44 protein-coding genes, 1 tRNA gene and 1 riboswitch (1 of these 46 running past the window's edge) are annotated in these 51619 nt (G+C 43.8%); of the genes, 28 read left to right on the top strand and 17 right to left on the bottom strand.

The features are described from left to right. From rsxC to AB4180_RS18980, 4 genes are all read right to left on the bottom strand, one after another. Positions 1 to 1943: electron transport complex subunit RsxC (gene rsxC, locus AB4180_RS18995; protein WP_102582675.1), on the bottom strand; the 1943-nt coding region annotated here is incomplete at its 3' end. 7 nt (positions 1944 to 1950) lie between these two features. Beyond that, positions 1951 to 2544 (bottom strand): electron transport complex subunit RsxB, encoded by a 594-nt coding sequence (gene rsxB / locus AB4180_RS18990; protein WP_004734040.1) that lies wholly within the window; start codon positions 2542 to 2544, stop codon positions 1951 to 1953. Positions 2545 to 2546: 2 nt separating this feature from the next. Continuing rightward, positions 2547 to 3125 carry an electron transport complex subunit RsxA gene (rsxA, locus tag AB4180_RS18985; protein ID WP_102248947.1) on the bottom strand — a complete coding sequence of 193 codons (579 nt, stop codon included), beginning with the start codon at positions 3123 to 3125 and terminating at the stop codon, positions 2547 to 2549. A gap of 486 nt (positions 3126 to 3611) precedes the next feature. Further along, positions 3612 to 3687: transfer RNA gene (locus AB4180_RS18980), tRNA-Asn, on the bottom strand. Between the two features lie 509 nt (positions 3688 to 4196). Between AB4180_RS18980 and uvrB the strand changes: the two genes are divergently transcribed. The 3 genes from uvrB to luxU all read left to right on the top strand — a co-directional run bounded on the left by uvrB (position 4197) and on the right by luxU (position 8287). Beyond that, positions 4197 to 6227, top strand: coding sequence for an excinuclease ABC subunit UvrB (gene uvrB, locus AB4180_RS18975; protein ID WP_017063461.1), 2031 nt, complete (start codon positions 4197 to 4199; stop codon positions 6225 to 6227). Positions 6228 to 6529: 302 nt separating this feature from the next. Next, positions 6530 to 7918 carry a quorum-sensing sigma-54 dependent transcriptional regulator LuxO gene (luxO, locus tag AB4180_RS18970; protein WP_004734031.1) on the top strand — a complete coding sequence of 463 codons (1389 nt, stop codon included), beginning with the start codon at positions 6530 to 6532 and terminating at the stop codon, positions 7916 to 7918. 24 nt (positions 7919 to 7942) lie between these two features. Next, complete coding sequence (luxU, locus tag AB4180_RS18965; protein WP_017063462.1) at positions 7943 to 8287, top strand: quorum-sensing phosphorelay protein LuxU; 345 nt, start codon at positions 7943 to 7945, stop codon at positions 8285 to 8287. Positions 8288 to 8377: 90 nt separating this feature from the next. On the opposite strand, the gene AB4180_RS18960 is transcribed toward luxU, so the two are convergent. Then, positions 8378 to 9265: a YvcK family protein gene (locus AB4180_RS18960; protein ID WP_017092489.1), complete on the bottom strand. Its 888-nt coding sequence runs from the start codon at positions 9263 to 9265 to the stop codon at positions 8378 to 8380. A gap of 194 nt (positions 9266 to 9459) precedes the next feature. Then, positions 9460 to 9612: riboswitch (molybdenum cofactor riboswitch) on the top strand. On the opposite strand from AB4180_RS18960, the gene moaA reads away from it, so the two are divergent. The 11 genes from moaA (at position 9601) to AB4180_RS18905 (ending at position 19782) form a co-directional block, all read left to right on the top strand. Continuing rightward, positions 9601 to 10590 carry a GTP 3',8-cyclase MoaA gene (gene moaA, locus AB4180_RS18955; RefSeq protein ID WP_026012219.1) on the top strand — a complete coding sequence of 330 codons (990 nt, stop codon included), beginning with the start codon at positions 9601 to 9603 and terminating at the stop codon, positions 10588 to 10590. It overlaps the preceding riboswitch by 12 nt. 90 nt (positions 10591 to 10680) lie before the next feature. Further along, positions 10681 to 11193, top strand: a complete 513-nt coding sequence (gene moaB / locus AB4180_RS18950) for a molybdenum cofactor biosynthesis protein B (RefSeq protein ID WP_017099055.1) — start codon at positions 10681 to 10683, stop codon at positions 11191 to 11193. A gap of 12 nt (positions 11194 to 11205) precedes the next feature. Then, positions 11206 to 11685 carry a cyclic pyranopterin monophosphate synthase MoaC gene (gene moaC / locus AB4180_RS18945; protein ID WP_004734026.1) on the top strand — a complete coding sequence of 160 codons (480 nt, stop codon included), beginning with the start codon at positions 11206 to 11208 and terminating at the stop codon, positions 11683 to 11685. Further along, positions 11682 to 11927, top strand: coding sequence for a molybdopterin synthase sulfur carrier subunit (moaD, locus tag AB4180_RS18940; RefSeq protein WP_017085813.1), 246 nt, complete (start codon positions 11682 to 11684; stop codon positions 11925 to 11927). Before moaC ends, moaD begins: the two co-directional genes overlap by 4 nt. Positions 11928 to 11929: 2 nt before the next feature. Continuing rightward, complete coding sequence (gene moaE, locus AB4180_RS18935) at positions 11930 to 12403, top strand: molybdopterin synthase catalytic subunit MoaE (RefSeq protein WP_102248946.1); 474 nt, start codon at positions 11930 to 11932, stop codon at positions 12401 to 12403. A 663-nt stretch (positions 12404 to 13066) separates the two neighbouring features. Then, positions 13067 to 14698, top strand: a complete 1632-nt coding sequence (locus tag AB4180_RS18930) for an ABC transporter substrate-binding protein (protein WP_017099054.1) — start codon at positions 13067 to 13069, stop codon at positions 14696 to 14698. A gap of 116 nt (positions 14699 to 14814) precedes the next feature. Continuing rightward, on the top strand, positions 14815 to 15735 hold the full coding sequence (gene oppB / locus AB4180_RS18925; protein WP_004734022.1) for an oligopeptide ABC transporter permease OppB: 921 nt from the start codon (positions 14815 to 14817) through the stop codon (positions 15733 to 15735). A gap of 15 nt (positions 15736 to 15750) precedes the next feature. Continuing rightward, complete coding sequence (oppC, locus tag AB4180_RS18920; protein ID WP_004734021.1) at positions 15751 to 16653, top strand: oligopeptide ABC transporter permease OppC; 903 nt, start codon at positions 15751 to 15753, stop codon at positions 16651 to 16653. A gap of 42 nt (positions 16654 to 16695) precedes the next feature. Then, entirely contained in the window at positions 16696 to 17667 is a 972-nt protein-coding gene (locus AB4180_RS18915; RefSeq protein WP_017078105.1) for an ABC transporter ATP-binding protein, read from the top strand. After that, positions 17664 to 18650 carry a murein tripeptide/oligopeptide ABC transporter ATP binding protein OppF gene (gene oppF, locus AB4180_RS18910; protein ID WP_029224063.1) on the top strand — a complete coding sequence of 329 codons (987 nt, stop codon included), beginning with the start codon at positions 17664 to 17666 and terminating at the stop codon, positions 18648 to 18650. Before AB4180_RS18915 ends, oppF begins: the two co-directional genes overlap by 4 nt. Positions 18651 to 18843: 193 nt before the next feature. Next, positions 18844 to 19782 carry a glutathione S-transferase family protein gene (locus tag AB4180_RS18905; RefSeq protein ID WP_102248949.1) on the top strand — a complete coding sequence of 313 codons (939 nt, stop codon included), beginning with the start codon at positions 18844 to 18846 and terminating at the stop codon, positions 19780 to 19782. A gap of 93 nt (positions 19783 to 19875) precedes the next feature. On the opposite strand, the gene pta is transcribed toward AB4180_RS18905, so the two are convergent. Both pta and AB4180_RS18895 read right to left on the bottom strand, forming a co-directional pair. Further along, positions 19876 to 22041: a phosphate acetyltransferase gene (gene pta / locus AB4180_RS18900; RefSeq protein ID WP_029224061.1), complete on the bottom strand. Its 2166-nt coding sequence runs from the start codon at positions 22039 to 22041 to the stop codon at positions 19876 to 19878. A gap of 146 nt (positions 22042 to 22187) precedes the next feature. Further along, the gene (locus AB4180_RS18895; protein ID WP_017099050.1) at positions 22188 to 23384 is read right to left on the bottom strand and encodes an acetate kinase; all 1197 of its coding nucleotides are present in this window, start codon (positions 23382 to 23384) and stop codon (positions 22188 to 22190) included. A gap of 341 nt (positions 23385 to 23725) precedes the next feature. Between AB4180_RS18895 and yfbV the strand changes: the two genes are divergently transcribed. The 3 genes from yfbV (at position 23726) to AB4180_RS18880 (ending at position 27171) form a co-directional block, all read left to right on the top strand. Next, complete coding sequence (gene yfbV, locus AB4180_RS18890; RefSeq protein ID WP_017099049.1) at positions 23726 to 24178, top strand: terminus macrodomain insulation protein YfbV; 453 nt, start codon at positions 23726 to 23728, stop codon at positions 24176 to 24178. A 309-nt stretch (positions 24179 to 24487) separates the two neighbouring features. Next, entirely contained in the window at positions 24488 to 25453 is a 966-nt protein-coding gene (locus AB4180_RS18885) for an ABC transporter substrate binding protein (RefSeq protein ID WP_017099048.1), read from the top strand. 251 nt (positions 25454 to 25704) lie between these two features. After that, complete coding sequence (locus AB4180_RS18880) at positions 25705 to 27171, top strand: sensor domain-containing diguanylate cyclase (protein ID WP_017102829.1); 1467 nt, start codon at positions 25705 to 25707, stop codon at positions 27169 to 27171. Positions 27172 to 27214: 43 nt separating this feature from the next. Here AB4180_RS18880 and dusC read toward each other — a convergent pair whose 3' ends face one another. Together dusC and AB4180_RS18870 are read right to left on the bottom strand one after the other, a co-directional pair. Continuing rightward, positions 27215 to 28171 (bottom strand): tRNA dihydrouridine(16) synthase DusC, encoded by a 957-nt coding sequence (dusC, locus tag AB4180_RS18875; RefSeq protein ID WP_017099046.1) that lies wholly within the window; start codon positions 28169 to 28171, stop codon positions 27215 to 27217. 70 nt (positions 28172 to 28241) lie between these two features. Further along, complete coding sequence (locus tag AB4180_RS18870; protein ID WP_009848626.1) at positions 28242 to 28784, bottom strand: prepilin-type N-terminal cleavage/methylation domain-containing protein; 543 nt, start codon at positions 28782 to 28784, stop codon at positions 28242 to 28244. Between the two features lie 219 nt (positions 28785 to 29003). On the opposite strand from AB4180_RS18870, the gene AB4180_RS18865 reads away from it, so the two are divergent. Beyond that, positions 29004 to 29624, top strand: a complete 621-nt coding sequence (locus tag AB4180_RS18865; RefSeq protein ID WP_017101192.1) for an SEC-C metal-binding domain-containing protein — start codon at positions 29004 to 29006, stop codon at positions 29622 to 29624. 73 nt (positions 29625 to 29697) lie between these two features. Here AB4180_RS18865 and dsbB read toward each other — a convergent pair whose 3' ends face one another. Beyond that, a complete protein-coding gene (dsbB, locus tag AB4180_RS18860; RefSeq protein WP_017101191.1) occupies positions 29698 to 30222 on the bottom strand; it encodes a disulfide bond formation protein DsbB in 525 nt (174 codons plus the stop codon). A gap of 131 nt (positions 30223 to 30353) precedes the next feature. Further along, positions 30354 to 31946: a Na(+)/H(+) antiporter NhaB gene (gene nhaB / locus AB4180_RS18855; RefSeq protein WP_017101190.1), complete on the bottom strand. Its 1593-nt coding sequence runs from the start codon at positions 31944 to 31946 to the stop codon at positions 30354 to 30356. A 641-nt stretch (positions 31947 to 32587) separates the two neighbouring features. Between nhaB and fadR the strand changes: the two genes are divergently transcribed. Beyond that, positions 32588 to 33427: a fatty acid metabolism transcriptional regulator FadR gene (gene fadR, locus AB4180_RS18850; RefSeq protein WP_009848622.1), complete on the top strand. Its 840-nt coding sequence runs from the start codon at positions 32588 to 32590 to the stop codon at positions 33425 to 33427. A 141-nt stretch (positions 33428 to 33568) separates the two neighbouring features. On the opposite strand, the gene AB4180_RS18845 is transcribed toward fadR, so the two are convergent. Together AB4180_RS18845 and metG are read right to left on the bottom strand one after the other, a co-directional pair. Further along, positions 33569 to 34048 carry a DUF1456 family protein gene (locus tag AB4180_RS18845; protein WP_017099045.1) on the bottom strand — a complete coding sequence of 160 codons (480 nt, stop codon included), beginning with the start codon at positions 34046 to 34048 and terminating at the stop codon, positions 33569 to 33571. Positions 34049 to 34268: 220 nt separating this feature from the next. Further along, positions 34269 to 36329 carry a methionine--tRNA ligase gene (gene metG / locus AB4180_RS18840; protein ID WP_017099464.1) on the bottom strand — a complete coding sequence of 687 codons (2061 nt, stop codon included), beginning with the start codon at positions 36327 to 36329 and terminating at the stop codon, positions 34269 to 34271. A gap of 158 nt (positions 36330 to 36487) precedes the next feature. On the opposite strand from metG, the gene apbC reads away from it, so the two are divergent. The 3 genes from apbC (at position 36488) to AB4180_RS18825 (ending at position 40731) form a co-directional block, all read left to right on the top strand. After that, complete coding sequence (gene apbC, locus AB4180_RS18835; RefSeq protein WP_102248944.1) at positions 36488 to 37564, top strand: iron-sulfur cluster carrier protein ApbC; 1077 nt, start codon at positions 36488 to 36490, stop codon at positions 37562 to 37564. Positions 37565 to 37820: 256 nt separating this feature from the next. Beyond that, positions 37821 to 38462 carry a uridine kinase gene (gene udk / locus AB4180_RS18830; protein WP_004734002.1) on the top strand — a complete coding sequence of 214 codons (642 nt, stop codon included), beginning with the start codon at positions 37821 to 37823 and terminating at the stop codon, positions 38460 to 38462. 106 nt (positions 38463 to 38568) lie between these two features. Beyond that, positions 38569 to 40731, top strand: a complete 2163-nt coding sequence (locus tag AB4180_RS18825) for an AsmA family protein (protein ID WP_102248943.1) — start codon at positions 38569 to 38571, stop codon at positions 40729 to 40731. A gap of 227 nt (positions 40732 to 40958) precedes the next feature. Here the strand turns inward: AB4180_RS18825 and cobO are convergent, their stop codons facing one another. Continuing rightward, a complete protein-coding gene (gene cobO / locus AB4180_RS18820; RefSeq protein ID WP_029224060.1) occupies positions 40959 to 41564 on the bottom strand; it encodes a cob(I)yrinic acid a,c-diamide adenosyltransferase in 606 nt (201 codons plus the stop codon). Between the two features lie 84 nt (positions 41565 to 41648). Here cobO and AB4180_RS18815 point away from each other — a divergent pair, with 84 nt between their 5' ends. Then, a complete protein-coding gene (locus tag AB4180_RS18815; RefSeq protein WP_012603561.1) occupies positions 41649 to 42098 on the top strand; it encodes a low molecular weight protein-tyrosine-phosphatase in 450 nt (149 codons plus the stop codon). Positions 42099 to 42208: 110 nt separating this feature from the next. Here the strand turns inward: AB4180_RS18815 and AB4180_RS18810 are convergent, their stop codons facing one another. Together AB4180_RS18810 and rne are read right to left on the bottom strand one after the other, a co-directional pair. After that, entirely contained in the window at positions 42209 to 43756 is a 1548-nt protein-coding gene (locus tag AB4180_RS18810) for a SulP family inorganic anion transporter (RefSeq protein WP_102248942.1), read from the bottom strand. Positions 43757 to 44017: 261 nt separating this feature from the next. Next, the gene (gene rne, locus AB4180_RS18805) at positions 44018 to 47179 is read right to left on the bottom strand and encodes a ribonuclease E (RefSeq protein ID WP_102248941.1); all 3162 of its coding nucleotides are present in this window, start codon (positions 47177 to 47179) and stop codon (positions 44018 to 44020) included. Positions 47180 to 47797: 618 nt separating this feature from the next. Between rne and rluC the strand changes: the two genes are divergently transcribed. Then, the gene (gene rluC, locus AB4180_RS18800) at positions 47798 to 48742 is read left to right on the top strand and encodes a 23S rRNA pseudouridine(955/2504/2580) synthase RluC (RefSeq protein WP_017099038.1); all 945 of its coding nucleotides are present in this window, start codon (positions 47798 to 47800) and stop codon (positions 48740 to 48742) included. A gap of 253 nt (positions 48743 to 48995) precedes the next feature. On the opposite strand, the gene AB4180_RS18795 is transcribed toward rluC, so the two are convergent. Continuing rightward, on the bottom strand, positions 48996 to 49577 hold the full coding sequence (locus AB4180_RS18795) for a nucleoside triphosphate pyrophosphatase (RefSeq protein WP_102248940.1): 582 nt from the start codon (positions 49575 to 49577) through the stop codon (positions 48996 to 48998). A 149-nt stretch (positions 49578 to 49726) separates the two neighbouring features. Here AB4180_RS18795 and yceD point away from each other — a divergent pair, with 149 nt between their 5' ends. The 4 genes in view from yceD to AB4180_RS18775 are tightly spaced (at most 44 nt apart) and all read left to right on the top strand, a layout consistent with a single transcriptional unit that may run on beyond the window. Further along, positions 49727 to 50254 carry a 23S rRNA accumulation protein YceD gene (gene yceD / locus AB4180_RS18790; RefSeq protein ID WP_004733994.1) on the top strand — a complete coding sequence of 176 codons (528 nt, stop codon included), beginning with the start codon at positions 49727 to 49729 and terminating at the stop codon, positions 50252 to 50254. A 44-nt stretch (positions 50255 to 50298) separates the two neighbouring features. Then, the gene (gene rpmF, locus AB4180_RS18785; RefSeq protein WP_004737376.1) at positions 50299 to 50469 is read left to right on the top strand and encodes a 50S ribosomal protein L32; all 171 of its coding nucleotides are present in this window, start codon (positions 50299 to 50301) and stop codon (positions 50467 to 50469) included. Between the two features lie 9 nt (positions 50470 to 50478). Continuing rightward, positions 50479 to 51504, top strand: coding sequence for a phosphate acyltransferase PlsX (plsX, locus tag AB4180_RS18780; RefSeq protein WP_102248939.1), 1026 nt, complete (start codon positions 50479 to 50481; stop codon positions 51502 to 51504). A 5-nt stretch (positions 51505 to 51509) separates the two neighbouring features. After that, positions 51510 to 51619: the start of a beta-ketoacyl-ACP synthase III gene (locus AB4180_RS18775; protein WP_010437276.1), read on the top strand. Its footprint extends 841 nt past the window's final position; 110 of the gene's 951 nt are visible here — the first part of the coding sequence; the start codon lies at positions 51510 to 51512; the stop codon falls past the right edge of the window.

Raw genomic sequence — 51619 nt, 5'->3', positions numbered from 1 at the left:
TCAACCGGAGCTTCAGAAGCAGATTCTGCCTGCTGAGCCTTCTTGGCTTTAGCACGAGCAATGGCCGCAGCGACGGCATCTTTCTTGGCATCGCCAGTACTTTCAGCCGGAGCGTCAGAAGCCGATTCTGCTTGTTGAGCTTTCTTCGCTTTAGCACGAGCGATAGCTGCAGCAACCGCGTCTTTCTTAGCGTCACCTGATTTTTCAGCAGGAGCATCAGTTGCTGCTTGTTGTGCCTTGCGCTCTCGAGCTTGTCGTTTACGTTCTTCACGCAGTTTCGACATTTCAGAATTGTCTGGTTCAGCGCTGTCCGCTTTCTGAGCCGCAGCTTGTTTTGCTTTTGCCTTGGCAATCGCAGCCGCAACCGCAGGTTTCACCGCTGGTTCCGCATTAGGAGCTTGGTCTGCCGCGGCTTTTTGCGCTTTAACGCGAGCAATAGCAGCTGCAATCGCATCATCACCGTCGGCTGATTTCATGTCTTTACGACGGTTATCAGCGGCTTTTTTGAAGCGGTTTTCACGTTCTGCTTTGTCACGCTCCATACGAGCGTTTTTCTCTTCGAAACGAATCTTGGCGCGCTCTGCTGCAGCGGCTTCATCTTTTCGAGTTTTGATCTCAGCTTTTGCTTGGCGGTAGTACTGAACAAGAGGAATTTCACTTGGGCAGACAAATGCACAAGCACCGCATTCAATACAGTCTTTAATATTCAGTTCTTCACACTTATCCAACTCGTTGGCTTTCGCATGCCATTGCAGTTGTTGAGGAAGAAGTGATGCGGGGCAAGCCTCGGCACACGCGCTACAACGAATACATTCCATCTCGTAAGTGCTTGGAGAGATCTCACGACGCGTTGGCGCTAAAATACAGTTCGACGTTTTAGTGATTGGCACATTGGCATGTGGCAAGGTGAAGCCCATCATAGGGCCACCCAAAATCAAACGCGGCAGTTTTTTATCGGCTTTGTAGCCAAACTCTTCAAGTAACTCGTGTACTGGTGTACCTAATAGCGCCCAAACATTACGAGGTTGCTTAAAGGTTTTACCGGTTAATGTCACAATGCGGTTAACCACAGGTTCGCCGTCAATTACCGCTCGCTTAATCGAGTAAAGAGAGCCGACGTTCTGAACCAAAACACCAATGTCTGCAGGGATGCCGCCAGCCGGAACCTCTTTATTAGTAAGGATCTTTATCAGCTGTTTCTCACCACCTGAAGGGTATTTAGTTGGGATAACACGAATGACGATATCTTTGTCTTTCGCTGCAATCTCAAGTGCTTTTATTGCGTCTGGCTTGTTGTCTTCAATACCGATCACGGTCAGTTTTGGTTGAAGGATGTGTTCAACCACTTCGATGCCTTTTAATACTTCGTCGGCATGCTCTTGCAGCAACTTGTCATCAGAGGTGATGTAAGGTTCACATTCCGCAGCATTGACGATCAAAATGTCGGTACGACCTAAGCCTGATTGAAGTTTCTTAGCCGTAGGGAAGCCTGCGCCGCCCATGCCTGAAATACCAGCTTGGCGAATCACATCAAGCAGTTCGTCAGAAGTCTTTGTCGAGAAATCTTCAACTGGATTTTTTTCAATCCAAGCGTCTAAGCCATCAGGTTTAATAACCACGCACACGTCGCTCAAGCCAGAAGGGTGAGCGGTGGTTCGTGGTTCGATAGCGGTAATCACACCCGATGTTGGTGCATGTACTGGCAAAGTAAAACCAGTCTCTAAGGCCGTCAGTTGTTGACCTTTGAGTACGGCATCACCGACAGCAACCAATAAGTTACCAGGCTTACCGATGTGCTGTTTCACTGGAAGAACGATTTCTTCTGGGAGCCTTGCATGCACGATATCAGTAGTATTCGACTGTTTCTTGTTTTCAGCAGGGTGCACACCGCCCGGGAAGTTCCAAATAGAGCCCGTGCGAATTTGTTCAATTAAAGAGATCATACTAACCCTATGCCTTAGGCTCTGACGCGGTCGCATCAGTTGCTTGGTTAGTGATATCAGTAACAGGAATGATGTTCATCTGCCATTTCCAATTTTCAGTCGTTGTTGCCACTGGAATCATTTCGATACAGTCAGTAGGGCACGGTGCGACACATAGATCACAACCTGTACATTCATCTTTGATTACTGTGTGAAGTGCCTTGGTGCCACCAACAATGGCATCAACAGGGCAGGCTTGAATACATTTAGTACAGCCGATACACATATCTTCGTGAATGAAGGCAACGGTTTTTACTTTGTTATCTAAGTCATGAGCGGAGTCTTCAACTTCTACGCCCATTAAATCTGCAAGCTTCTCAATGGTTGCTTGGCCGCCGGGAGGACATTTGTTGATCTTATCTCCGTTAGCGATCGCCTCTGCGTATGGGCGACAACCTGGGTAGCCACACTGACCACATTGGGTTTGCGGTAAAATGGTATCGATTTGATCGACGATCGGATCGGCTTCTACTTTAAAGCGGATAGAAGCAAAGCCTAAGATAGCGCCAAAAACGGCGGCTAAAACGGCGAGTGCAATGATTGCAATTAAGATGGTGCTCATGCTTATTTCACCAACCCAGTAAAGCCCATAAATGCCAGAGACATTAGGCCTGCTGTGATCATCGCAATCGATGCACCTTTGAATGGCATAGGAACATCAGCAACCGCAATACGCTCACGCATCGCAGCAAATAGGATCAGAACAAGAGAGAAACCAACAGCCGCGCCGAAACCATAGATGATCGACTGAATGAAGTTGTGGTTTTCATTGATGTTCAAAAGTGCCACACCTAACACCGCGCAGTTGGTGGTGATAAGAGGCAGGAAGATACCCAACAGGCGATATAGAGTCGGGCTGGTTTTGTGAACGACCATTTCCGTAAATTGAACAACCACCGCGATAACCAAGATGAAACCCATGGTACGCAGGTATTCAATACCCAGAGGGGTAAGGATGTAGGTTTCTACTAGGTATGCAGATACCGACGCTAACGTTAGAACGAAAGTCGTCGCGAGGCCCATGCCAATCGCAGTCTCCAGTTTCTTGGAGACTCCCATGAAAGGACATAGCCCTAAAAACTTCACTAGCACAAAGTTATTGACCAGCACTGTGCCAACCAACAACAAAAGGTATTCGGTCATAATGGATTAATTCTTGAGATTCCGATCCCGATATTATCCTGCTTTGCTTACCTAATAACAACCAAGGATCACTAGGGATTTAGACACTTGGTGAAAAAAACATCAGGTAATCGATTGATTATTAAAGTTACCGTAAGTATAGACGGCCAATTTTTACTTCGTGAGACAAGTTTGTAGGAGTAGTTGAATTGGATCTTTCATAAGATCATTCTTGAATTGAGCTCGATTTGCTTCCTAAGAATAGGGTCATATTTGTGGATTTTGGTGCTCAGAACTATCAAAAAGAGAAGGAAAGCTGCGAGTCGAATACGTTCCCAAACCGCTAAAACGCAAAAAGCCGCATCGAGTGATGCGGCTCCTTTAAATTTGGCCCCCTTGTCGAGACTTGAACGCGGGCGGCTAGGTTTGTGACATTAACTTGGAACAAGTTAGTCGCAGTTATATACGAAAAAAGCCCAATCTTTCGATTGAGCTTTTTTCTGAATTTGGCTCCCCTTGCAAGACTTGAACTTGCGACATACGGATTAACAGTCCGCCGTTCTACCAACTGAACTAAAGGGGAATTGCTTGTTAGCGACGCGAATTCTAATAATAGTCCGAATTTCTGTCAATAAAAAATAGCAGAAAAAAATAATATAAAAAACTTTACTTTCTTGGACGCCTTACCGGATTTAGCCTTTCTTTAGTTATCCACCAAAATTGTGGATAAGTGTGTGTGTGAAACTTTAACAACAATAATTGGGATAAATCTGGGAATATAAAAATTTGAGGTAAGGTAATGTATTTAAAAGATTTGTATCAAAATATCACTATTGTATAACTTTTGACGATTATAAAATATACAGTAAAACAAGTGCTATTTTTAGATTTTTTGGGGAAAAGTAGTGGATTAAAAATTGAGTGACTTAGCTGAAGAGATCTTGCAAGGCCACGGATAATACCAAGTTCTAAAAGTAAAAGCTATCACTGATATCTAATCTTAAGAAGCATTTCTCTAGATAATAGTTGCAACTACACTCCTCCTAGAGTGACAATGACCTGATTATAAAAACAGTATGGAAATGGCGACCTATGAGTAAACTCTTTGACTTGGTATCGGACTATAGCCCGTCCGGTGACCAGCCGACAGCGATAACCAGATTACTAGATGGATTAGATTCTGGTTTGGCACATCAAACTCTATTAGGGGTAACGGGCTCTGGTAAAACCTTTACTCTTGCCAACGTCATTTCTCAATCTCAAAGACCAGCAATCTTGTTAGCGCCTAACAAAACGTTGGCAGCTCAACTTTATGGCGAGATGAAATCTTTCTTTCCGAATAACTCCGTTGAGTACTTTGTTTCTTACTACGATTATTACCAACCGGAAGCCTACGTTCCAACCACGGATACCTTTATCGAGAAAGATGCGTCGATAAATGCTCATATTGAGCAAATGAGACTTTCAGCTACCAAAGCTTTGTTAGAAAGAAAAGATGCCATTATTGTTGCGTCTGTATCGGCTATCTACGGTCTTGGTGATCCTAAGTCTTATTTGAAGATGATGCTTCATTTGAGTCGTGGTGAGGTGATGGATCAGCGAGACATCCTACGCCGCTTGGCTGAGCTGCAATATTCGAGAAACGATGTCGCATTTGAACGTGGTCAGTTCCGTGTTCGTGGTGAGGTGATTGATATCTTCCCAGCAGAATCTGACCAAGATGCGGTTCGAATTGAAATGTTCGATGACGAAGTGGACTGTATTAGTATTTTTGATCCTCTGACTGGTGCGGTGAAACAAAGAGACTTACCGCGTTTTACCGTTTATCCAAAAACTCACTATGTCACCCCAAGAGAGAAGATCCTTGAGGCGATTGAGAAGATTAAGGATGAGTTGCGCGATAGGGCTCAATATTTAAAAGACAACAACAAGCTTCTCGAAGAACAGCGTATTTCTCAAAGAACTCAGTTTGATATCGAGATGATGACGGAGTTGGGTTTCTGTTCCGGTATCGAAAACTATTCACGATACTTGAGCGGCCGTGCGGAAGGGGAAGCGCCTCCAACGTTATTTGATTACCTGCCTGATGATGGTTTGCTGATCATCGATGAGTCACATGTAACTGTGCCGCAAATTGGCGCCATGTATAAAGGTGACCGCTCTCGTAAAGAAACTTTGGTTGAGTTTGGCTTTAGGTTGCCTTCTGCGTTGGATAACCGTCCGATGAAATTTGAAGAGTTCGAATCGATCGCGCCACAAACCATTTTTGTGTCGGCCACGCCGGGTAATTATGAGATTGAGAAATCAGATGGTGAGATTGCTGATCAAGTGGTGCGTCCTACTGGTCTGTTAGACCCAATCATCGAAGTAAGACCTGTCGCGACTCAGGTGGATGACTTGCTGTCTGAAATCAGAATCCGTTCAGTGAAAGAAGAGCGCGTATTGGTCACTACGTTGACTAAACGAATGGCAGAAGACTTAACCGAATACCTTAGTGAGCATGGTGTTAAGGTTCGTTACTTGCACTCAGATATCGATACCGTGGAGCGTGTAGAGATCATTCGAGACCTACGTTTGGGGGAGTTCGACGTGTTAGTGGGCATTAACTTACTTCGAGAAGGTCTGGATATGCCGGAAGTATCGCTGGTGGCGATTCTTGATGCTGATAAAGAGGGTTTCTTACGTTCTGAGCGTTCTCTGATTCAAACCATTGGTCGTGCTGCGCGTAACTTGGAAGGTCGAGCGATCCTTTATGGTGATTCGATTACTAAGTCGATGAGAAAAGCGATTGATGAAACCGATCGTCGTCGCGAGAAGCAGCAAGCCTACAATGAAGAGCAAGGCATCACGCCGCAAGCGTTGAAACGTAATATCAAAGACATTATGGAGCTAGGTGATCTAACCAAGTCGAAGCAGCAGCGCCAATCGAAGCAAGTTCCTCTATCTAAGGTTGCAGAGCCTTCTGAAAGTTATGCAGTACTTACACCGCAACAGCTTGATAAAGAGATCAGCAAGCTAGAAACTGCGATGTATCAGCATGCTCAGAACCTAGAATTTGAATTGGCCGCACAGAAGCGTGATGAAATTGAGCAGCTAAGAAAGCAGTTTATTACCAACAGCTAATCTCACTTTTCATTCGAAGAATTGTTCCCCTCAATACAAGAATTGAGAGTGTTTCAGGCAAAAAAACAGCCAGTAGTAAATGTTCTACTGGCTTACGTTTGTGAACACTCGGTCCACTAACAACGTCAGTTGGCTAGGTGACCCGAAGGTCATTTATACAGTTGCATCGTTCGTGCCAGATAGATAAAACATTGATTATTTGAAGTAAGTAAAAAAACACACTACAAATATTGTGGCTAATTTGCATAATGCAAAGCGGAATGCGACTATAATAAGAAATGCAAATTATAAATGGCTAGGATATGCAATCAAAAACGCTAGATAACAAATCGAAGTATTTGTTGATGGTCGAGGATACCGCTTCGGTAGCAGCTTTATATCGCTCGTATCTTACACCGCTCGAAATTGATATCAACATTGTCGGCACTGGCCGCGATGCAATCGAGAGTTTGAATCATCGAATCCCAGACCTTATTTTATTAGATCTACGTCTGCCTGACATGACGGGTATGGACGTGCTATTTGCTGTAAAACAAAAATACCCTGAAGTTCCGGTTATCTTCATGACGGCTCACGGCTCTATCGATACCGCCGTAGAAGCTATGCGTCATGGTTCTCAAGATTTCCTTATCAAACCGTGTGAAGCCGACCGACTCCGTATTACGGTGAACAACGCGATCCGCAAAGCCACCAAACTTAAAAACAGCTCGGAACACCCGGGAAACCAAAATTACCAAGGCTTCATTGGTAGTAGCCAAACCATGCAGCAGGTTTACCGAACTATCGACTCTGCAGCATCGAGTAAAGCCAGTATTTTCATCACGGGTGAAAGTGGTACCGGTAAAGAGGTATGTGCAGAAGCTATTCATGCGGCGAGCAAGCGTGGTGATAAGCCCTTCATCGCGATTAACTGTGCGGCTATCCCTAAAGATCTAATTGAAAGTGAGCTATTTGGCCACGTTAAAGGCGCCTTTACCGGTGCTGCAACTGATCGTCAAGGTGCCGCTGAACTTGCTGATGGCGGAACACTATTCCTTGATGAATTGTGCGAAATGGACTTAGAGCTGCAAACCAAGCTGCTGCGCTTTATCCAAACCGGTACTTTTCAAAAAGTTGGCTCTTCGAAGATGAAGAGTGTCGATGTTCGTTTCGTATGTGCAACCAACCGTGACCCTTGGAAAGAAGTACAAGAAGGTCGCTTTAGAGAAGATTTATACTATCGTTTATACGTGATTCCATTGCACCTGCCGCCATTGCGCGAGCGCGGTGAAGATGTCATCGAGATTGCGTACTCGTTACTAGGTTACATGTCGGTTGAGGAAGGTAAGGCGTTTGTGCGTTTTGCTCAGGAAGTGCTTGATCGCTTTAATCAATATGAGTGGCCGGGTAACGTTCGTCAGCTACAAAACGTATTACGGAACGTGGTGGTATTGAATAACGGCAAAGAGATTACTCTCAACATGCTTCCACCACCATTGAACCAACCGATTGAAAACAGCTTGCGCTTGAAAGAGAAGCAGAACGAAGACATCACGGTAAAAGATATTTTCCCATTGTGGATCACTGAGAAGACGGCTATCGAACAGGCCATAAAAGCGTGTGACGGCAACATTCCCCGCGCGGCCGGTTTCTTAGATGTCAGTCCATCGACGATATACCGTAAGTTGCAAACGTGGAATGCGAAGCAGTAATCACCAAACAATAAGAAAATCATAATGACGAAAGTATTAAATCAGCAAAAAGTTGATGAGCTCGCCGGTGAAATAGGGCAAGAGAATGTACCAGTTTTGCTGGAAATCTTCTTAGGTGAGTTGAAAGGCTACTACGAACATCTAGAGATAAATAAAGCGTCGGATACATCTAAGTACCTGGCTGATATAAGCCACGCACTTAAAAGCAGTGCTGCGAGCTTTGGCGCAGACTCTTTGTGTAGTTTTGCGATTAGCTTAGACGCAAAAGTGAAGCAAGCATTGCCTGTAACCGAGATTGATTTCCAAGATATGCAAGAGCTCCTGTTATCAACGTACACTGAATATCAGCAGTTGATGACGGATCTCTAAAGCGGCTAGTTATTAAAGAGACTAAAAAAGGAGCATGATGCTCCTTTTTTGTTTTTACTGGTCTCTGTCGTCTAGCCTAAGCTATAAGCATTAAGCCAGTTGATCCCTAATCGCTTGTTGGAGTTTTAAACGGTCGTGTCGCCAATCTCGGTTAGGAGAGGCAAGATCAGTGGTCACACAATTCCATTGCCCTTCTAATTCAGGGTGTGGTTCATTGCCCAGTACAATGTCTATCTTTCTTGCCTTACAGGTACGTTCACACCACTCCAATTGTTCTTGAAGCGTCATTTTTCCTGCAGGGCCGTGCTCTGGCGAAAGGTTTTCAACGAAGATAACTTTTGCCTTGGTATTTTCCGCGATTGCTTTGCCAATTTCTGGCAGTAGCAGCGGGGGCATCACACTGGTTAAAAAGCTTCCTGGTCCAAGGACAATGCAGTCTGCTTGCTCAACTGCAGCAACAGCTTCTTTGGTTGCAGGTACTTCTGGAGATAAGTCCATCATGCGCAGCTTTTCTGTCATGTCATCAACGTTAGTTTCGCCAGTTACCCAACGACCGTCCATTGATAAAGCCGTGAGATCGGAAGGGTGCTCAGTCATCGGGACGATATTGACATCGACCTTGAGCATATTTCGAATTAGGTTAATTGCTTCCAATGGGCGAACGGAAAGGTTGTCTAGTGCCGTTAGCATTAGGTTACCTAAGTTGTGACCATCGAGTTCACCTTGACCGCGAAAGCGATATTCAAACATCATCGAACTGATCGAAGGTTCTGTGATTAATTGGTTGATACAGTTACGAGTATCTCCCCAAGCAATACCACCTTGGCAGTCTCGAATTCTTCCGGTGGAACCACCGTTATCTGTTGTTGCAACAATGCCAGTCGCATTGCTACCAAAGTCTTTTAATGCAGCTAGCATACGACCTAAGCCATGGCCTCCACCGATTGCTACGACTTTCTTTGAAGAGTAAATATTCATTTTTTGTTCTTGTTAGATTATTACCAACTATAATTTAGGTTAAATGCTTCTCGTCAGATACTCAACAAGAGTTATTTTGAGGGTTTGATACGTTTTTTTTGCCGATGTGACCCGTTTTTTGTCATCAGAGCTAGATTCACGTACAAATATTAAGTATTTTATTACTCAGCTACTGTGCGTGTGAATATAACGTGCAGTTGCCATAACTCCGAGCTCTCGCATGCTAAGTCGCACAGTGGTATTTGCTGTACCGATACGCATCAAGAGCCAGTGACATGTTGTCACAAGGGCTTAATTGGAAATGATTATGCCTCCCGTGTTTGGAAAGGTGTTCCGTGGCGCAACAATTCGAAGATAGATTCCATCGCAAGTTTTATTACTTGCGCTTGTCGGTTACAGACGTCTGTAACTTTAAATGTACTTACTGCTTGCCAGATGGTTATAAACCGTCAGGGCAAAAAAACTCGTCTTTTTTAAGTGTTCCCGAGATCAAACGTATTGTGAAAGCGTTTGCAGATTGTGGCACCTCTAAGATCCGCATTACTGGCGGAGAGCCGAGCCTGCGTAAAGACTTTCCTGAAATCATACATACTGTTGCTTCTACTCCAGGCATCGAAAAAGTAGCCACGACAACGAATGGCTACCGCATGGAGAAACAAGTAGGGCAATGGCGTGATGCTGGTTTAACCCATATAAACGTGAGCGTGGATAGCTTAGATTCGCGCATGTTCCATCAGATCACTGGTGAGAATAAGTTTACAGAGGTTATGCGAGGCATTGATAAAGCGTTTGAGGTTGGCTTTGAACAAGTCAAAGTCAACGTCGTATTGATGAAAGACCTCAATAGTCAGGAATTACCAGCCTTCCTTAATTGGATCAAAGACAAACCTATTCAATTACGTTTTATCGAGCTGATGAAAACCGGCGAGATGGACGAGTTGTTCGATAAACACCATGTGTCTGGCGTTGCGATCCGCAACCAGCTTATTGCTAATGGTTGGCTGTTAAAAGTCAAAGCCGTTAATGATGGCCCCGCGCAAGTGTTTGTCCACCCAGACTACAAGGGTGAAATCGGTTTGATCATGCCTTACGAGAAAGACTTTTGTGAGAGTTGTAACCGACTGCGTGTTTCTGCGACCGGTAAACTTCACTTATGTCTGTTTGGCGACCATGGTGTTGAACTGAGAGATCTGATTCAAGAGGATCAACAAGAGCAAGAGCTCATTGATCGAATTCAGGCTCAGCTTCAAACCAAGTCCGTTAGCCACTTCTTACACGATGGCAACAGTGGCATGACTCCAAACTTGGCGTCAATCGGCGGTTAACCCGCTATATACTCTAAAGCATTTTATCGCTCAGCTTCTTTAAGCCGGGCGAATAAGTCTAATCATCGAAAAATTTATATAGGTGAACAAATGGGTCACGCAGAAAGCAAATTTCAAGCAGCAAACATCGCAGTACTAACCGTTTCAGATACTCGTACAGAAGAAAATGACACGTCAGGTGGTTACCTAGCTGAGCATGCTAAAGAAGCAGGCCACAACGTGGTTGATAAGCAAATCGTTATCGATGACATGTACAAGATCCGTGCGATCGTATCTCAGTGGATTGCTGACGAAAGCGTTCAAGCGATTATAATCACTGGTGGTACGGGCTTCACCTCTCGTGACAGCACGCCTGAAGCACTTAAACCACTATTCGACAAAGAAGTAGAAGGCTTTGGTGAGCTTTTCCGCCAAGTGTCTTACGAAGAGATTGGTACATCAACGATTCAATCTCGTGCGATTGCGGGTTTTGCTAACCACACGGTTATCTTTGCGATGCCAGGTTCTACAGGTGCGTGCCGTACAGGTTGGACTAAGATCATCAAGCAACAGATGGATGCGAGTCACCGTCCTTGCAATTTCATGCCACATCTTTCTGTATAAGGTGGATTGAGCATGAGCCAATTTACACACATTAACGCGTCTGGCGAAGCGAACATGGTCGATGTATCGGCTAAAGCAGAGACAGTACGTGAGGCGAGAGCAGAGGCTTTCGTTCAAATGTCAGCAGAAACGCTAGAGCTGATTGTTTCTGGCAGCCACCATAAAGGTGATGTTTTCGCAACGGCACGTATTGCTGGTATCCAAGCAGCGAAGAAGACGTGGGACTTGATTCCACTGTGTCACCCTTTGCTACTGACTAAAGTAGAAGTACAACTTGAAGCCATTGAGTCTGAAAACAAGGTTCGTATCGAATCGGTATGTAAGCTTGCTGGTAAGACAGGCGTAGAAATGGAAGCGCTAACGGCTGCTTCTGTTGCTGCACTGACGATTTACGATATGTGTAAAGCTGTTCAGAAAGACATTGTTATCGAGAACGTACGTCTGCTAGAGAAGACAGGTGGTAAATCAGGTCACTTCAAGGTGGAATCATGATTACGGTACTTTTCTTTGCACAAACTCGTGAACTTGTCGGTGTTGATAGCCTAGAGGTCGATGCGCAATACAATACTATTGAAGCGATTCGTAGCCACCTTGTAACACAAGAAGGCAAATGGGATATCGCATTGGAAGAGGGCAAGCTGCTGGCAGCACTCAACCAATCAATTGTACCTTTGACGACTGAAGTGAAAGACGGCGACGAAGTGGCTTTCTTCCCACCAGTTACTGGAGGTTAACCATGAATGACTCTCGAGTTATTGATCCAAGAGTATTAGTGACTGCTGAAGACTTTTCTGTGGGTGACGAATACGATTATCTAGCTCAAGGTACGGCTGCGGGAGCGGTTGTGACGTTTGTAGGTAAAGTTCGCGACATGAACCTTGGCGACAACGTGATTGGTTTGTCTCTAGAACATTATCCGGGTATGACAGAGAAGTCTCTGAGTGAGATCTGTGACCAAGCTGAAGCGCGCTGGCCTATCCAGAAGATGCGAGTGATTCACCGCGTTGGTGACCTAGATATCGGTGACCAGATTGTTTACGTTGGTGTATCCAGTGCACATCGTGGCGCTGCCTTCGAAGCGTGTGAGTTTGTTATGGACTTTCTGAAAACCAAAGCGCCGTTTTGGAAAAAAGAACGTACTACTGAGGCGACTCGTTGGGTTGACTCTCGAGACTCCGACGCGAAAGCAGCGGAGCGTTGGAAGAAGTAATCCACTCCATAGCGTGTTTCGATCTTAACGTGAAAGCGTATTTCAGATTGGGACGTAGATAGTAAGAAAGCCGACGTTTGACGTCGGTTTTTTTGTGCGTGCTACAAAGTGATTTATAAATAAAAGGTTCTTTAATAAATGGTTAAGCAGTCAAGTTGCATATGAATTCAACGCGTGATTTAGTCTGTCTTGGTGCATTTCCAAATCTGTTTTGGTGCAGTGCTTTATGCTGTTTTGTATAAAGTGATAATCCTCACAAATAGTGCAGTCTATTTAGGGGATATGTGATGTGCAATTAGATTTCATGTGGCATTAATGTTAATTTGCCGACAGTGTTCTAGCATAAGATGCTAAATAAAAGTATCAATTCAGATACATCAACACTAAAGGCTGTTTTTTAATTAATTCCTATGTGTAATTAACTATTCATTAGGTTTTTATTAGAGATTTACACTGTGACCTTGAGTAATTCGGAGAATTATCCGATTTTTTGCGACTTGTTTATGGCAAATTACTTCAATGGTTGATAGTGTGTGCCTCAATCTTTGTAAGGTTTTAGATTTTTATGCTTAAATTTTGAGCTAAATAAATCTAAATCACTGCCGTTCAGTGAACTTAGCAAAGAAGTCATGGATGCAATACGTAAAACTTGGAGTTTATTAAATGTACAAGAATAAAATCACTCAGGCCCTTCTTCTAGGTGCTGGTTTGGCAGTGGCTGCCACTTCTACTCTTTCTATCGCTGCTGAAGTTCCAGCAGGCACAGAACTAGCAAAAGTTCAGGAACTTGTTCGCGGTAACGGTACTGAAGTTGCGACTATCGACCCACACAAATCTCAAGGTGTACCAGAATCTCACGTAATTCGTGATCTTCTAGAAGGTCTAGTGAACCAAGATGGCGAAGGTAATACAATCCCAGGTGTAGCCGAAAGCTGGGAAACGACGGACAACAAAACATTCACTTTCCACCTACGTAAAGATGCAAAATGGTCTAACGGCGATCCTGTAACAGCTGAAGATTTCGTTTACAGCTGGCAACGTGCAGTCGATCCTGCCACTGCTTCTCCATATGCTTGGTACATGGAATATACCAAGATGGTGAACGCGAAAGACATCGTAGCGGGTAAGAAAGACAAGAGTGAGCTAGGTGTTAAAGCTGTAGATGCAAACACGCTTGTTGTTGAACTAGATACAGCGGTACCATATTTCGTAATGATGATGGGCCACACAACAGTTAAGCCAGTACATAAAGCAACTGTTGAAAAGTACGGTGACCAATGGACTAAGCCAGATCACTTTGTTGGTAATGGTGCATTTGCTGTTGATAAATGGGTTGTTAACGAACGCCTAGTACTTAAGCGTAACGACCAATACTGGAACAATGATAAGACTGTTCTAAACAAAGTCACGTTCCTGCCAATCGAAAACCAAGTAGCGGAAATGAACCGTTTCCTATCTGGTGAAATCGATTTTACAGATGATCTGCCAATTGAGCATTTCAAGCGTATGAAAAAAGAACATCCAGAAGATCTATCCGTTGTGGGTAACCTTTGTAGCTACTACTACTCATTTAACACTAAGAAAAAGCCTTTCGATGATGTTCGTGTACGTAAGGCTATTTCTTATGCGATTGATCGTGACATAGTCGCTGGTGCAATCATGGGGCAAGGACAGAAACCTGCGTATTTCCTCACGCCGGAAATTACTGCTGGGTTCGAACCTGAGCTTCCTCAATACGGTAAAATGTCTCAAAAAGAACGTAATGCTGAAGCGGCGCGCCTTCTTGAAGAAGCGGGTTTCGGAAAAGACAATCCTCTTGAGTTCTCCCTCTTATATAACACTGATGAGAATCACAAGAAAGTTGCTGTAGCACTAGGTTCTATGTGGAAGAAGACACTGGGTCTTAAGGTTACACTTGAAAATCAAGAATGGAAAACTTACCTATCTTCTAAAGATACTGGCAACTTTGAAGTAGCTCGTGCAGGTTGGTGTGGTGACTACAATGAAGCGTCTACATTTTTGACCTTGATGGTAAGTGCTAATACGACAGGCGGCCAACATTGGGGAAATCGTGATTATGACACTTTGATAGACAAGGCTATTAACTCCACTTCAGAACAAGAACGTAACGAACTGTATTTAGAAGCAGAGAAGCTAATGGCGAACGATATGCCTATTGCTCCTATCTATCAGTACGTTAAAACGCGTTTACTTAACCCACATGTAGGTGGCTTCCCAACTAATAATGCGGAAGATAAAATCTACTCAAAAGATCTCTACATCAAAGCTGAATAATAAACGCTTCGATTCTAAAAAGTTAATATAACTATAACGATACAGACACTACATGCGCAGGGCGCGCATGTAGCGTCTTTCTAATTTTAATTGTCACAGACTGAAAGAGTGAGTTTATGCTTAAATTCATTATGAAAAGGATATTTGAAGCGATTCCAACCATGTTGGTGTTGATCACTATATCTTTCTTTCTTATGCGTTTCGCACCGGGTAACCCGTTTTCAAGCGAGCGTCCATTACCGCCAGAAGTTATGGCTAACATCGAAGCTAAATATGGCTTAGATAAACCTGTATTTGAACAGTACACCACGTACTTGACCAACATCCTTCAGGGTGATTTTGGTCCATCTTTTAAATACCAAGATTACACAGTAAATGAGCTGATTGCGGTTGCACTTCCAGTATCTGCGAAGGTAGGCTTTGTTGCCTTTATCTTCACATTATTGATGGGGGTAACGGTCGGAACCATTGCCGCCTTGAAGCACAACACCTGGATCGACTACACCATAATGTCGACCGCCATGCTTGGGGTGGTGATGCCATCCTTCGTGTTGGCACCAGCGCTTATCTACCTATTCTCGCTACACTGGCATATATTTCCAGCAGGTGGTTGGCACGGTGGTACGTACATGTACATCGTCCTACCCGTTATCGCGATGTCTCTTCTATACGTAGCAACCTTTGCTCGTATCACTCGCGGTAGCATGATTGAAACCCTAAACAGTAACTTTATCCGTACCGCTCGCGCTAAAGGTCTAAGTTACCGTTATATCGTTCTTAAACATGCGCTTAAGCCAGCAATGCTACCTGTTGTTTCATACATGGGGCCTGCGTTCGTAGGTATCATCACAGGTTCAGTTGTTGTTGAAACCATCTTCGGCCTACCAGGTATCGGTAAGCTGTTTGTTAACGCCGCGTTTAACCGTGATTATTCGTTAGTAATGGGTGTAACCATTTTGATTGGTTTCCTATTCATCTTGTTCAACGCAATCGTTGATATTTTACTAGCGCTTATTGACCCGAAAATTCGCTACTAGCAGGGACGCATGGTTATGTTGAAGAAAAAAGAAAACTTAGAAGCGATCGAAAAATTCTCTGAGAGTTTGGAAATTGAAGGTCGTAGCTTGTGGCAGGATGCGCGTATTCGTTTTATGCGCAACAAAGCCGCAATGATCAGTCTGTTCATTCTAATTGTTATGGTGCTATCGGTAATCTTCTTACCTATGTTGGCACAGCATGCTTACGATGATACTGACTGGTACGCAATGCACGTAGGCCCAAATGCTGATCACTGGTTTGGTACCGACAGTTTAGGCCGTGACCTATACGTTCGTACGATGATTGGTGGCCGTATTTCTCTTATGGTTGGTGTGATGGGTGCATTCGTAGCGGTACTGATAGGTACGCTTTACGGTGCGGCTTCAGGCTTCATTGGCGGTCGCACTGACCGAGTGATGATGCGTATCCTAGAGATCCTATACGCAGTGCCATTCATGTTCCTAGTTATCGTACTGGTGACATTCTTTGGTCGTAATATCGTACTTATCTTCGTTGCTATCGGTGCGATTGCTTGGCTCGATATGGCGCGTATTGTACGTGGCCAAACGTTGAGTTTACGTAGTAAAGAGTTCATTGAGGCTGCGCACGTATGTGGTGTCAGTAAATGGAAAATCATTACACGTCATATCGTACCGAACGTATTGGGTATTGTTGCGGTTTACTCAACGCTCCTTATTCCAAGCATGATCCTTACTGAATCATTCTTATCTTTCCTTGGTCTTGGTGTTCAAGAGCCTATGACAAGTTGGGGCGCGCTGTTACAAGAAGGCTCGCAAACAATGGAAGTTGCTATTTGGCAACTGGCATTCCCAGCGGCATTCATGGTAGTTACGCTGTTCTGCTTTAACTACGTAGGTGATGGTCTGCGCGACGCGCTTGATCCAAAAGACAGATAAAGAAATAGCAATTAAAAGCTATAAAAGATTAAGGAAGCAATAATGAGCTTATTAGATGTCAAAGATCTGCGCGTCGAATTTACCACGCAAGATGGTATCGTAACCGCAGTAAACGACCTGAACTTCTCACTCAATCAAGGCGAAACGCTGGGTATTGTTGGTGAGTCGGGTTCGGGTAAATCTCAAACGGTATTTGCACTGATGGGACTGCTGGCTAAGAACGGCATCATCTCAGGCAGTGCAAAGTTTGAAGGTAATGAGATTCTCAATCTACCAGAGAAAGCACTGAACAAAGTCCGTGCTGAACAGATCGCGATGATCTTCCAAGATCCAATGACGTCACTGAATCCTTACATGAAAGTATGTGATCAGTTGATGGAAGTGCTTATGCTGCATAAAGGCATGGGCAAAGCGGAAGCGTTCGAAGAATCAGTACGTATGCTGGAAGCGGTTAAAATCCCTGAGGCACGTAAACGTATTACCATGTATCCACACGAATTTTCTGGCGGTATGCGTCAACGTGTGATGATTGCAATGGCTTTGCTATGTCGTCCAAAACTACTGATTGCTGATGAACCAACAACGGCGTTGGATGTAACCATTCAAGCGCAAATCATGGAATTGCTGAACGAGCTTAAAGATGAGTTCAATACAGCAATCATCATGATCACCCATGATTTGGGTGTCGTTGCCGGTTCTTGTGACAAAGTTCTAGTGATGTACGCTGGCCGTACCATGGAATACGGCACAGTAGATGAAATCTTCTACGAGCCTAGCCACCCTTATGCGGAAGGCCTGCTTAAAGCAATTCCTCGTTTGGATACCGAAGGTGAAATTCTGCCGACGATTCCAGGTAACCCACCTAACTTACTTCGCCTGCCAACAGGTTGTCCTTACCAAGATCGTTGTCATCGAGTAATGGACCGTTGTAAGCAAGAAGCACCGATTTTGCAGCCATTTGCAAAAGATCGTCAGCGTGCTTGTTTTTCTGATTGGGAGACTTGGACAAAATGAGTAAAGAATTACTATTAGATATTAAAAACCTTAAGGTTCACTTTAGCATTGCGGCTAAGTCTGCTTGGCCTTGGGCGAAACCATCAAACCTTAAAGCCGTTGATGGTGTGGATGTTCATCTTTACGAAGGTGAGACTCTGGGGGTAGTAGGGGAGTCTGGCTGTGGTAAATCAACATTTGCGCGCGCAATTATTGGTTTAGTGGAGGCAACTGAAGGCGAAGTTATGTGGTTAGGTCAAGACCTGACTAAGATGCAGGAAGTGAAGCGTCGTGAGACTCGTAAAGAGATTCAGATGATCTTCCAAGACCCACTAGCATCGCTTAACCCACGTATGTCAGTTGGAGACATCATTGCTGAACCTCTACAAACTTTCTATCCAGAGCTTTCTAAACAGGACGTGAAAGATCGAGTTAAAGAGATGATGGCAAAGGTTGGTTTACTACCAAACGTAATCAACCGTTACCCACATGAATTCTCTGGTGGCCAGTGTCAACGTATCGGTATCGCACGTGCACTTATCTTGAAGCCTAAGATGATCATCTGTGATGAGCCGGTTTCTGCTCTGGATGTCTCTATCCAAGCTCAAGTAGTAAACCTTCTTATGGAACTACAGAAAGAGTTAGGTTTGTCTTTGGTATTCATCGCGCACGATTTGTCGGTTGTGAAACACATCTCTGACCGTGTATTGGTGATGTACTTAGGTAATGCTGTTGAACTAGGTGAATCAGATGCCTTGTTCTCAGATCCTAAGCACCCATATACCAAAGCATTGATGTCTGCAGTTCCGATCCCAGACCCTCGCTTAGAGCGCAGCAAAACGATTCAGATGTTGGAAGGTGATTTACCATCGCCAATCAACCCACCATCGGGTTGTGTGTTCCGTACTCGTTGCCCTGAAGCAACCGAGGCCTGCGCGCAAACCAAGCCAACCATTCAAGGCGATGACGTACACGCAGTATCTTGCTTGCACGTACAAGTCTAGAACCCGTTTGATACGGTTCAGCCTGTGACAGGCTTAAGCGCAACTTTTTATAGGTTGCGCTTTTTTTATGCTTACGTATTCGAGGATCTTCACCTTCATCAAATTATTTGAACAACTAAGCCAACTTCTTCTAGTTTTGAAAAAGTTGGCTTTTTTTATACTAGAGAAAAGTTTGGATGACAGAGGTTTGGATATGGGTAAGTTAGTTGAAGGTGTTTGGCATGACGTTTGGTATGACACCAAAGAAAGCGGTGGCAAGTTTGTTCGCGAAGATGCAGGCTTTCGTCACTGGGTAGAGAATAAAGCGTCCGCGCAGTTTCAGCCTGAAAGCGGCCGTTATCACTTGTACGTATCATTGGCTTGCCCTTGGGCGCACCGCACCCTTATCTTCCGAGAGCTTAAAGACCTAACCGATCACATTGACGTGACGGTTGTTTGCCCAGACATGATGAGTGATGGTTGGCAAATGGGGTTACCTGAACCTCTGTTCGGCCATACGCGCATGCATCAAATCTACACTCAAGCCAAACCTGACTACTCGGGTAGAGTGACGGTGCCTGTGCTATGGGATAAGAAAACCAACACCATCGTGAGCAACGAATCCTCTGAAATTATCCGCATGTTCAACTCAGAATTTAATGAGTTAACAGGCAATACGGATGACTACTATCCGTGGGAATTGGCTAAGAAGGTTGATGAGTGGAATGACTACATCTATCCAAGCATCAACAACGGTGTTTATCGTACTGGCTTTGCAACCACACAAGAAGCTTATGAAGAAGCGTATGGTGCGTTATTTGAAGCCTTAGACAAAGTAGACGCTCACCTTAGCGAACATCGCTATTTAGCGGGTAACGAGATTACAGAAGCGGATTGGCGCTTGTTTACCACTCTGGTTCGATTTGATGCCGTTTATGTTGGGCACTTTAAGTGTAATAAGCAGCGAATTTCAGACTACGTCCATATTCAGGGCTACTTAAAAGAGCTCTACCAGGTCGAAGGCATTAAAGAGACGACCGATTTTTATCACATCAAGCGCCACTATTATTACAGCCATACAGGTATAAACCCAACCCAAGTTGTGCCGAAAGGACCTGCGCTAGACTTAGAATCAGTCCATGGGCGAGGTTAGATTAATCTTAAGAGCATCAAGTAACCTTAAGCGTTAGATATAAAAAAAACCTAGATAAGAATCTAGGGTTTTTTGCTTTCTACAAAAGAAAAATTAGTTAATTACTTTTTCTTCAGCTTGAGCTGCTTGGTCTGCTTGGATAGCCGTTAGAGCTACTGTGTAAACGATATCGTCTACTAGAGCGCCACGAGACAAGTCATTTACTGGCTTGCGCATACCTTGAAGCATTGGACCGATAGACACTAGATCTGCTGAACGCTGTACCGCTTTGTAAGTCGTGTTACCCGTGTTTAGGTCTGGGAATACGAATACTGTCGCTTTACCTGCAACTGGAGAGTTAGGCGCTTTAGAAGCGGCTACGTTTTCCATGATTGCTGCGTCGTACTGAAGAGGACCGTCGATCACTAGATCAGGACGTTTCGCTTGAGCAAGTTTGGTTGCTTCACGCACTTTATCTACGTCTGCACCTTTACCAGATTCACCAGTAGAGTAAGAGATCATAGCAACGCGTGGGTCGATACCGAATGCCGCAGCAGAATCTGCAGATTGGATAGCGATTTCAGCAAGCTGTTCAGCTGTTGGATCTGGGTTGATCGCACAGTCACCGTATACAAGCACTTGATCAGGCAGAAGCATGAAGAAGATTGAAGATACGATAGAAGCATCAGGAGCAGTCTTGATGATCTGGAACGGAGGAACGATAGTGTTCGCCGTTGTGTGAACAGCACCAGAAACTAGGCCGTCAACTTCGCCAGCTTCAAGCATCATAGTACCTAGGAATACTGAGTCTTCTAGCTTCTCACGAGCAACAACTTCAGTCATGCCTTTAGCGCCACGAAGTTCTACTAGACGAGCTACGTAGTTTTCGCGAACTGATGCAGAATCGATGATCTCAACGCCAGCGCCAAGCTCAACACCTTGCTGCGCTGCAACGCGACGGATTTCTTCAGGGTTACCTAGAAGTACACACGTTGCGATACCGCGCTCAGCACAGATAGCCGCAGCTTTAACTGTACGTGGCTCGTCACCTTCAGGAAGAACGATGCGCTTAGCCGCTTTACGAGCAAATTCAGTTAGCTGGTAACGGAATGCTGGTGGGCTTAGACGACGGATGCCTTGAGTACCTTCAGATAGAGAATCAATCCAAGGGCCATCAATGTGGCTTGCAACGTGATCGTTAACGAACTCGATACGCTCTTTATCGTCAGCAGGAACTTCTAGGTTGAAGCTCTGTAGGTTTAGAGACGTCTGCCAAGTGTTACCTTGAGCTTTGAAGATCGGTAGACCTGAAGCGAATGCTGGTGCGCAAAGGTTAGCAATGCTTTCTGGAATGTCGTAACCGCCAGTCAGTAGGATTGCGCCAATCTCAACACCGTTTTTCGCAGCAAGAGCCGCAGCAACGATAACGTCAGGACGGTCTGCAGAAGTTACTAGCAGTGAACCTGGCTTGAAGTGCTCAATCATGTGCGGTAGAGAACGTGCACAGAAAGTGATGCTCTTAATACGACGAGTTGAGATTTCACCTTCGTTAACGATTTCAGCGTTAAGGTGCTTAGCCATATCAACCGCACGAGTTGCGATTAGGTCGATGCTCCATGGCACACAGCCAAGAACACGGATAGGGCTAGAATTGAAGATTTGCATTACTTCAAGGTTCGCTTGCTGAGCGCTGTCTGCATCATCAAAGATTTCAGATAGGTCAGGGCGAGTACGACCAGCTTCATCAACAGGAGCATTAAGCTTGTTGATGATTACGCCTTTGATATTCTTGTTTTTTGTACCGCCGAAGTTAGAACATGCTACTTCGATACGCTCTTTAAGTTGCGTAGGGTTGTCAGTACCAGGAGTCGCAACGAATACGATCTCTGCGCCAAGCGTTTTTGCGATTTCTGCGTTCACTTGGTTTGCAAACGGGTGCTTACGAGTAGGGACTAGGCCTTCGATTAGCGTTACTTCAGCGTCTTTGTTGATTTTGTTGTATTGCTCAACAACAGATTCAAGAAGTACATCCATTTTTTCACTACCGATCAACGCTTCAGCTTTAGTCATCGCAATTGGTTCACCAATCTTGATGTCGCTGTTTGTGCTAATGATAGTTGATGTTAGATCTGGTTGATCGCCACCGCTACGAGGTTGAGCGATTGGTTTGTAGAACGAAACACTTACGCCTTTGCGCTCCATCGCGCGAAGAACACCCATGCTTACACTAGTAAGACCAACACCAGCGCTTGTAGGGATAAGCATAATAGTACGGGACATTGAGGAGTACCTTTAACTATTGGAATGAAAAAAGCTCAACTCCTGTTCCTACCAACATTTATATAGGGGTAGGAATAAAAGTTGAGCCCCATTTTTCTTAGATAAAAATCTGACTAGCGTCGAGTGAAGCTAGTCAGAAAATTCGATTAAAGACCTGCTAGTTCAGCTGTATCTTCTGCAATCACTAGCTCTTCATTAGTAGAGATAACCATTGCTGGTACACGGCTGTTTTCAGTCGTGATAGTACCTTCGCCGCCGAAACGAGCTTTAAGGTTAGCTGCGCTATCTACTTCGATACCGAAGAATGCAAGACGGTTAAGAACCATTTCACGGATTGGCGCTGAGTTTTCACCGATGCCACCAGTGAATACGATAGCGTCAAGGCGACCTTCTAGGGTTGCAGTGTAGCTTGCAACGTATTTAGCTAGACGGTGACAGAATACGTCCATTGCACGAGTAGCTTCTTCTTTCTCGCCGTAGTTGTCTTCAACGAAACGACAGTCAGAAGTTACTTGAGTTAGACCTTGTAGGCCAGACTCTTTAGTGAACATTGTGTTGATTTCATCAACGCTCATGCCAAGTTTGTCATGTAGGTGGAACATAACAGCAGGGTCAAGGTCGCCACAGCGAGTACCCATTACAAGACCTTCAAGAGGAGTAAGGCCCATAGAAGTATCTACAGATTGGCCATTCTTGACTGCACAAACAGATGCGCCGTTACCTAGGTGACAGTTAATGATGTTAACTTCTTCAATAGGTTTGTCTAGAAGCGTGGCACACTCACGAGTAATAAATAGGTGAGATGTACCATGTGCACCGTAACGACGAATACCGTGATCTGTGTATAGGTTGTATGGAAGCGCGTATAGGTAAGCTTCTTCTGGCATTGTCGTGTGGAAAGCAGTATCAAATACAGCAACGTTTTTTAGTGCTGGGAATGATTTTTGAGCTGCTTTAATACCGATAAGGTGCGCAGGGTTGTGAAGAGGAGCGAAAGTCGCTGCATCTTCGATACCTTTAATTACTTCATCAGTGATTAGTGCTGATGAAGTAAAGTTTTCACCACCATGCACAACACGGTGACCGATTGCTGCAAGGTTTTCAGAAAGTTCTGGCTTAGAAGCAAGAATAGTTTCTACCATGAAGGCTAGTGCTTCTTCGTGTGCTGCGCCATTACCTAGTTGAGCTTCGTGTTTACCATCAAGTTTCCACTTGATACGAGCTTCAGGAAGATGCAGACATTCTGCAAGACCTGTTAGATGCTCGTCACCAGATACTGCGTCAACTACAGCAAATTTAAGAGAAGAACTACCACAGTTTAAAACTAAAACTAGCTTAGACATTAATGACTACCTGTTTATTTTTCTGATCGAAATCAGTTAAGGATGAAAATTAATCTCAAGAATAGTCGAAGCACATAGGCTTGCGTACTAACCTTGGTCAAAAAAACGTTAATTTCCGTATAAAGTGAAAGCGCTCTTTATCAAAAAGAGGCTTGTGCATTCCTTGCAGAAGTCTTCTCAAAGTTGCTTAAATTGTAAATAAGGGCAACAATGAGATTGAGGCCTGCAAATAATAGCGATATTGTGCAAATATAACAAAAAAATTTGAAAGAATATTATTTTTCGTCAATTTTTTGTGTTTTTAGTTGATGATTTCAACTTTTTTTTAATGGGAGACTCATATGAGCAATAGAGTTGGTTTAGCTAGTAGTTTAAAAGATGGCCAAAAGTACATGGATCTCTGGCCCGTCCGAAAAGAGTTAAACGCGATCTTCCCAGAACAGCGCATTATTAAAGCGACCCGTTTTGGCGTGAAAGTGATGCCTGCGATTGCTGCTATTAGTGTTCTTACACAAATGGTCTTTAATAATTACCAAGCGATGCCACAAGCTGTGGTCATGGCTTTGTTTGCAATCAGCTTACCGCTTCAAGGCATGTGGTGGTTAGGTAATCGCTCAAACACACAACTTCCACCTGCGCTAGTCTCGTGGTATCGCGAACTTCATGAGAAGATCACTGAAACGGGTTTTGCGTTAGAGCCAATGAAGTCGCGCCCTCGTTATAAAGAATTGGCGATCATTTTAAATCGCGCATTTCGTCAGCTAGATAAATCCTCAATGGAACGTTGGTTCTAATGAGTTTCAACTCTCCTCTTGTCTGAGAGCAACTATTCTTCATTGATGGTTTGTTCTCAGGTTTGACTTTAATATTTTCACTTCGTTTTTATTCATCTCGCTCCCCCTCATTCCTTTTTTCTCTTACTACTCATGTAGTTTCTTACTTTTCAAATTCTGCCTTTCACTATTTCACGCATTTTTCGAGCCTTGTTGTGTTTTTGTTAAATATCACTTCAAGTCATCAATGGTTACAGGTAATAATATCAATAGTGATGTTGTTCTCTTTGAGCGAGCAATAATGAGCAGAGCTTGATTCAGGGAGCGATAATGAGTTCTGTAAAAAAGGTATTGGCAGCGGTCGTAAGTTGTCTGTTGTTGCTATGGACAAGCAATGTCATGGCGAACGTTGCCAAAGTTTCGGTTTCACAAGTTGTTGACCATCCAGATCTGAATGCAACACGTCTAGGACTTCTTGAAGGATTGAGAGCAAAAGGTTACGAACCGGGTAAAAATTTAGAGTTTTCTTATGAAATGGCTGGTGGCAATCCCGTTCAGGCAGCAAAAATAGCCAGAGAGTTAGTTAGTGAGAACCCTCATGTATTAGTTGGCATCGCGACACCGACCTCTCAAGCGTTGGTTTCAGCGACTCGAACGATCCCGATTGTGTTCACCGCGGTGACAGACCCTATCGGAGCAAGACTTGTTAAACAATTGGAGCAGCCGGGACGAAATGTCACGGGCCTTTCTGACTTATCACCTATTTCCCAACATGTATCTCTTATTAAAGAGCTACTCCCCAATGCAGTTTCAGTCGGTGTGGTTTATAACCCAGCAGAGGCAAATGCTGTTGCTTTAGTAGGGCTGTTAAAGCAGTCTACACGAGACTTTGGCTTTACTTTGCATACTGCTAAAGCGTTGACTATCGATGATGTAGAAGAAAAAACAGCATCCGTGGCTAAAAAATCTGATGTTATCTACGCGCTAACCGATAACACGGTGGCAAGTGGTATTGAAGGACTTATAAATGCAGCAAACCAAGCTGGCACACCCGTGGTTGCAGGAGCAACGTCTTATGTTGGCAAGGGAGCAATAGCTGGGTTAGGTCTAGATTACTATGACGTTGGGGTGCAGACCGCTGATTATGTGGCCGCTATTTTGGACGGACAAAAACCAGGGAAGTTGAGTGTTAAAACGGCTCAAAGCTCTCAGTTGGTAGTTAACCTAGATGCCGCTCGTATGCTTGGTTTGACGCTACCTAAGTCTGTGGTTGATCGTGCGATAGTCAGTCGTTAATAGGTATTTACATCAAAAAAATCATGTTTGATAAGTCACTTTGTTAACAGGGACTTAAACCATCATAATGAACAACATTAGTCGACTCTCACCATTAGCTGCGATCTATTTTATTCATTTTTAAGTAGTTATTTACCCGATAGGTGCATCGTTAATACCAACTTACATTATTTTACATCGAGAGGGCTGTCGATTAATGTCATAATATTAATGGAACTAATGAAAATAACTGAGCGCTAAGAGCACATTCTATGAAAGTAAATAGGCACTTTAGCCTTACCTTTGTCTTCGGCTTTCCCGCTGTGATCGCGACCATGTTACTTGGGCTGATAGGAAAAAATTATTTTGATGCGGTTGAAAAAGACATCAGCAGTGAGTTTCAGCGTATTGAAGAAGTGTTTAAACGAACGACCAAAATTGTTACCGCTCTAGATTACAGCTTCTCTAATTACTACAAATCAGGAAACCCTCTTTTCCTTGATCACAATAAGCAAGTGGTTGATGGTCTTTGCCGAATTTGGCCCATTGACGTATTACTTCTTGCTGACGGAAAAACCGCAGATATCCCCTCTGTCGATATCGACTATATGTTGGTTGGTCAAGAACCCCTTTGTAATGAAACCAGTGATAGCTATAAAAGTGCGTCAGAAAAAATTGCTCTCGCGCCAATTCTTTCATTTTTGTCCCAGCTTGATGAATATCACAACGGCGTACACTTTATTGATACTCGTGGGTATGTGATCTCTTCGCCAGAAGACTTTGCTAAAGAGCTAGGGAAAGAACTACTTTCGACCATAAAAAGCCGCCCGTATTGGCAAAGAACCGCCAACAATCCAGAACAATTGACTTTAACGGGTCCTGCGTATCGATTTGACTCTCTTGACCGTATGATAAGCATGACGATTCCGGTGTTTCATAAGGGGATACATCAAGGAATGCTTTCTGTTGAGATTGACGCCAGTAAATTGCTTGCGAGTTCGAATGAGCACTTAGCCGGTAGAATCGATATTATTGATACCACCTTGGTTAATCCGGTTGATAGCGCTACTTTCTATCGCGCGATACAACTGGAAGGAGTCACCTCTCATCACGCGATGTACTACGAATTAGATTTTGCCAAAGAGGTAGAGCACTTTTTTGTCTACGAGAAAGACAGTCTGATTGTCGCTATCATCGTATATCTATTCTCTGTAACGCTCTTTTTCTTCGTTAACTCCAATATTGAACGTGGTTACTTCAAAGAGCTAGCAGCTAAAGATCCGATGACCGGGCTGCTAAATCGCAGAGGATTGGAAGCTTTTTGGCGCAGTGTGGAGCATGACCAGTTATTCGCCTTGACTGTATTTGACATTGATAATTTCAAGTTGATTAATGATACCTTTGGGCATGACAAAGGGGATGATGTTATTCGCTACATGTCCCGCCAGATAAGTAATAGCATTCGAAGTAGTGATGTAGCAGCAAGGTTTGGTGGTGAAGAGTTTGTCGTTTATCTTAAAGGTGATGATCGTGAAACGTTAATGAGGACATTAGAGCGTGTTAAAAATGCTGTCTGTGCAAACTCAGCTAACATTGTACCTAATGGTTTTACTGTCTCTGGTGGTGTTTGTATTACTGAAGCTGAGCATAATAACCTAAGCTTTGAAGAGATATTCAAACACGCGGATGAAAAGTTGTACGTGGCTAAGACGACAGGTAAAGACCGCATCGTATTTTAACCACGCTATTGAACTTCTATGTTAGAGAAGAAGGGGAACTAACTCACACAGTTTGGCGATGTTCCTCTTGATAACGCTGAAGGCGCTCCACAATAGGTGGCGCTTTCTTGAAAGTGCGAATTTCTTTAAATAGTTCGTTCGCTTCAGGGTAGCCTTTACTTAGATAAACAAACCACTGCTTCACTCTATTGGGGTAGTACATGCCTTTGTCCCCTTTTATTTGAAACTCTGAATAGCGTAGCAAAAGTTCGATGACTTTATTCCACGGCATTTTTGGGTGGTTGTGCTTAACGACGTTGCCAAGATTTGGAATGTTGAAAGCGCCACGACAGACCATCAATGAATCGACGCCAGTGGCTTCTATGCAATCTTGACCATCTTGATAGTTCCAGATTTCCCCATTAGCAATCAAAGGTAGAGACGTTTTTTCTCTTATTTGATTGATGTAATCCCATTTAATTTCGCTGGCTTTATAGCCGCCAACTTTGGTTCTTGCATGCACAGTGAGTTCGTCTGCCTTTGCTTGTTCGATAGCGTCGACAATTTCAAAGCACTCTTCCGGGTGCTCCCAACCCAATCGAATTTTTGCAGATACGGGAATGTGTGCTGGCACCGCATCTCGACAAGACTTCACCACTTGATAGATGAGTTCTGGTTCTTTTAGCAGTGACGCACCGCCATTACTTTTGTTTACCGCTTTTGCAGGGCAACCAAAATTAAGATCAATGCCTTTAGCGCCTAAACTAGCAGCTTGAAAAGCATTCTCGGCCATCCAATTTGGGTGTTGTCCTAGAAGCTGGAGATGGATTGGAACACCAGCCATGGTTTGAGAGCCTTGATGCAATTCAGGGCAAATACGGTGAAAAACATGCGGAGGAAGAAGTTGATCAACTACGCGCACAAATTCCGTCACACAGAGATCGTAATCATTGATCTCTGTGAGAATTTCACGCATTAGATGGTCTAAAACGCCCTCCATAGGGCCAAGTATTACTCGCATTTGCTTTACCGAAACTGAATGGATCGAAAATTAAGACGCGTGATTGTACGGGCAAGTTAAAAGCTTGTCACTATGAGCTAGGTGAATCTGACGTAACAGTTATTTCACCGGTTAGAGGGAAGTAGTTGAGCCTTGGTAAATCTTCGCCTAGCGAGTAACCATCAGTGTAGTAGTAATAGCAGCTTGGATCTGATGTATACCAAGCAACGATCGGTTCTTCTGAAGGGAATACTGAGCTACCGTGATCTCTAACGGTGAGGTCAGTATTCATGAGCGCCCGCCAAAGCCTTGCGCAGTCACTCCCTCTAATTGCAGTCCCCGAATTAATCGGTAGTTGATCAACAGCGATTGGAAAACCAGTCGATGAAGGATAAACGCTGCCTTCACCATAATCGACATCTTGATTAAAATCAGGCTCTCCATCAACAAGCCACTGTGAGTGGTAAAGGTTAACCGCAGTTCGAAAAGAAGAAAAAGCACCTTGAGCTATAGCTTCATGGCTATCGCGTTGGTAATTTAGAAAGCGAGGAGCTGCGGTAACGGCAAGTATGCCTAAAATAACGACGACAGAGACCAGCTCTATCAAAGTAAAACCATTTTGGTGTTGTTTCATAATGTATTCTATATGTAACTAAATATTTCAGTGACTCTTTTTACACTTCAAACTTAAATTTTCAAAATGAAATAAGTTTAGTTTGCTGAATTGAACTAAAGATAATGTTTGCGTGGCTACTGGTAGGTGTAATTAATCATAGAGCTATACGAATAATTACTAATTGTTAGCCTTGTGGGTATAATGGAGACAACAGAATTGACCGACTAGTGAAGTAATATGAAGTATCAATTATTGAGTCTTCCTGACTCAATTAACGACGTAACAGCCCAGTTTGTAGAAGGTGCTATATTTGCATCTAACCTTGCAACTAAACCTCTTGACCCAGAGGCTTGGTTACCTATAGCTATTCCTGAAACTGGTCAGGACTTTGTTCCTCAAGTCACCGAGCAAATTAATCGCCAACATAACCTCATTCAGCGAAGTGAATATTTGCTTACAGAAGTGCTTGATGCAGATAACTTTGCTGAACAGCTAGCCGATTTTTCTGAAGGTTTTATGATGGTCTGGCCGACGATTGAAGAACAGTGGCAGGAAACGTCAATCGCAGATGGCACATTACGCATGCTACAAGCAATGTTAACAACATTCATGCTGGCGATTGATGAAGAACAGACAATCGAGCAAATGAAAGCGGCTGGATTAGAAACCCCGCCAACTTTGAATGATCTCGTCGGGCAAGTCGATTTGATGGTGACAGAAGTTGCGCTAGCAGCGGATGAAGCGATGCTCGGAAATAAATCTCAAAGTGTGAATCCGTTTAAGGGCATCGGCCGAAATGATGTTTGCCCGTGTGAAAGTGGTAAAAAGTTTAAACAGTGCTGTGGTAAAAAAGCTTAATTGCATTGTTTATAGATAATAAAAAGTCGACGTAATGTCGACTTTTTCGTTTCTTAACATGATGAGCTAATTGTTAGTCATTCTTTGATTTAACGAATTGAGAGATCACTACAAAACTGAAAGCAACCAAGTTACCCGCGAAGATAATCACTAGCCATTGAGGCATTGAAAGTTCTAAGAACTGCCATACTACCTTGCTGCAGTCGCCGTAGGCCTCAAACATCCACGGAGCCCATTGGTTTAGAGGTGCCCAGGTAGGGAAGGTCACGAACAGGTCACAGGTAGCGAAAGGAGACGGGTTAAACTGGTAGTCAACGTGCTCTAAAGCAAGCATCAACCCTTTATACGCACCTAACCCCCAACCAAGTAGACCTAGCCAACGTGATATCGGATTATGCGGGGCAATAGCACCAATCATTGCTGCGATGCCGATAGCGAGCATAGCAACGCGCTCGTAGATACACATTACACAAGGGCCAAGCATCATCACGTGCTGAAAGAAAAGAGCACATGCTTCAAAAAAGACAATAAAAGCCAGCAGTAAAAGCCAAGATAAACGTCCCTTAGAGAAGTCTTTGAGCATTGCAAAAAAGTTCACGAATTTAATCCTGTCAATAAAATAAAAAAGCCCTGATTACTCAGAGCTTTTTATCTTGGATAAGTTTCCTAATCAACTAATATTTTTGATTAGTTAGATGTACCTATTGTGTTTAGCGATAGAAATCCGGGTTAGTGGCCACCGGAGATAACTGGAGCTACCACTTCACCCGTACGGTGAATGATCCAACCTGCATCATAGAACCATGCTGTCATCGGTTCTACGAAGAACACAATACCGGCAAGGCCAACAAGTGCTAATGCGAGAGTATATGGCAAAGCCATGATGACCATGCGGCCGTAAGACAGTCGAATTAACGGAGCAAGTGCTGACGTTAATAGGAATAGGAATGCAGCTTGGCCGTTTGGCGTAGCAACAGAAGGTAGGTTGGTACCTGTGTTGATAGCAACAGCAAGCAGATCAAATTGGTCGCGAGTGATGACGCCTTCAACCAGAGCTGTTTTAACTTCGTTGATGTAAACCGTACCGACGAATACGTTGTCTGAAACCATCGACAAGATACCATTGGCTACGTAGAAGAGTGCGAGCTGTGCGCCTTTATCTTCAACGTGAAGTACAGCATCGATTACTGGCTTAAATAGAGCCTGGTCGATGATTACAGCAACAACCGCAAAAAAGACGGCAAGAAGTGCGGTAAATGGCAGTGCTTCTTCAAAAGCTTTACCCATCGAGTGCTCTTCAATTACACCTGTAAACGCTGTAGCTAAGATGATCACTGAAAGGCCAATCAAACCGACTTCAGCGACGTGAAGCGCAAGGCCAACAATAAGCCAAACTGCGATTGCACTCTGAACCCATAGTTTAGCTACATCTTGTTTTGTACGATTTGCGCGTTCTTTGTTGTCAAATTCAACTAAGATTTGGCGAACGTTATTTGGCAGCTCTGCACCGTAGCCAAACACTTTGAATTTCTCGACAAGTGCACAAGTTAAAATACCACAGAAGAAAACAGGCAGTGTAACTGGCAGCATGCGGATAATAAATTCACCGAACTCCCAACCCGCTTGCTTAGCAATTACTAAGTTTTGTGGTTCACCTACCATGGTCATTACACCACCCAGAGCAGTACCAACACCGGCGTGCATAAGTAGTGAACGTAAGAATGCGCGGTAGTTTTCAAGGTCATCACGTGTTAGCTCAGAGATCTCTTCATCATGAGTATGATCGTGCGCAGACGTTGTGCCCTTACCTGATGCAACCTTGTGGTAGATAGAGTAGAAGCCCACTGCAACGCTAATGACTACGGCGATTACTGTCAGCGCATCTAGGAAGGCAGACAAGAATGCTGCGGCGACACAGAAAGCGACAGAGAGTAGAATTTTGGATTGGATACCGAGCAGGATCTTCGTAAAAATGAACAGAAGTAGTTCTTTCATGAAGTAGATGCCAGCAACCATGAATACGAGTAAGAGTAATACTGGTAGGTTTGCTTGTAGCTCATGATAAACCATTTCTGGTTTAGTCATGCCAATGGCGACGGCTTGAATTGCCAATAAGCCACCGGGTTGGAGAGGGTAGCACTTTAGAGCCATAGCTAGAGTGAAAATAAACTCAACCACTAATAGCCACCCCGCAACAAATGGGTCAACTAGGAAAAAAACAAACGGGTTGATGATTAAAAAGGAAATGATGGCAAGTTTATACCAATCAGGAGCTTTACCAAGGAAGTTTTTGATAAAAGCGTTTCCGAGAGACATCGGCATGTTAATACTCTTTTATGTTGATTATGAATAGACAAGCAATACAACATTTTGAGAATCGAGCTGTAGATTTAGTTAAAACCTATAACTAACAGTGACTTAGAAAAACTACATTCCATGTAATGTTCTGTGGTCTTGCCAAGTCACTCCCTTAGAAACTCAAGCACTGCTTATTTTTGAGCGCAACTCTACTCTTAGATAACATTTAGTCAACAGGAAAACCCCTGTAGCACTAAAAATACCTCTTTTTTGTTGAGAAACGCGATCAAAGTAGCGCAAGCATACCACTTAAAATGTGATAAAAACCGACTAGAATCAATATTTCAGCGAAATGATTAAAATTTACAGAATAACGACGGCTTATATATGATTATTACAACTTAATATTGCAAATTAATAGATTTAAAAATATGACCAATCTCATTGATTTTAAAAAGAATTTGTTGTGTTAATGGTTTGTTTAAATGATGATTTGTAGTCGCTTGCTATCCAAACCTTGAGTGCAAACGTGTGCTGAACTTTAGAGTTTTAACTCTACTTGAGTTTTGAGTGAGTAAAATTTTTTGGGGGTATTTCCGCAGGGTGTTAACTAGTGGTATGATGAGTAAATTAGAACAAAATAATTAAATTGGATTGAAGTGTAGATGGTCATTAAGGCAAAGAGCCCGGCAGGATTTGCAGAAAAGTATATCATTGAAAGTATTTGGAATGGCCGTTTCGCTCCAGGTTCTATCTTGCCCGCAGAGCGTGAGCTTTCTGAGCTGATTGGTGTTACACGTACTACGCTTCGTGAAGTACTTCAGCGTCTTGCTCGTGATGGTTGGTTGACAATCCAACACGGTAAGCCAACTAAAGTTAATCAGTTTATGGAAACGTCAGGTCTTCATATCCTTGATACATTAATGACGTTGGACGTTGATAACGCAAGTAAAATGGTAGAAGACCTGCTTGCTGCTCGTACTAACATCAGCCCTATCTTTATGCGTTATGCATTCAAAGCAAATAAAGAGGCTTCAGAGCGTACGATTACTAACGTAATTGAATCTTGTGAATCTTTACTTGCGGCACCTACTTGGGATGAATTCTTAGAATCGTCGCCATATGCTGACAAGATCAAACAATCGGTGAAAGAAGACGTAGAAAAAGATGAAGCGAAGCGTCAAACGATCTTAATTGCTAAAACTTTTAACTTCTACGATTACATGCTTTTCCAACGTTTAGCATTCCATTCAGGTAACCAAATTTATGGCCTGATCTTCAATGGTGTTCGTAAGTTGTACGACCGTGTTGGCAGCTACTACTTCTCTAACCCAGAAGCTCGTCGTTTAGCCATGGAGTTCTACAAAAACTTGTTTGTTATTTGTGAAAGCGGTGAGCGTGAGAATTTACCACTTGTGATTCGTAACTACGGTATCGCAAGCGCACAGATTTGGAACGAGATGAAGACAACGTTACCGACAAACTTTACTGAAGACGACAGCTAAGTCTTTTCATAAAAGTATTGTTCGGTTGTTTTACTTATTGAGTAAACGACGTAAAGAAACGAAAAAGCGGCGAGATAATCAAATTATCTCGCCGCTTTTTATTTATTGATAGTTGGTGAAAACGTATCAATAGGCAGTAACTTACCCTGCAAACTCTTCTGAGTCTGGACGGTTAGTAAATTGCACGCCATTTAGAAAATCGCAAAGTAGTTGGTCTTCACATACTTTGTAGTTCTTGTTCTCTGGCTTACGGAAGTAGGCACCAATCTCGTACTTACTTAGGCTGATGCCTACCACTTCTAATATATCTAATACATCTTCTGCTTTCATGTTCAACGCAATACGCAGCTTCATGAAAATCATGTTGTTAGTCAGAGCAACTTCAGGTTTAGGTTGAACACCTTCTTTTTTGCCACGCTTAATATTGATAAAACCATTTAGGAATACCGCTAACTCTTTATCTTTCATCTTAGAGCATGACTTGTCGTTGTCGTCTTTTAGCCAATTAATCACTTGGTCATGAGCAACGGTCACATCAGCTTGCTCGATAGCTTTAATGATCTGTGCATTTTTAAGGTTTAGCGCGTGTTGAATACGACGCAAGATTTCGTTGTTAGTCACTGGGGATTCCTAAAAAGGGTTTGAAGAGTAAAAGGTGTTGGTTAGCCCGTTATTGTCGGCAAACAAATTTCTACTCTACATAGCATAGTTGACGGCGACTCTAACAGAGAACGCTTATTTTCGGTAGATATAAAAAATCCCCAATGCTTATCAACTCATTCAAGTTAAAAGTGCATTAGGGATTTCGCTATGAGTGCTTGTTATCTGACTGAAGCCAGAGCTACATTACACGCATGCCAGGTTGAGCACCTTCGTGTGGTTCAAGGATCCACAAGTCACTGCCACCAGGACCAGCAGCTAAGATCATGCCTTCAGACATACCAAACTTCATCTTACGAGGTTTTAGGTTGGCTACCATTACAGTTAGCTTGCCTTCTAGCTCTTCAGGTTTGTATGCTGACTTGATACCAGAGAATACTTGGCGAGTTTCACCACCGATGTCCAGTTGGAACTTCAGTAGCTTGTTCGCTTTTGGTACTTCTTCACATGAGATAATACGAGCAATACGCATATCGACTGCTGCAAAGGCATCGAATTCAATCTCGTCTGCGATTGGCTCTTTGTCTAGCTCAGTTTGGCTTGCTTGCTCTTTTTCAGCTTCTGCTTTTTCTTTCGCAGCGGCTTCTGCGGCTGCATCTTCTTTAGAAGACTCGATCATTGCTTCTACTTTCTTCGGATCAATACGGCTAAACAACGCCTTGAACTTAGTGATTTCGTGATCAGTTAGCGGAGTAGCAATCGCTTCCCACGTAAGCTCTTCGTTTAGGAAAGCCTCAGTGCGAGCCGCAAGCTCTGGCATAACGGGTTTAAGGTAAGCCATTAGCACGCGGAATAGGTTAATACCGACAGAAGAAACTTCTTGAAGCTCTTTCTCTTTACCTTCTTCTTTTGCAAGAACCCAAGGTGCTTTTTCGTCGATGTACTGGTTAGCTTTATCAGCTAGTGCAGTAATTTCACGGATAGCGCGGCTGAACTCACGAGTTTCGTATAGCTGACCGATACGCTCAGCAGCAGCAACGAATTCGTTGTATAGCTCAGGTTCTGCAAATTCAGCAGCAAGTTTGCCTTCAAAACGCTTCGTGATGAAGCCAGCGTTACGAGACGCTAGGTTAACAATCTTGTTTACTACATCCGCGTTTACACGTTGAGTGAAGTCTTCAAGGTTAAGGTCAAGGTCATCGATACGGCTGTTTAGCTTAGCAGCGTAGTAGTAGCGTAGACACTCAGGGTCTAGGTGATTTAAGTACGTACTTGCTTTGATGAATGTGCCTTTCGACTTAGACATTTTCGCACCGTTCACCGTTACGTAGCCGTGTACGAATACGTTGTTTGGCTTACGGAAACCAGCGCCTTCAAGCATTGCAGGCCAGAATAGGCTGTGGAAGTAAACGATGTCTTTACCGATGAAGTGGTAAAGCTCAGTTGTGCTGTCTTTCTTCCAGTATTCGTCAAAGTTGAGATCGTCGCGCTTGTCACATAGGTTCTTGAAAGAAGCCATGTAGCCAACAGGAGCGTCTAGCCAAACGTAGAAAAATTTGTTTTTCTCGCCTGGGATTTCGAAACCGAAGTAAGGTGCATCACGTGAGATATCCCACTGTTGCAGGCCAGACTCGAACCATTCCTGCATTTTGTTTGCAGTTTCATTCTGTAGAGAGCCAGAACGAGTCCACTCTTTTAGCATGCTTTCGAACTGAGGCAGATCGAAGAAGAAGTGCTCAGAATCTTTCATTACTGGAGTTGCGCCAGAAACCGCTGATTTAGGGCTAATTAGCTCAGTTGGGCTGTATGTCTCACCACAGTTATCACAGTTATCACCATACTGGTCTTCTGACTTACACTTAGGGCAAGTACCTTTTACGAAGCGGTCTGGTAGGAACATCTCTTTCTCAGGATCGAAAAGCTGAGAAATAGTACGGCTAGAAATGAAGCCGTTCTTTTTAAGTTCTAGATAGATGTGAGAAGCCAGTTCACGGTTCTCTTCACTATGTGTGCTGTGGTAGTTATCAAAGCTGATATCAAAGCCAGCGAAGTCTTTTTGGTGCTCTTCACTAACAGCAGCGATCATCTCTTCTGGCGTGATACCCATCTGTTGAGCTTTAAGCATAATTGGCGTGCCGTGAGCATCGTCAGCACAGATGAAGTTTACAGTGTTGCCACGTAGACGCTGGTATCGAACCCAGATATCAGCTTGGATATGCTCAAGCATATGACCAAGGTGAATAGAGCCGTTAGCGTACGGAAGCGCACAAGTTACCAAAAGTTGTCTTGGATCAGTTGCCATACTTAATAATTCGCTTTTTTGATAGGTATAAATTTTGAGAGGTAATACTACTTTATAACGTGTGATACGCCAAGTTATCAGACAAAGGATTCCCCTAGTTTTTTAGGGGTTCAGTCTTCATCTCGTGGGTGATAGCATAAATAAAAAAAGGAGCCCCAATGCGTAACTTTACTTCTAAGCAAGATTTCTGTTCATGGCTGAATGAGTTCGAGTCACCAATTCTCATCCCAGAGTGGGCGCTACACCAAAATATTGTATCGGTTGATCCGCGTGGATCATTCATTATTACTTTACCCTTTGCTGCTAATCAGCTCGCAATTGAACTGGAACAGTGGATCCACTCCCAGATTGAACAGCAACTTGTTAGTGCTTTTCAGTTTGAAGTACAAGTGAAGCCGTCTGCGCTAGAAACAACAGTCGCGACACCTTTGAAGGGCGTTAAGAACATTATCGCCGTGACGTCGGCAAAGGGTGGGGTGGGTAAATCGACTACTTCTGTAAACCTTGCGCTTGCGTTATCTAAGTCAGGTTCAAAAGTGGGCTTGTTGGATGCGGATATCTACGGTCCATCTGTGCCTATGATGCTTGGTCAGCTAGACGCAAAACCAGAAGTACAGAATAACAAATGGATGATGCCAATCGAAGCGCACGGCATTTTTACGCATTCTATCGGTTACCTTGTATCAAAAGATGATGCAGCTATCTGGCGTGGTCCAATGGCGGCGAAAGCATTAGGTCAGCTTGTTAACGAAACCGTATGGCCAGAGTTGGATTACCTTGTTATCGACATGCCACCGGGCACGGGTGATATTCAGTTAACGCTTTCGCAGCAGATCCCAGTGACGGGCGCGGTTGTGGTGACCACCCCTCAAGATTTGGCATTAGCCGATGCGCGTAAAGGTGTGGCGATGTTTGATAAAGTGAGCGTGCCAGTGGCAGGCTTAGTGGAAAACATGAGCTACCATATCTGTAGCCACTGTGGCGAGAAAGAGCATATCTTTGGCGCTGGTGGCGCGGAAGCCATGTCAGAAGAGTTTTACCTCGATATCTTAGCGCAAATCCCGCTGCACATTGATGTACGTGAAGATATTGATGCAGGTTGCCCAACCGTTATACGTCGTCCAGATAGTGAACACACGCGTCATTACTTAGAGCTTGCTGAGAATGTGGCTGCGAAGATGTTCTGGACGGGAAAAGCGAGACCAGAGGCGATTAACTTCTCGATGGTTGAATAGCAATGGCTGATCACAAAGGTGTGTAAATCATGTTTGGGTGAGATAAACAACGGTTGGATTAAGTGGATAGCCATAGGGCTTGTGCACATAGTTGTATTTAAGTTATTTGAAAGCAAACGATTGTTTTAAGTAAATGTATTGAGATCATCAATTTGACTGCAATTAGCTAACATCGCGACTAGAATCTATATGCTTTAGCCCCTATAATCAGGCGGTTTATCTCTTCCCACCACCAAACCATATCGGGTGCAAATTAATGTCTGATAATAATCAATGTGTCATCGTAGGTATCGCTGGCGCTTCAGCTTCAGGAAAAAGCCTGATCGCGAGTACGATTTATAATGAGCTGCGCGAAAAAGTAGGCGACCATCAAATTGGTGTTATCACGGAAGATTGCTATTACAGCGACCAAAGTCACTTGAGTATGGAAGAGCGAGTTAAAACTAACTACGACCACCCAAATGCACTAGATCATGACCTTTTATGCGAACATCTACAGCAGCTAATGAGTGGCAATGCCGTGGAAGTTCCTGAATACAGCTACACAGAGCACACACGCACTTCTGAAACGACTACACTTACTCCTAAGAAAGTGATCATTTTAGAAGGTATTCTGCTTCTGACAGACCCGCGTCTTCGTAAACTAATGCACGCAAGCGTATTTATGGATACACCGTTGGACATCTGTCTACTACGTCGTGTTAAGCGTGATGTAGAAGAGCGTGGTCGAACAATGGATACGGTACTTAAACAATACCAAGAAACAGTACGCCCAATGTTCATGCAGTTTATCGAGCCTTCAAAACAACATGCAGACATCATCGTTCCTCGTGGTGGTAAAAACCGTATTGCGATTGATGTTCTAAAAGCGCATATTGCGAAGTTGTTGAAGTCTTAATCGAATAAAATTTTGCCTAAGTGACTCACTTAGCTTTATTTTTTACCGAATCAGTGGCACTTTTATAGTGCCACTTTCTTTTGGAATCTAAGCAAGGAATATGCGGATGAAGAAACTACTCATTTTCATAGCTGTACCACTGTTTGTTGTCGTTGCAGCAACTCTGGCACTAGTGCTGTTAGTGAATCCCAACCAATTTAAGCCATTAATTGTCGAACAAGCCCAAAAACACACAGGCCTAGAGCTCGTGATCGAGGGTGATATCAGTTGGCAATTCTTCCCATCTATTGGCTTCGAACTTGGTCAAACTGAATTACGTAACCCTGAAGGGTTCACTCAACCAAACCTGTTTAAGGTTGATACGGTTGGCGTTGATGTTTCGGTTACTCCGCTATTTAGCAATCAACTAGAGATCGGCAATATCACTCTAGATGGTGCAGAATTTTATTTAGAAACGCTTAAAGATGGTCGCAAGAACATCGATGCGCTCACACAAGTGTCTGCTCCTAAGGAGTCTGAACCTGCAGCGGATACAAGTTCTGAAGCAACACCGGCGCCTCAAGAGCAAACTTCTACAGACACATCTGGCTGGACGATCAATCTTGCAGGTGTAACTGTCTCAAACGCATTGTTTGAGATGGACGACAAGCAAGCAGGTTCATTCACTAAGCTATACGATGTGTCTTTGAGTCTTTCTGAGTTTGCCGTTGATACATGGACGACCGCGACGTTTGCGGCTTCTGGTGAAAACAACCAACAGAAGTTCTCTGCAAATGGCAGTGCTGAATTCAAATTAGCGGAAGGCTTTGCAAGCTACGCATTACGAAATATTGACCTTAATGCGAAGTTCAATGATCCAGCAACGTCGATCGAGTCAGCGAAGATTGGCTTAAATACGTTTGAGTTCGATAAGGTTAACCAATTGACTTATGCGGTGATTGGTAATGCTGCTGGTCTTGACCTTGATCTTAAAGGTGGCGGTGACTTAACTGTCGATAGCGCGATCTCAAAAGTTACACTAAACAAGTTAACATTAGACTCAACATTCAAAGGTGAAACGCTTCCTCAATCACCAATGAAAGTGGATATGCTGTCTGACTTAAGCTTTGATCTAACTAAGAGTCACTTGAGCTTTGTGCTAGAGAAGCTGCAAGCTAACGCTATCGCACTAGACGGTAAAGCGGACATCACTTTATCTGAAATACCAAAGGTTCGTTTTTCTCTTCATAGCCCGAACATCGATTTAGATGAGTTTTTAGGCCTAGGTAATACATCAGAAACAGCGAGTGCTGCGCCTTCTGATTCTGCTGGTGGCTCAACTTCAAATACTACAGCTTCTTCGACGTCAAGTTCAGATAACTCGGCTCCTGCGAAAGAAGTAGAACCTGATCTGTCAGCTCTGAAAACGCTCGATGTGAAAGGTAATATCACAATCGATAAGTTCAAGGCGAACAACGCAAAAATGCAGAACGTGAAAACTGCGTTCTTAGTTAACCGTGGTATCGCAGATCTGACATCGTTTACCTCGAATCTTTACCAAGGCTCTATCTCGGCAACAGCACGATTAGATGCACGCAAGACGCCTGCGACTTACACGGCTAAGAAAAAGATTAAAGGCGTAAAAGTACAACCGTTACTGGTTGACGTAGCGAACAACGATACGCTGGAAGGTACCGGTAATATCGATGTTAACGTTAAAGGTAAGAGCTTGACGCCAACAGGAATCAAGAAGAACTTGGTAGGTACTATTGCGATTGACTTTGAAGATGGTGCGGTTAATGGCATCAACATCGCGCAACTGATTAGAGAAAACTACGCTAAGATCAAAGGCGAAAAAGTCGAAAGCAAAGATGAGTCTCAAAAGACAGATTTTAGTGCAATGAAAGCAACACTCAAGGTTGATAAAGGTTGGGTTTCAACGAACGACTTATCGGCACAGTCGCCTCTTTTACGCGTGACAGGTCAAGGTAAAGCAAACTTCATCAATGAAACGGTCGACTTCCTGGTTCGCACGTCAATTGTTGGTTCGCTTGAAGGCCAGGGTGGTAAGAGCATTGATGATCTCAAAGATGTGACGATTCCAATTAAGGTAACCGGCCAGTGGGCTGACCCGAAATTTGGGCTTGTTTTTGATGATGTGTTGAAACAGAAAGCTGAAAAAGAGATTGATCGCGGTATTAAGAAACTTGAAGAAAAATACGGTGACAAGATCAAAGATGAGAAAACTAGAGATGCAGTCAATGGTTTACTCAAAGGCTTGTTTAACTAATCGCCATTTTAAATAAATAGCATATAAATAGCGCCATTCCTTATTACGAGGAATGGCGCTTTTGTTTGGCTGCCGATAATACCCAAGAGAGATTCCCTATGAAGCTCGCCCCTCGCATTAGGGAATGACGATAGGTATTAGTGCCTTGTTCAAGGGCGTGACAGTCTAGTGGTCGTCATCCTCGAGAGGGAAGAATGACCGAGTCGGGGATCTCTGGTTGAATGCAATTACCAGTCAACGCCTTGCAGAGCTTTAACACCAGATTCAAAAGCGTGTTTAACGTTACGAACTTCAGACACGGTATCGGCCATGTCCGTTAAAGTTCGATGCGCTCCACGGCCTGTGATGATCACTGATTGCATTTTAGGGCGGTTATTCAGAGCTTCTACCACTTCATCCAATTCAATGTAGCCATAGCTCACCATGTACGTCAGCTCATCAAACAGAATTACATCAATCGACTCATCAGCTAGCATGCGTTGGCACTCTTTCCATACGCGCTGTGCGGCTTCAATATCTTTCGCCTTATTTTGAGTTTCCCAAGTAAAGCCTGTACCCATCACTTGGAACTCTACATCGAGTTTTTGAAGAACGTTCTTTTCACCGTTATCCCAGGTTCCCTTTACAAACTGAGCAACGGCACATTTCTTACCGTGACCGACTGCACGTGTAATCGTACCGAAACCTGATGTCGATTTCCCTTTCCCGTTGCCAGTAATAACCAATAACAGTCCTTTCACTTCTTGCGCTGCTGCAACACGTGCATCGACTTGCTCTTTTACTTTCTGCTGTCTTGCTTTGTGGCGTTGTTCTTTGTTGTCTTCGGTCGACATAACAAATCCTTTTAAGTTGTGATTACGCCTATCATAGCCTAACTTAACGATAGCAAAAACCATCGGAAGAACAGGTGATTATGGATGAAAAAGATACTCGTGGTTTGTATGGGGAATATTTGTCGTTCACCAACAGGTGAAGCGGTGCTGAGAAAGAAAGCTCAGCAGATGGATATTAATGTAACGGTCGACTCCGCTGGGACAATTGGCTTTCATCAAGGCAACGCGCCAGACTCACGTTCAAAATCAGCAGGAGAGAAGCGAGGCTACAGCTTTAAAGGGATTACTTCTCGTAAAGTGGTAGATAATGACTTCGAAGAGTTTGACCTGATACTTGCGGCAGACAAGGAGAATTTAGATGACTTAGTGAGCCAGTGTCCAGTTCACCTCCAATACAAGCTCGCGTTATTTTTGAGTTTTGGAGAGTCACAATATCAAGAAATTCCCGATCCTTATTATGGTGAGGGGAATGGCTTTGAATTAGTGTTGGATTTAATCGAAGAGTCGAGCGAAGCGATACTGCGTTCAATATAGTGTAGAGGCTGTGTTCTTGGTGGGCGATAAAGTATCAAGGTTCATCGATATAAAAAAGGCCGACATTGAATGTCGGCCTTTCTAAATCTAGCTTTAAGCTATGACTAAGCTTACTTAGACATTACTTTGTAGATTGGGTCTTCTGCAACGTTCGCTTCAACTAAGCTACCGGCTTTGTGCAGCATAGCAACACAGTCTTGGCTTAGGTGGCGAAGGTGAAGTGTTTTACCTAGTGCCGCGTAACGGTCAGCAATCGTGTCGATCGCTTCAATAGCAGAGTGGTCAGTAACGCGTGAGTTTGCGAAATCAACGATAACATCTTGTGGATCGTTGTATGAGTCAAACAACTCAAGGAAGTTAGCGGTTGAACCAAAGAAGATTGGACCGTTAACTTTGTACTCTTTAGAGCCTTCAGCGTTAACCGATGTGTCTGCGTAGATGTGCTTAGCATGTTGCCATGCAAACATTAGTGCAGAAGCAACAACACCCACACCAACTGCTACCGCAAGGTCTGTTAGTACTGTAACTACAGTTACAAGGACGATAACGAAGAAGTCTTGCTTAGGAACGCGACGTGCCAACTTGAAGGTTGCCCATTCAAACGTACCGATAACAACCATGAACATAACGCCCACAAGTGCTGCTAGAGGAATCATTTCAATCAGTGCAGAGCCGAACAGGATGAACATCAGTAGTGCAACTGCCGCTACGATACCTGAAAGACGACCACGACCACCTGAGTTTACGTTGATCATCGATTGACCGATCATCGCACAACCACCCATCGCGCCAAATACTGAACACGTCACGTTCGCCATACCTTGACCAACACATTCGCGGTTAGATTGGCCACGAGTGTTTGTCATTTCGTCTAGTACGGTTAGCGTTAGTAGTGATTCGATTAGACCAATCGCTGCAAGAATCACTGCGTAAGGCAGGATGATGTATAGCGTTTCTAGGCTAAACGGTACTGCTGGAATAGAGAATGTTGGTAGAGAGCCCGCTAGTGTTGCTGCTTCGTCACCAGACATAGTACGTAGGAAATCAACAACAGTGCGAGTTTCAAGATCAAGGCCTACAACCAAAGCTGTTACTGTAACAATAGCTACCAATGAAGAAGGTACTGCTGTAGTGAGCTTAGGTAGGAAGTAGATGATACCCATAGTGAGTGCGACTAGACCTAGCATTAGTGTCATTTGACCGCTTGGTAACCAAGTTAGCGCACCTGTTACGTCTGGTGCTTTAAATTGTCCAAGCTGCGCTAAGAAGATAACGATCGCTAAACCGTTCACGAAACCAATCATTACTGGGTGCGGAACGATACGGATGAATTTACCTAGCTTAAATACACCCGCTGCAATTTGCAGAAGGCCGGCTAGCATAACTGCCGCAAATAGGTATTGAACGCCATGGGTTGCTACTAGGCTAACCATTACAACAGCCATTGCGCCAGTTGCACCAGAAATCATACCTGGACGACCGCCGAAGACAGAAGTGATTAAACCTACGATGAATGCTGCGTAAAGACCAACCATTGGGTCAACGCCTGCAACAAAGGCGAATGCTACGGCTTCAGGTACTAGAGCTAAGGCTACGGTAAGACCTGAAAGCACATCATTTTTTACAGAGTGCTTTGAAAATTGTGGGAATTCGAACATGTTTGCTCAGCTATGCTTAAAATGGGTTTACCGACACGAGTGTATTGCGTAGCCAAACAGTGATGAAAAAGAGCGGCAATAGCTAAGTGTCGAAAATATAAGTGCGCGAATGCTACCCAAAAATGTGATTAAGTTCAAGGTTGAACCCTATTTTGAGTAATATATCTATTATAACTAATCGGAACTGTGGATATAAAAAAAGGGCGACTTATGAATAAGTCGCCCTTAGATAGTTCTCTGCAGATTACTCTGCGAAGCTCATTAGTATTGAGGTTTAGTCATGCCTGCGCCGGCTTTATTTGACGCTGCTTGGCTACCTGCACCTTTCGATACAAAACGCTCAGTACGGAATGGAGCCGCAACAACTTGAATCTCTTTGATCTCTTGAGGACCAGGAGCTTTAGTCATTGGTGAACCTGCTTGTTTTTTAGCAACAGCTGCCTTTGGTGCCGCTTTAGGAGCTTCTGCTTTTACAACAGGCGCTTCTTCAACTTTTGCACTTTCAGCTTTAGGTGCTTCAGCTTCAACAACTGGTGTTGTCTTTTCTACTGCAACAGGCGCTTCGACTTTCGTCGCTTCTACAATCACTGGAGCTTCAACTTTTTCAGTTTCAACAACCACTGGTGCTTCTTCAACGACTACAGGAGCTTCAACTACCGCAGGAGCTTCAGTTACCTGAGTTTCAACGACAGTTTCAGCTTCTTCACGGCGGATAATGACTTTACCCATCGCAAGTTCAGGACATGCAAAGCCGCCAGCCATAGCTGTGTTACTTTGTGGTGCCGTCTCTTGAGCTACGTTTTGCTCTTGTACAGCAACTTGAGTTTCAACTGCTACTTGAACTTCAGCCACTTCAGGTTTTGCCTGATTATGGTGAGGTTTTGGAATGAAGCGAGGCATCACTTTACCCATAGCCATCTCTGGAGAAGCTACACCACCTTTACGTAGGCGGAATGGGTTAGGACGACGATCACGACCGCGACGACGACGTTGACCACTTGCACGTAGGTGACGTGGAGAACGACGGTTGCGACGTTGCTTCGGCTCTTCCTGTTCTGTTTGTTCATCAGCGTTTGCTTGAGTTGCTTCTACTTGTTCCGCAACTTTTTGCTCTTGAGCTACTGATTGTTCTTTCGCAATAGACTGTTCTTTAGCAACAGCAGACTCATTTGACGAGTTTTCTGAAGCTTCAGCTTGTTGGTCTTTAATACGAACTTGTTTGTTCAGTTTACGACGCTGACGACGCTCTTTAATCTTAGCTGCTTTCGCTTCTGGCTTAGCCTTAGGCGCTTCTAGTTTATCAGCTTGAGCTTCTGCCGCTAGCTGTAGACCTTCTTCTGCTAATTTAGATGGTGCTAGCTCTTCGCGTTGCTTCTGCTCATCACGTGGCTTATTGCGACGGTCTTGCTTAGGCTTACGAGGCTGGCGATTTTGCTGTGGAGCAGTTTCTTTCTGCTCTTCAGGTTTCTCATCACGAACTGGTTTACGACGGCGTTTGTTGTCACGGTTTTCGTTACGATTGTCACCACGCTCACCACGTTGTTCACCACGGTCACCACGTTGGTTACGACGACGGTTATCGTTACGATCACGGCGTTGACGGTTGCCGTTGTTGCGATTGTTGCGATTGTTCTTAGGTTTCTCTTCTTGCTTCTCTTCTTCTTTTTTCTCTTCTTGAGTTGAAGAGCCAAATAAGAAGCTACCGATAGCTTTGAAGAAACGACCAACTAAACCTGGTTCTTGAGTCGCTGCTGATTCAGCTTTTTTCTCTTCTACAGCTTTAGGAGCTGGAGCAGGAGTCGGTGCTGATTGAGCAGGAGCTGCGAAGCCTTTAAGAGCTGGCTCTTCGATCTTCTTAGGACGAATAGTCTGTTCTGCAGGCTCTTTGCTTTCTGCTTCTTTTAGAGCTTCTAGCTTGGTAGGCAGCAAGTAAGACAGTAGGTCGAACTCTTCACCTTCACGAACACGGATAACCTCAAAGTGCGGTGTTTCCATATCAGAGTTAGGAACTACAGTGATCTTAACTTCTTGGTTCTTCTCGATGTGGTTTACTGAGCGACGTTTTTCGTTCAATAGGTAAGAAGCGATAGGAACAGGGACTACAGCAAGAACTTGCGCAGTGTTGTCTTTTAGAGCTTCTTCTTCGATCAGACGTAGAACAGATAGTGCTAGAGATTCGTTATCACGAACAACACCAGTACCTGTACAACGAGGACAAATGTGGTGGCTTGCTTCTGCTAGTGATGGACTCAAACGTTGACGAGACATCTCTAGAAGACCAAAGCGAGAAATACGACCAATCTGAACACGTGCGCGATCTAAACGAACGGCATCACGTAGACGATTTTCTACTTCGCGTTGGTGGCGAACCGGAGTCATATCGATAAAGTCGATAACAACAAGACCACCTAGGTCACGTAGACGTAATTGACGTGCAATTTCATCGGCTGCTTCTAGGTTAGTGTTAAGTGCTGTTTCTTCGATATCGCCGCCCTTTGTTGCACGAGCAGAGTTGATATCGATAGAAGTCAGAGCTTCTGTTGGGTCGATTACGATAGAACCACCAGATGGAAGACGAACTTCACGTTGGAAAGCAGATTCGATCTGGCTTTCAATCTGGTAATGGCTGAATAGTGGTACTTCACCATCGTATTTCTTAACGCGATTCATGAAATCTGGGCGTATTAATTGAATGTGCGCTTGTGCACGTTCAAAAATAGTATTGCTGTCGATTAGAATCTCGCCAATATCACGACGTAGATAGTCACGAATCGCACGAACGATAACGTTACTTTCTTGGTGAATAAGGAAAGGAGCTGCATTTGAATCAGAAGCTTGCTTGATAGCGCCCCAGTGATTCAATAGAACGTTCAAGTCCCACTCAAGCTCTTCTGCACTTTTGCCTACACCCGCTGTACGCACGATTAAGCCCATACCTTGAGGAAGCTCAAGAGTGCTTAATGCTGCTTTCAGTTGAGTGCGTTCATCACCTTCGATACGACGAGAAATACCGCCAGCGCGAGGGTTATTTGGCATAAGAACTAAGTAACTACCCGCCAAAGAGATGAAAGTTGTCAGTGCAGCGCCTTTGCTACCACGTTCTTCTTTCTCAACTTGTACGATTACTTCTTGTCCTTCTCTTAGCACTTCTTTAATGCTAGGACGGCCTTGGTATGTATAACCTTCAGGGAAGTATTCGCGGGCAATTTCTTTAAGAGGGAGGAAACCGTGACGTTCTGCGCCGTAATCAACAAATGCCGCTTCTAGGCTTGGTTCAATACGGGTAATACGTCCTTTGTAGATATTCGCTTTCTTTGATTCGTGACCTGGACTTTCGATATCTAGATCGAACAGTCGCTGGCCATCAACCAAAGCGACACGCAACTCTTCTTTTTGAGTTGCGTTAATTAACATTCTTTTCATTTAGAAATTCTCATTGTCTTTTCTTATTTTCATCATTGGTCTTATCGCTTTAGTTCGTTTCTCATGGTGCCAGATCCCATGGCTTTATCGGTGCAGCCTCCCGGCTGGAGAGGGATGCTCTGGGGCACGTCAGTCATCATAGGGAGTTAGCCTATGATCCGCGATGTGGCGGTGAATACTCAACATGAGTGTACGTGAGTAGAGCGATAAGGAACTCAGTTGACCGTGTCTTACGCCGATTGCAGCACTGTCTAATCTGAGTCATCTACTCATTTACTTGCTTATGAATGGTTAGCTGTTTAAATATTAGTCAATCCATTGATAGCAGCTGTGAACTATAGCAGTGGTCGGTAAACACAGCAATCTGCTTTGTCGTAATGCGGTAAAAAAAACAGTTTTTGTTTGGGTTTTGATAGCTCTAACTCACTGCCTATAAATAATTTATCAATTGATATTTTAATTTGCAGGAAGCTTGGTGCTTTTTTGTTCGAAGAATCAAAGAAATATAGAACTTCAATGCCCTTTTAGGGATAGAGTCGCAGGGATTTTAGATAAATAAGTTCAGAATAGGGTTAAGAAAATCTCAATTATCAAAAGTGACAGTGATACAATAACCCAATGAGCGAAATTAGAACCCAAGTCCAATTTGTCGACATTGACGAAGATATGGCTGGTCAGCGTATTGATAACTTCTTACGCAACCAATTAAAAAACATCCCGAAAAGCATGATTTACCGAATCGTGCGTAAAGGCGAAGTCCGCGTTAACAAGAAACGTATCAAGGCTGAGTACAAACTAAAAGCTGGCGACTTAGTACGTATCCCTCCCGTTACTATTGAAGAGAAAACGGAAGAGAACGTACCGAGTACGAAACTCAATAAGGTTTCGGAATTGGAACAGTGCATCATCTATGAAGATGATCACATGCTGATTCTCAATAAACCATCAGGTACTGCGGTTCATGGTGGCAGCGGCTTGAAGTTTGGCGCGATTGAAGCATTGCGTGCTCTTCGCCCTGATGCTCGTTTTCTTGAGTTAGTGCACCGTATTGATAGAGATACGTCTGGCATTTTGCTTGTTGCTAAGAAGCGCTCGGCGCTAAGACACCTTCAAGCACAGTTCCGTGAAAAAACGGTTCAAAAATACTATTTCGCTTTAGTGATGGGCGAATGGAAGAACAGCTGTAAAGTCGTCAACGCACCTTTGTTAAAAAATGAAGTGAATAGCATTGTTCGAGTGAACCCGAATGGTAAAGCTTCTGAAACCCGCTTTAAGGTTTTAGAGAAATTCCAAGAGGCGACGTTGATTCAAGCTAGCCCAATTACAGGCCGTACACACCAAATCCGTGTGCACGCTCAGTATACTGGTCATCCAATAGCTTGGGATGATCGTTACGGTGATCGTCGTTTCGATGCTTATACGGGTAAAGTAGGACTGAATCGTCTGTTCTTACATGCAGCCAACATCAAGTTTACCCACCCAGGTAGCGAAGAGAAGATGGATATCTCGGCGCCAATGGAAAGAAGGTTAGAGAAAGCCTTAACTGGTTTACGTAAGCTTTAAGAAGATACGAGATTTTTCGTGAATTGAGTATCAGATGCATCAAATGGAAAAGGTTGACGAATATCGTCAACCTTTTTTTGTTTTCATATGTTGCAGAAGCTCCCCAACTCGCTCGTTCCTCGCTCTTGAGGATGACGACTTTTTAAGGTCACGTTCTATATCATTAGCGGATTAGATAAAATTGCGCGTTCCGTCATTCCCTAGACTGACGAAGGAAGGAGTAGGGAATCTCCAACAGAGTGCTAAGTACCGCTTACAACACATTTCTTCCTTGTGCCTCAAGCATATCGACTAAATCGATCAGCGGTAAGCCGATCAGCGTGTTTGGGTCTTTACCTTCCATCTGTTTAAACAATGCAATACCTAACCCTTCGCACATAAAACTGCCCGCGCAGTAATAAGGCTGCTCTTTCTCAACATAAGAAATGATCTGTTGCTCAGTTAAATCGCGGAAATGCACAACAAAGGTGTCGAGACGCGTGTCAGCTTTACTGGTCTCGCTGTTCCATACCGTTATCCCAGTATAGAAAGTGATGCTCTTACCACTTTGACGAGACAACTGCTCAATCGCTTTTTCACGAGTATGAGGTTTGCCAATGATTTCTTCGTCAATCACACATACTTGATCGGAACCAATCACTAGGCTTGGTTGTTCGACAGCACAAGACTTGGCTTTGGTCTCAGCAAGACGCATTACCAATTGTTGAGGAGTCTCTTCTGGAAGTGGAGTTTCATCGCAGTCAGGCTTCGCTGTGACAAAGTCTAACTGTAATTTTTTGAGGATCTCTTGCCTAAATGGAGATGTAGAAGCTAAAACTAGTTGGTAATTTCTCATTTTAATTTACAATTCGTGTAAGCATTTAGTTCAGGATAACGTAACTTAGCCTGCTATTCATAATGCTCTGAACAGGAAAGGTAGGAAAGTACATTTTTTTTGCCATTTCCTTTGACTAAACACGATTTGGAAGATAAGATTCGCGCCCTATGCAAAAGGAAAAAATACCGCGTACAGTTGATCCGGCAAGAACGGCTCAAAAACGACTCGATATGGATGGTATCATTCAAGTCAGTCTTTTAAAGCGTTTAACCGAAACAACTGAAGGCGTAAAACGTGACGCGCAAGTCTCAATGTCATTTGGGCTTGATGAACAACGATTAGTCGTTATCTCTGGTAAAGCTAACGTCGAAGTCGATTTAGAGTGTCAACGTTGTAATGAGGTTTTCGCACATGAGTGCGATGTCCAATTTACTTATACTCCTGTTTACAGCGAGAAAAGTGAAGAGGAAGCACCGGAAGAGTACGATTTGGTAGATCTGAACGAGTACGGTGAGTTAGACCTGATTCAATTAGTTGAAGACGAGTTCATCCTTGGATTGCCACAAATAGCAATGCACGACGATGCGAAATGTAGCGTTAACTCAAATAACTTGGTGTTTGGTGAACTTCCTGAAGAAATTGAGGAAGATAAAAAGCCGAATCCATTTGATGTTTTAAAAAACTTAAAGAAGTAACTTATTAGTAAGTATCTTTAAGAATTTACATAGGAGTAGGGTCAATGGCCGTACAAAAGAGCAAGAAATCACGTTCAATGCGTGGCATGCGTCGTTCACACGATGCGCTAACTACAGCTGCACTTTCTGTAGACGCAACTTCAGGTGAAACTCACCTACGTCACAACGTGACTGCCGAAGGTTTCTACCGCGGCAAAAAGGTTATCAACAAGTAAGGTTGACCTTTGCAAAATCTAACCGTTGCGCTTGATGCAATGGGCGGGGACTTCGGTCCTCGTGTTACAGTGCCTGCCGCCGTGCAGGCACTGTCGTATTTCCCAGAGCTAAAAGTCATTCTAATAGGTGATCGAAACGCGATCACATCTCAATTATCTTCATTAGGTCGAATGCCTGATTCTCGTTTGAGTATCCAGCATTGTGATCGAGTCATTTCCAATTCTGAAAAACCTTCACTGGCCCTACGCAATAGTCAGGGTAGCTCTATGCGTGCTGCTATCGATCTGGTTGCCGAGTCACAAGCTGATGCTTGTGTGAGTGGTGGCAACACCGGCGCACTGATGGCGTTATCTCGTTTCCGACTCAAACTCCTTCCTGGTATTGATAGGCCTGCATTGGTTTCAGCTTTGCCTACCGCTTCTGGCAACCGTACATGGATGCTTGATTTAGGAGCGAACGTTTCTAGTGACGCGGATTCACTGTTTCAGTTTGCCGTAATGGGCAGTGCATTAGCAGAACAACATTTAGGTCGCGTGCCTAGTGTCGCTATCTTGAATATCGGCGCTGAAGAAATCAAAGGCAATGACCTTGTAAAACGATGCGCTGAAATGTTGTCGAATACTCAGTCTGTGAACTTCATAGGCTATATTGAAGGTAATCAATTACTTCAAGATGCTGCTGATGTCGTCGTATGTGATGGTTTTGTGGGCAATGTCTGCTTAAAAACGTGTGAAGGTACGGCTCAGCTCTTTATTGATAAGCTAAAAACGCGCATGATGGCTTCAACAATAAAGGGTTGGATCGCCAGAATGTTGTTTTCTGAGCTATTTACTGAATTAAAAACCTTGAACCCCGACCAGTATAACGGCGCAAGTTTGTTAGGATTGCGCGGCATTGTCATTAAAAGCCATGGAAGTGCTGATGTGTCTGCAGTCGTCAACGCGATTGGTGAGGCAGTACACGAGGTCAAACGACAAGTCCCCAGTCGCATTAGCGATCGTTTGGAAGCGGTTTTACTCGAGAGGCATTATTAGTCTTCATGTATAGCAAAATTTTAGGTACTGGCAGCTACTTGCCATCTCAGGTGCGTACTAACGCAGACTTAGAGAAAATGGTAGAGACTAGCGATGAGTGGATCGTTGCTAGAAC

This window comes from Vibrio sp. 10N.286.49.C3 (assembly GCF_041469545.1).
GTDB lineage: Bacteria > Pseudomonadota > Gammaproteobacteria > Enterobacterales > Vibrionaceae > Vibrio > Vibrio tasmaniensis_A.
Note: the sequence above shows the minus strand (reverse complement) of the source record. Positions and strands in the feature narration are given on the sequence as shown.

What these genes read in the sequence shown, in the direction of transcription:
- yfbV (WP_017099049.1), top strand. Translation starts at nt 23,726, where the DNA reads ATGAGCAATAGAGTTGGTTTAGCTAGTAGTTTAAAAGATGGCCAAAAG.
- AB4180_RS18960 (WP_017092489.1), bottom strand. Translation starts at nt 9,265, where the DNA reads ATGAATATTTACTCTTCAAAGAAAGTCGTAGCAATCGGTGGAGGCCAT.
- AB4180_RS18825 (WP_102248943.1), top strand. Translation starts at nt 38,569, where the DNA reads ATGAAGAAACTACTCATTTTCATAGCTGTACCACTGTTTGTTGTCGTT.
- AB4180_RS18795 (WP_102248940.1), bottom strand. Translation starts at nt 49,577, where the DNA reads ATGAGAAATTACCAACTAGTTTTAGCTTCTACATCTCCATTTAGGCAA.
- AB4180_RS18905 (WP_102248949.1), top strand. Translation starts at nt 18,844, where the DNA reads ATGGGTAAGTTAGTTGAAGGTGTTTGGCATGACGTTTGGTATGACACC.
- moaD (WP_017085813.1), top strand. Translation starts at nt 11,682, where the DNA reads ATGATTACGGTACTTTTCTTTGCACAAACTCGTGAACTTGTCGGTGTT.
- apbC (WP_102248944.1), top strand. Translation starts at nt 36,488, where the DNA reads ATGCGTAACTTTACTTCTAAGCAAGATTTCTGTTCATGGCTGAATGAG.
- moaB (WP_017099055.1), top strand. Translation starts at nt 10,681, where the DNA reads ATGGGTCACGCAGAAAGCAAATTTCAAGCAGCAAACATCGCAGTACTA.
- rsxA (WP_102248947.1), bottom strand. Translation starts at nt 3,125, where the DNA reads ATGACCGAATACCTTTTGTTGTTGGTTGGCACAGTGCTGGTCAATAAC.
- dusC (WP_017099046.1), bottom strand. Translation starts at nt 28,171, where the DNA reads ATGCGAGTAATACTTGGCCCTATGGAGGGCGTTTTAGACCATCTAATG.
- AB4180_RS18810 (WP_102248942.1), bottom strand. Translation starts at nt 43,756, where the DNA reads ATGTTCGAATTCCCACAATTTTCAAAGCACTCTGTAAAAAATGATGTG.
- AB4180_RS18915 (WP_017078105.1), top strand. Translation starts at nt 16,696, where the DNA reads ATGAGCTTATTAGATGTCAAAGATCTGCGCGTCGAATTTACCACGCAA.
- pta (WP_029224061.1), bottom strand. Translation starts at nt 22,041, where the DNA reads ATGTCCCGTACTATTATGCTTATCCCTACAAGCGCTGGTGTTGGTCTT.
- luxU (WP_017063462.1), top strand. Translation starts at nt 7,943, where the DNA reads ATGACGAAAGTATTAAATCAGCAAAAAGTTGATGAGCTCGCCGGTGAA.
- rluC (WP_017099038.1), top strand. Translation starts at nt 47,798, where the DNA reads ATGAGCGAAATTAGAACCCAAGTCCAATTTGTCGACATTGACGAAGAT.
- luxO (WP_004734031.1), top strand. Translation starts at nt 6,530, where the DNA reads ATGCAATCAAAAACGCTAGATAACAAATCGAAGTATTTGTTGATGGTC.
- AB4180_RS18880 (WP_017102829.1), top strand. Translation starts at nt 25,705, where the DNA reads ATGAAAGTAAATAGGCACTTTAGCCTTACCTTTGTCTTCGGCTTTCCC.
- yceD (WP_004733994.1), top strand. Translation starts at nt 49,727, where the DNA reads ATGCAAAAGGAAAAAATACCGCGTACAGTTGATCCGGCAAGAACGGCT.
- AB4180_RS18895 (WP_017099050.1), bottom strand. Translation starts at nt 23,384, where the DNA reads ATGTCTAAGCTAGTTTTAGTTTTAAACTGTGGTAGTTCTTCTCTTAAA.
- AB4180_RS18870 (WP_009848626.1), bottom strand. Translation starts at nt 28,784, where the DNA reads ATGAAACAACACCAAAATGGTTTTACTTTGATAGAGCTGGTCTCTGTC.
- moaE (WP_102248946.1), top strand. Translation starts at nt 11,930, where the DNA reads ATGAATGACTCTCGAGTTATTGATCCAAGAGTATTAGTGACTGCTGAA.
- oppF (WP_029224063.1), top strand. Translation starts at nt 17,664, where the DNA reads ATGAGTAAAGAATTACTATTAGATATTAAAAACCTTAAGGTTCACTTT.
- moaC (WP_004734026.1), top strand. Translation starts at nt 11,206, where the DNA reads ATGAGCCAATTTACACACATTAACGCGTCTGGCGAAGCGAACATGGTC.
- oppC (WP_004734021.1), top strand. Translation starts at nt 15,751, where the DNA reads ATGTTGAAGAAAAAAGAAAACTTAGAAGCGATCGAAAAATTCTCTGAG.
- udk (WP_004734002.1), top strand. Translation starts at nt 37,821, where the DNA reads ATGTCTGATAATAATCAATGTGTCATCGTAGGTATCGCTGGCGCTTCA.
- rne (WP_102248941.1), bottom strand. Translation starts at nt 47,179, where the DNA reads ATGAAAAGAATGTTAATTAACGCAACTCAAAAAGAAGAGTTGCGTGTC.
- rpmF (WP_004737376.1), top strand. Translation starts at nt 50,299, where the DNA reads ATGGCCGTACAAAAGAGCAAGAAATCACGTTCAATGCGTGGCATGCGT.
- uvrB (WP_017063461.1), top strand. Translation starts at nt 4,197, where the DNA reads ATGAGTAAACTCTTTGACTTGGTATCGGACTATAGCCCGTCCGGTGAC.
- cobO (WP_029224060.1), bottom strand. Translation starts at nt 41,564, where the DNA reads ATGTCGACCGAAGACAACAAAGAACAACGCCACAAAGCAAGACAGCAG.
- AB4180_RS18885 (WP_017099048.1), top strand. Translation starts at nt 24,488, where the DNA reads ATGAGTTCTGTAAAAAAGGTATTGGCAGCGGTCGTAAGTTGTCTGTTG.
- metG (WP_017099464.1), bottom strand. Translation starts at nt 36,329, where the DNA reads ATGGCAACTGATCCAAGACAACTTTTGGTAACTTGTGCGCTTCCGTAC.
- nhaB (WP_017101190.1), bottom strand. Translation starts at nt 31,946, where the DNA reads ATGCCGATGTCTCTCGGAAACGCTTTTATCAAAAACTTCCTTGGTAAA.
- oppB (WP_004734022.1), top strand. Translation starts at nt 14,815, where the DNA reads ATGCTTAAATTCATTATGAAAAGGATATTTGAAGCGATTCCAACCATG.
- AB4180_RS18865 (WP_017101192.1), top strand. Translation starts at nt 29,004, where the DNA reads ATGAAGTATCAATTATTGAGTCTTCCTGACTCAATTAACGACGTAACA.
- rsxB (WP_004734040.1), bottom strand. Translation starts at nt 2,544, where the DNA reads ATGAGCACCATCTTAATTGCAATCATTGCACTCGCCGTTTTAGCCGCC.
- AB4180_RS18815 (WP_012603561.1), top strand. Translation starts at nt 41,649, where the DNA reads ATGAAAAAGATACTCGTGGTTTGTATGGGGAATATTTGTCGTTCACCA.
- fadR (WP_009848622.1), top strand. Translation starts at nt 32,588, where the DNA reads ATGGTCATTAAGGCAAAGAGCCCGGCAGGATTTGCAGAAAAGTATATC.
- AB4180_RS18930 (WP_017099054.1), top strand. Translation starts at nt 13,067, where the DNA reads ATGTACAAGAATAAAATCACTCAGGCCCTTCTTCTAGGTGCTGGTTTG.